General features: G+C 63.4%; 50 protein-coding genes, 1 tRNA gene and 1 pseudogene (2 of these 52 running past the window's edge). 41 read left to right on the top strand and 11 right to left on the bottom strand.

Annotation, left to right across the window (positions count from 1 at the left end):
* The 5 genes from AC3EMP_RS02265 to AC3EMP_RS02245 all read left to right on the top strand — a co-directional run.
* Positions 1–389 carry the 3' portion of a F0F1 ATP synthase subunit delta gene (locus tag AC3EMP_RS02265; RefSeq protein WP_352596753.1) on the top strand. Its footprint begins 172 nt before the window's first position, so 389 of the gene's 561 nt are visible here — the last part of the coding sequence; its start codon lies beyond the left edge, outside the window; the stop codon is at positions 387–389.
* Positions 389–1,918, top strand: coding sequence for a F0F1 ATP synthase subunit alpha (atpA, locus tag AC3EMP_RS02260; protein ID WP_023684101.1), 1,530 nt, complete (start codon positions 389–391; stop codon positions 1,916–1,918). The genes AC3EMP_RS02265 and atpA overlap by 1 nt, the downstream gene beginning before the upstream one ends.
* 34 nt (positions 1,919–1,952) lie before the next feature.
* Positions 1,953–2,837, top strand: coding sequence for a F0F1 ATP synthase subunit gamma (locus AC3EMP_RS02255; protein WP_023668672.1), 885 nt, complete (start codon positions 1,953–1,955; stop codon positions 2,835–2,837).
* Positions 2,838–2,907: 70 nt separating this feature from the next.
* Positions 2,908–4,479 carry a F0F1 ATP synthase subunit beta gene (gene atpD / locus AC3EMP_RS02250; protein WP_023698224.1) on the top strand — a complete coding sequence of 524 codons (1,572 nt, stop codon included), beginning with the start codon at positions 2,908–2,910 and terminating at the stop codon, positions 4,477–4,479.
* A gap of 109 nt (positions 4,480–4,588) precedes the next feature.
* Positions 4,589–4,996, top strand: a complete 408-nt coding sequence (locus AC3EMP_RS02245; RefSeq protein WP_023668674.1) for a F0F1 ATP synthase subunit epsilon — start codon at positions 4,589–4,591, stop codon at positions 4,994–4,996.
* A 100-nt stretch (positions 4,997–5,096) separates the two neighbouring features.
* On the opposite strand, the gene AC3EMP_RS02240 is transcribed toward AC3EMP_RS02245, so the two are convergent.
* On the bottom strand, positions 5,097–6,599 hold the full coding sequence (locus AC3EMP_RS02240; protein WP_352712211.1) for a mannitol dehydrogenase family protein: 1,503 nt from the start codon (positions 6,597–6,599) through the stop codon (positions 5,097–5,099).
* A 175-nt stretch (positions 6,600–6,774) separates the two neighbouring features.
* Between AC3EMP_RS02240 and uxaC the strand changes: the two genes are divergently transcribed.
* The 9 genes from uxaC (at position 6,775) to recQ (ending at position 16,025) form a co-directional block, all read left to right on the top strand.
* A complete protein-coding gene (gene uxaC / locus AC3EMP_RS02235; protein WP_023732975.1) occupies positions 6,775–8,184 on the top strand; it encodes a glucuronate isomerase in 1,410 nt (469 codons plus the stop codon).
* Between the two features lie 36 nt (positions 8,185–8,220).
* Positions 8,221–9,198, top strand: a complete 978-nt coding sequence (locus AC3EMP_RS02230; RefSeq protein ID WP_023684104.1) for a TRAP transporter substrate-binding protein — start codon at positions 8,221–8,223, stop codon at positions 9,196–9,198.
* 70 nt (positions 9,199–9,268) lie between these two features.
* Complete coding sequence (locus AC3EMP_RS02225; RefSeq protein WP_023688890.1) at positions 9,269–9,832, top strand: TRAP transporter small permease; 564 nt, start codon at positions 9,269–9,271, stop codon at positions 9,830–9,832.
* The gene (locus tag AC3EMP_RS02220; RefSeq protein WP_023684106.1) at positions 9,833–11,113 is read left to right on the top strand and encodes a TRAP transporter large permease; all 1,281 of its coding nucleotides are present in this window, start codon (positions 9,833–9,835) and stop codon (positions 11,111–11,113) included.
* Positions 11,114–11,151: 38 nt separating this feature from the next.
* The gene (locus AC3EMP_RS02215; protein ID WP_023732976.1) at positions 11,152–11,928 is read left to right on the top strand and encodes a FadR/GntR family transcriptional regulator; all 777 of its coding nucleotides are present in this window, start codon (positions 11,152–11,154) and stop codon (positions 11,926–11,928) included.
* Positions 11,929–11,951: 23 nt separating this feature from the next.
* Positions 11,952–12,809 (top strand): 5-dehydro-4-deoxy-D-glucuronate isomerase, encoded by an 858-nt coding sequence (gene kduI / locus AC3EMP_RS02210; RefSeq protein ID WP_352712213.1) that lies wholly within the window; start codon positions 11,952–11,954, stop codon positions 12,807–12,809.
* The gene (gene kduD / locus AC3EMP_RS02205) at positions 12,806–13,573 is read left to right on the top strand and encodes a 2-dehydro-3-deoxy-D-gluconate 5-dehydrogenase KduD (RefSeq protein WP_352712215.1); all 768 of its coding nucleotides are present in this window, start codon (positions 12,806–12,808) and stop codon (positions 13,571–13,573) included. Before kduI ends, kduD begins: the two co-directional genes overlap by 4 nt.
* Before the next feature lie 10 nt (positions 13,574–13,583).
* On the top strand, positions 13,584–13,922 hold the full coding sequence (locus AC3EMP_RS02200; protein WP_023684110.1) for a cupin domain-containing protein: 339 nt from the start codon (positions 13,584–13,586) through the stop codon (positions 13,920–13,922).
* 276 nt (positions 13,923–14,198) lie between these two features.
* Positions 14,199–16,025 (top strand): DNA helicase RecQ, encoded by a 1,827-nt coding sequence (gene recQ, locus AC3EMP_RS02195; protein WP_352712217.1) that lies wholly within the window; start codon positions 14,199–14,201, stop codon positions 16,023–16,025.
* A gap of 1,316 nt (positions 16,026–17,341) precedes the next feature.
* On the opposite strand, the gene AC3EMP_RS02190 is transcribed toward recQ, so the two are convergent.
* Positions 17,342–18,280: an AraC family transcriptional regulator gene (locus AC3EMP_RS02190; RefSeq protein ID WP_023668685.1), complete on the bottom strand. Its 939-nt coding sequence runs from the start codon at positions 18,278–18,280 to the stop codon at positions 17,342–17,344.
* A gap of 126 nt (positions 18,281–18,406) precedes the next feature.
* On the opposite strand from AC3EMP_RS02190, the gene AC3EMP_RS02185 reads away from it, so the two are divergent.
* Positions 18,407–19,300, top strand: a complete 894-nt coding sequence (locus AC3EMP_RS02185; protein WP_023698216.1) for an SDR family oxidoreductase — start codon at positions 18,407–18,409, stop codon at positions 19,298–19,300.
* A 276-nt stretch (positions 19,301–19,576) separates the two neighbouring features.
* On the opposite strand, the gene AC3EMP_RS02180 is transcribed toward AC3EMP_RS02185, so the two are convergent.
* On the bottom strand, positions 19,577–20,623 hold the full coding sequence (locus AC3EMP_RS02180; RefSeq protein ID WP_023684116.1) for a class I SAM-dependent methyltransferase: 1,047 nt from the start codon (positions 20,621–20,623) through the stop codon (positions 19,577–19,579).
* Positions 20,624–20,890: 267 nt separating this feature from the next.
* On the opposite strand from AC3EMP_RS02180, the gene AC3EMP_RS02175 reads away from it, so the two are divergent.
* On the top strand, positions 20,891–22,870 hold the full coding sequence (locus AC3EMP_RS02175; RefSeq protein WP_352712220.1) for a putative bifunctional diguanylate cyclase/phosphodiesterase: 1,980 nt from the start codon (positions 20,891–20,893) through the stop codon (positions 22,868–22,870).
* A 140-nt stretch (positions 22,871–23,010) separates the two neighbouring features.
* Here the strand turns inward: AC3EMP_RS02175 and AC3EMP_RS02170 are convergent.
* Positions 23,011–23,100: transfer RNA gene (locus AC3EMP_RS02170), tRNA-Ser, on the bottom strand.
* Between the two features lie 369 nt (positions 23,101–23,469).
* On the opposite strand from AC3EMP_RS02170, the gene AC3EMP_RS02165 reads away from it, so the two are divergent.
* From AC3EMP_RS02165 to AC3EMP_RS02155, 3 genes are all read left to right on the top strand, one after another.
* The gene (locus AC3EMP_RS02165) at positions 23,470–24,177 is read left to right on the top strand and encodes a 50S ribosomal protein L21 (protein WP_023684118.1); all 708 of its coding nucleotides are present in this window, start codon (positions 23,470–23,472) and stop codon (positions 24,175–24,177) included.
* Positions 24,178–24,276: 99 nt separating this feature from the next.
* Positions 24,277–24,546: a 50S ribosomal protein L27 gene (gene rpmA, locus AC3EMP_RS02160; RefSeq protein ID WP_015315190.1), complete on the top strand. Its 270-nt coding sequence runs from the start codon at positions 24,277–24,279 to the stop codon at positions 24,544–24,546.
* Between the two features lie 132 nt (positions 24,547–24,678).
* Entirely contained in the window at positions 24,679–25,266 is a 588-nt protein-coding gene (locus tag AC3EMP_RS02155; protein WP_023684119.1) for a GNAT family N-acetyltransferase, read from the top strand.
* A gap of 191 nt (positions 25,267–25,457) precedes the next feature.
* On the opposite strand, the gene AC3EMP_RS02150 is transcribed toward AC3EMP_RS02155, so the two are convergent.
* A complete protein-coding gene (locus tag AC3EMP_RS02150; RefSeq protein WP_023668690.1) occupies positions 25,458–26,321 on the bottom strand; it encodes an endonuclease/exonuclease/phosphatase family protein in 864 nt (287 codons plus the stop codon).
* Positions 26,322–26,488: 167 nt separating this feature from the next.
* Between AC3EMP_RS02150 and obgE the strand changes: the two genes are divergently transcribed.
* From obgE to AC3EMP_RS02125, 5 genes are all read left to right on the top strand, one after another.
* On the top strand, positions 26,489–27,520 hold the full coding sequence (gene obgE, locus AC3EMP_RS02145; protein WP_023668691.1) for a GTPase ObgE: 1,032 nt from the start codon (positions 26,489–26,491) through the stop codon (positions 27,518–27,520).
* Positions 27,521–27,522: 2 nt separating this feature from the next.
* On the top strand, positions 27,523–28,701 hold the full coding sequence (gene proB / locus AC3EMP_RS02140; RefSeq protein ID WP_352712223.1) for a glutamate 5-kinase: 1,179 nt from the start codon (positions 27,523–27,525) through the stop codon (positions 28,699–28,701).
* 3 nt (positions 28,702–28,704) lie between these two features.
* Positions 28,705–29,991, top strand: a complete 1,287-nt coding sequence (locus AC3EMP_RS02135; protein ID WP_023684121.1) for a glutamate-5-semialdehyde dehydrogenase — start codon at positions 28,705–28,707, stop codon at positions 29,989–29,991.
* 163 nt (positions 29,992–30,154) lie between these two features.
* Complete coding sequence (locus AC3EMP_RS02130) at positions 30,155–30,742, top strand: nicotinate-nucleotide adenylyltransferase (protein WP_023684122.1); 588 nt, start codon at positions 30,155–30,157, stop codon at positions 30,740–30,742.
* 73 nt (positions 30,743–30,815) lie between these two features.
* A complete protein-coding gene (locus AC3EMP_RS02125) occupies positions 30,816–32,096 on the top strand; it encodes an MFS transporter (protein WP_352712225.1) in 1,281 nt (426 codons plus the stop codon).
* Positions 32,097–32,111: 15 nt separating this feature from the next.
* On the opposite strand, the gene AC3EMP_RS02120 is transcribed toward AC3EMP_RS02125, so the two are convergent.
* Entirely contained in the window at positions 32,112–32,966 is an 855-nt protein-coding gene (locus AC3EMP_RS02120; RefSeq protein WP_023736854.1) for a mechanosensitive ion channel family protein, read from the bottom strand.
* Positions 32,967–33,207: 241 nt separating this feature from the next.
* Here AC3EMP_RS02120 and rsfS point away from each other — a divergent pair, with 241 nt between their 5' ends.
* The 5 genes from rsfS (at position 33,208) to AC3EMP_RS02095 (ending at position 38,303) form a co-directional block, all read left to right on the top strand.
* Complete coding sequence (rsfS, locus tag AC3EMP_RS02115) at positions 33,208–33,585, top strand: ribosome silencing factor (RefSeq protein WP_023668698.1); 378 nt, start codon at positions 33,208–33,210, stop codon at positions 33,583–33,585.
* Positions 33,586–33,647: 62 nt separating this feature from the next.
* Entirely contained in the window at positions 33,648–34,130 is a 483-nt protein-coding gene (gene rlmH / locus AC3EMP_RS02110) for a 23S rRNA (pseudouridine(1915)-N(3))-methyltransferase RlmH (protein ID WP_023668699.1), read from the top strand.
* A gap of 122 nt (positions 34,131–34,252) precedes the next feature.
* Positions 34,253–35,611: a murein hydrolase activator EnvC family protein gene (locus tag AC3EMP_RS02105; RefSeq protein WP_023668700.1), complete on the top strand. Its 1,359-nt coding sequence runs from the start codon at positions 34,253–34,255 to the stop codon at positions 35,609–35,611.
* A gap of 1 nt (position 35,612) precedes the next feature.
* Positions 35,613–36,938, top strand: a complete 1,326-nt coding sequence (locus AC3EMP_RS02100; RefSeq protein WP_023668701.1) for a S41 family peptidase — start codon at positions 35,613–35,615, stop codon at positions 36,936–36,938.
* Positions 36,939–37,121: 183 nt separating this feature from the next.
* Positions 37,122–38,303, top strand: a complete 1,182-nt coding sequence (locus AC3EMP_RS02095) for a divergent polysaccharide deacetylase family protein (protein WP_352512187.1) — start codon at positions 37,122–37,124, stop codon at positions 38,301–38,303.
* A 19-nt stretch (positions 38,304–38,322) separates the two neighbouring features.
* Here AC3EMP_RS02095 and AC3EMP_RS02090 read toward each other — a convergent pair whose 3' ends face one another.
* Positions 38,323–38,658, bottom strand: a complete 336-nt coding sequence (locus AC3EMP_RS02090) for a hypothetical protein (protein WP_023688909.1) — start codon at positions 38,656–38,658, stop codon at positions 38,323–38,325.
* Positions 38,659–38,834: 176 nt separating this feature from the next.
* Between AC3EMP_RS02090 and AC3EMP_RS02085 the strand changes: the two genes are divergently transcribed.
* From AC3EMP_RS02085 to AC3EMP_RS02075, 3 genes are all read left to right on the top strand, one after another.
* Positions 38,835–39,347: an RNA pyrophosphohydrolase gene (locus AC3EMP_RS02085; protein ID WP_023824279.1), complete on the top strand. Its 513-nt coding sequence runs from the start codon at positions 38,835–38,837 to the stop codon at positions 39,345–39,347.
* Between the two features lie 271 nt (positions 39,348–39,618).
* Positions 39,619–40,728 carry an alanine racemase gene (gene alr, locus AC3EMP_RS02080; RefSeq protein ID WP_352512189.1) on the top strand — a complete coding sequence of 370 codons (1,110 nt, stop codon included), beginning with the start codon at positions 39,619–39,621 and terminating at the stop codon, positions 40,726–40,728.
* A 93-nt stretch (positions 40,729–40,821) separates the two neighbouring features.
* Positions 40,822–42,078: a D-amino acid dehydrogenase gene (locus tag AC3EMP_RS02075; protein ID WP_023668705.1), complete on the top strand. Its 1,257-nt coding sequence runs from the start codon at positions 40,822–40,824 to the stop codon at positions 42,076–42,078.
* Positions 42,079–42,182: 104 nt separating this feature from the next.
* Here the strand turns inward: AC3EMP_RS02075 and AC3EMP_RS02070 are convergent, their stop codons facing one another.
* The 3 genes from AC3EMP_RS02070 to AC3EMP_RS02060 form a co-directional block, all read right to left on the bottom strand.
* Positions 42,183–44,336, bottom strand: coding sequence for a phospholipase D-like domain-containing protein (locus tag AC3EMP_RS02070; protein ID WP_352712227.1), 2,154 nt, complete (start codon positions 44,334–44,336; stop codon positions 42,183–42,185).
* Complete coding sequence (locus AC3EMP_RS02065) at positions 44,333–44,773, bottom strand: phospholipase A2 family protein (RefSeq protein WP_352712229.1); 441 nt, start codon at positions 44,771–44,773, stop codon at positions 44,333–44,335. The genes AC3EMP_RS02070 and AC3EMP_RS02065 overlap by 4 nt, the downstream gene beginning before the upstream one ends.
* Before the next feature lie 123 nt (positions 44,774–44,896).
* Complete coding sequence (locus tag AC3EMP_RS02060) at positions 44,897–45,778, bottom strand: LysR family transcriptional regulator (protein WP_352712230.1); 882 nt, start codon at positions 45,776–45,778, stop codon at positions 44,897–44,899.
* 365 nt (positions 45,779–46,143) lie between these two features.
* Here AC3EMP_RS02060 and AC3EMP_RS02055 point away from each other — a divergent pair, with 365 nt between their 5' ends.
* The gene (locus AC3EMP_RS02055; RefSeq protein ID WP_352712232.1) at positions 46,144–47,640 is read left to right on the top strand and encodes a CoA-acylating methylmalonate-semialdehyde dehydrogenase; all 1,497 of its coding nucleotides are present in this window, start codon (positions 46,144–46,146) and stop codon (positions 47,638–47,640) included.
* Positions 47,641–47,842: 202 nt separating this feature from the next.
* Complete coding sequence (locus AC3EMP_RS02050) at positions 47,843–48,142, top strand: hypothetical protein (protein WP_352712234.1); 300 nt, start codon at positions 47,843–47,845, stop codon at positions 48,140–48,142.
* A 37-nt stretch (positions 48,143–48,179) separates the two neighbouring features.
* Here AC3EMP_RS02050 and AC3EMP_RS02045 read toward each other — a convergent pair whose 3' ends face one another.
* Complete coding sequence (locus tag AC3EMP_RS02045) at positions 48,180–48,869, bottom strand: GntR family transcriptional regulator (protein ID WP_352596711.1); 690 nt, start codon at positions 48,867–48,869, stop codon at positions 48,180–48,182.
* Positions 48,870–48,938: 69 nt separating this feature from the next.
* Here AC3EMP_RS02045 and AC3EMP_RS02040 point away from each other — a divergent pair, with 69 nt between their 5' ends.
* The 7 genes and pseudogenes from AC3EMP_RS02040 to AC3EMP_RS02010 all read left to right on the top strand — a co-directional run.
* Positions 48,939–49,832: a dihydrodipicolinate synthase family protein gene (locus AC3EMP_RS02040; protein WP_352537837.1), complete on the top strand. Its 894-nt coding sequence runs from the start codon at positions 48,939–48,941 to the stop codon at positions 49,830–49,832.
* Positions 49,833–49,883: 51 nt separating this feature from the next.
* Positions 49,884–51,302 (top strand): NAD(P)/FAD-dependent oxidoreductase, encoded by a 1,419-nt coding sequence (locus AC3EMP_RS02035; RefSeq protein ID WP_280940085.1) that lies wholly within the window; start codon positions 49,884–49,886, stop codon positions 51,300–51,302.
* Between the two features lie 13 nt (positions 51,303–51,315).
* Positions 51,316–52,317, top strand: a complete 1,002-nt coding sequence (locus tag AC3EMP_RS02030) for a 4-hydroxyproline epimerase (protein WP_023755542.1) — start codon at positions 51,316–51,318, stop codon at positions 52,315–52,317.
* Positions 52,318–52,776: 459 nt separating this feature from the next.
* On the top strand, positions 52,777–53,679 hold the full coding sequence (locus AC3EMP_RS02025; protein ID WP_023668715.1) for a branched-chain amino acid ABC transporter permease: 903 nt from the start codon (positions 52,777–52,779) through the stop codon (positions 53,677–53,679).
* 4 nt (positions 53,680–53,683) lie between these two features.
* Positions 53,684–55,279 carry a high-affinity branched-chain amino acid ABC transporter permease LivM gene (livM, locus tag AC3EMP_RS02020; protein ID WP_023668716.1) on the top strand — a complete coding sequence of 532 codons (1,596 nt, stop codon included), beginning with the start codon at positions 53,684–53,686 and terminating at the stop codon, positions 55,277–55,279.
* Positions 55,279–56,385 (top strand): annotated as a pseudogene (locus AC3EMP_RS02015) (ABC transporter ATP-binding protein); the annotation flags it as partial. The gene livM and the pseudogene AC3EMP_RS02015, both read left to right, overlap by 1 nt.
* A 20-nt stretch (positions 56,386–56,405) precedes the next feature.
* A protein-coding gene (locus tag AC3EMP_RS02010) for an ABC transporter ATP-binding protein (protein ID WP_023668718.1) crosses the window boundary here: on the top strand, positions 56,406–56,824 show its 5' portion. Its footprint extends 310 nt past the window's final position; only the first 419 of its 729 coding nucleotides appear in the window; it begins with the start codon at positions 56,406–56,408; its stop codon lies beyond the right edge, outside the window.

Below are 56,824 nucleotides of genomic sequence, written 5' to 3'. Positions count from 1 at the left end.
TCTCCAGCGAGGACCAGGCCAAGGCAATCGCGTCGATCGCCGACAAGGCCGGCATCACCGGCCTGACCGGCAATTTCCTGCGCGTCGTCGCCCGCAACCGCCGGCTCTTCGCGGTCCCCGGCATGATCAAGGCATTTCGCCGGATCTCTGCCGAACAGCGCGGTGAGACATCAGCCGAGGTCACTTCGGCGCATGAACTGACGTCTGCCCAGCAGACGGAACTCAAGGCCGCGCTGAAAAGCGTCGCCGGCAAGGACGTGGCCATCACTGTTACCGTCGATCCGTCGCTGCTCGGCGGGCTGGTGGTCAAGATGGGCTCGCGCCAGATCGATACGTCGCTCAAAACCAAACTCAATTCGCTCAAGCTTGCACTGAAAGAGGTCGGCTGATGGACATCCGCGCCGCGGAAATTTCCGCAATTCTCAAAGATCAGATCAAGAATTTCGGCAAGGAGGCCGAGGTCTCCGAAGTCGGCCAGGTGCTGTCCGTCGGTGACGGTATCGCTCGCGTCTACGGCCTCGACAATGTCCAGGCCGGCGAAATGGTCGAGTTCCCCGGCGGCATCCGCGGCATGGCGCTCAACCTCGAAGCCGACAATGTCGGCGTCGTCATCTTCGGCGCCGACCGCGACATCAAGGAAGGCGACATCGTCAAGCGCACCGGCGCCATCGTCGATACGCCTGTCGGCATGGGCCTGCTCGGCCGCGTCGTCGACGCGCTCGGCAATCCGATCGACGGCAAGGGCCCGATCAAGGCGACCGAACGCAAGCGCGTGGACGTCAAGGCGCCAGGCATCATCCCGCGCAAGTCGGTCAACGAGCCGATGTCGACCGGCCTCAAGGCCATCGATGCGCTGATCCCCGTTGGCCGCGGCCAGCGCGAGCTGGTCATCGGCGATCGCCAGACCGGCAAAACCGCGATCATCCTCGACACGATGCTCAACCAGAAGGCCGTGCACGACAACGGACCGGAAAAGGAAAAGCTCTACTGCGTCTACGTCGCCATCGGGCAGAAGCGCTCGACGGTCGCGCAGTTCGTGAAGGTTCTCGAAGAGCGCGGCGCGCTTGAATATTCGATCATCGTCGCCGCCACCGCTTCCGATCCGGCGCCGATGCAGTTCCTGGCGCCGTTCACCGGCGCCACCATGGGCGAATATTTCCGGGACAACGGCATGCATGCGCTGATCAGCTATGACGATCTGTCGAAGCAGGCCGTCGCCTATCGCCAGATGTCGCTCTTGCTACGCCGCCCGCCGGGTCGCGAAGCCTATCCGGGCGACGTGTTCTACCTGCATTCGCGCCTGCTCGAGCGCGCCGCCAAGCTCAACGACGATCTGGGTGGCGGTTCGCTGACCGCGCTGCCGATCATCGAGACGCAGGCCAACGACGTGTCGGCCTACATCCCGACCAACGTGATCTCGATCACCGACGGCCAGATCTTCCTCGAAACCAACCTGTTCTTCCAGGGCATCCGTCCGGCGGTCAACGTCGGCCTGTCGGTGTCGCGCGTCGGTTCGTCGGCGCAAATCAAGGCGATGAAGCAGGTCGCCGGCTCGATCAAGGGCGAGCTCGCGCAGTACCGCGAAATGGCTGCGTTCGCGCAGTTCGGCTCCGATCTCGACGCCGCCACGCAGCGCCTGCTCAACCGCGGCTCGCGCCTGACCGAACTGTTGAAGCAGCCGCAGTTCTCGCCCCTCAAGGTCGAGGAGCAGGTCACGGTGATCTTCGCCGGCGTCAACGGCTATCTCGACAAGCTGGCGCTGAACCAGGTCGGCAAGTTCGAGCACGGCCTGCTCAGCCATATGCGCTCGGCCGGCAAGGACGTGCTGGACGGCATCCGCAAGGAAAAGGCGCTGTCGGACGATCTGCGCGCCAAGCTGAAGGCCGAGATCGACGCCTTCGCCAAGACCTTCGCTTGAGAAGAAGCCGGACGCTCGGGATCAGGTTTGAAGCATGCCTTCATTAAAAGACCTTCGTAACCGTATCGCCTCGGTCAAGGCGACGCAGAAGATCACCAAGGCGATGCAGATGGTCGCCGCGGCGAAGCTGCGCCGCGCGCAGGAAGCAGCGGAGGCGGCGCGTCCCTATTCCGAGCGGATGGGTGCGGTGCTGGCCAATATCACGCAGGCGATCGGCGGCGGCGGCGATGCCCCGGCGCTGATGACCGGCACCGGCAAGGACGATGTGCATCTGCTCGTCGTCTGCACCGCCGAGCGCGGCCTGTGCGGCGGCTTCAACTCGCAGATCGCACGTCTGGCCCGCGACCATATCCGCCGGCTTCTGGCCGACGGCAAGCAGGTCAAGATCATCTGCGTCGGCAAGAAGGGTTTCGACATTCTGCGCCGAGACTATGCCTCGCTGATCATCGACCGCGTCGACCTGCGCGATGTCAAGAAGCTCGGCTTCGTCAATGCCGATGCGATCGCCCGTAAGATCATCCATCTGTTCGGCGAAGGCGGCTTCGATATCTGCACGCTGTTTTATTCGCAGTTCAAGTCGGTGATCAGCCAGATTCCGACCGCGCAGCAGATCATTCCTGCCGGCGTGGCTTCCGCTCCCGCCGAAGCGACCGCCGGTGGCAATGCCGTCTACGAATACGAGCCGGAGCCGGGCGAGATCCTCACCGACCTCATTCCGCGCAACATCTCGGTCCAGGTCTTCCGCGCGCTGCTCGAAAACGCAGCCGGCGAGATGGGCGCCAAAATGAGCGCCATGGACAATGCAACGCGCAATGCCGGCGACATGATCAACAAACTGTCGATCACCTATAACCGCCAGCGGCAGGCGCAGATCACCAAGGAACTGATCGAAATCATTTCGGGCGCCGAAGCGCTCTAGGCGCGACCGCCAGGAGGTCATCGACCTTCTGATGGAGCGTGAGAAACAAAGGACGAGAAGGGTAAAGACGATGGCGAAAGCAGCGACCCCCGCGAAGACGGCCCCCAAGGCGGCCGCAAAGGCTCCGGCAGCAGCGGCGAAGGCCGCTCCGGCCAAGAAGGCGGCCGCGCCCGCCAAGGCCGCGGCCCCGGCAGTGAAGACGACGAGCGTTGCCGTCAAGAAGACCGGCGCCATCGGCAAGGTTCGCCAGGTCATCGGCGCCGTCGTCGACGTGCAGTTCGGCGATCATCTGCCGGCCATTTTGAACGCCATCGAAACCTCCAATGTCGGCAACCGCCTGGTGCTCGAAGTTGCCCAGCATCTGGGCGAAAACACCGTGCGCTGTATCGCCATGGATTCCACCGAAGGCCTGGTTCGCGGCCAGGACGTCTATGACACCGGCGCGCCGATCACCGTTCCGGTCGGCCCGGGCATGCTCGGCCGCATCATCAACGTCATCGGCGAGCCGGTCGACGAAGAAGGCCCGGTCGACGGCATCGAGATGCGCGCCATCCACCAGCCGGCGCCTACCTATGTCGAACAGTCGACGGAAGCGCAGATCCTGATCACCGGCATCAAGGTGCTCGACCTTCTGGCGCCCTACGCCCGCGGAGGCAAGATCGGCCTGTTCGGCGGCGCCGGCGTCGGCAAGACGGTTCTGATCCAGGAGCTGATCAACAACGTCGCCAAGGCGCATGGCGGCTTCTCGGTCTTCGCCGGCGTCGGCGAGCGCACCCGCGAGGGCAACGATCTTTATCACGAGTTCATCGAGTCCGGCGTCAACAAGAAGGGCGGCGGCGAAGGCTCCAAGGCGGCACTGGTCTATGGCCAGATGAACGAGCCGCCGGGCGCGCGTGCCCGCGTCGGCCTGACCGGCCTGACGGTCGCCGAATATTTCCGCGACCAGGGCCAGGACGTGCTGTTCTTCGTCGACAACATCTTCCGCTTCACGCAGGCCGGTTCTGAAGTGTCGGCGCTGCTCGGCCGTATTCCTTCGGCCGTGGGTTACCAGCCAACGCTGGCCACCGACATGGGTGCGCTGCAGGAACGCATCACCACAACGACCAAGGGTTCGATCACTTCGGTGCAGGCGATCTACGTGCCGGCCGACGATTTGACAGACCCGGCGCCTGCGACCTCGTTCGCCCACCTGGACGCGACGACCGTGCTCAACCGCGCGATCTCGGAAAAGGGCATCTACCCCGCCGTCGATCCGCTCGACTCGACCTCGCGCATGCTCGATCCGCTGGTCGTCGGCGAGGAGCACTATGCCGTCGCCCGCCAGGTGCAGTCGATCCTCCAGCGCTATAAGTCGCTGCAGGACATTATCGCCATCCTTGGCATGGATGAGCTTTCGGAAGAGGACAAGCAGACGGTGGCCCGCGCCCGCAAGATCGAGCGCTTCCTGTCGCAGCCGTTCTTCGTCGCCGAAGTGTTTACGGGTGCGCCGGGCAAGCTGGTCGACCTCGCCGACACAATCAAGGGCTTCAAGGGCCTCTGCAACGGCGACTACGATCACCTGCCGGAAGCCGCCTTCTACATGGTCGGCGGCATCGACGAAGCGGTCGAGAAGGCTCAGCGCCTGGCGGCTGAAGCAGCGTAATCAAGGCAATAGGGAGTAGTCAGTAGTCAGTAGTGAATAGCGGCCGGGTGATCAGGACAGCTGTCCTCTCCCTACTCCCTACTCACTATTCCCTACTCACTAAATTGACATGGCTGAAGCTTTCAAGTTCGAACTGGTCTCGCCGGAGCGCCTCCTGGTTTCCGAGCAGGTCGAGTCCGTCGTCATTCCAGGCGCCGAAGGTGAAATGACAGTCATGGCGCACCATGCGCCAGTCATGACCACGATCAAGCCGGGCGTCGTCACGCTGAAGACCGCCGGCGGCAAGGAAGAACGCTATGTGGTGTTCGGCGGCTTTGCCGACATCGTCCCTGCCGGCTGCACGCTGCTCGCCGAATCGGCGGTCGCCGTCGGCGATATCGACCGCGCCGATCTCGCCCGCCGCATCCAGGAAGCCAAGGAAGACGCCGCCGACGCCAAGGACGACCAGAGCCGCAGCAAGGCGGAGCAGTTCCTTAGCCAGCTTACCACGCTCGAAGGCGCGCTGCTGCCGGCGTAAGCCGCAGAATGACTGGACGTGATCCGAGGGGTCATGGTCGGGCAAAGGTATGAAACAGGCCGGGCTTAAGCCCGGCTTTTTGTATCCGGGCGACGTCAGGTCACCTGGTCTTTCCCGGTATACCCAGTGCCGCGAGCGCGAGCGCCACCCCGCCTTGCAGGATATGCTCGCGATGAGCGGCAACCAGTTCGATCAGCGTCTGGCGGTCGGGGCTGCCGCTGGCGAAGCCGGCGAGGTCAAACACCGTCACCACCCGTTCCAGCGTCGGCTGCGCTCCGAGCGCCGCCAGTGCCGCGTCGAGCGGATCGGTAAAGTGGGCTTCCGGCAGGTCCTTGCCGCGCGCCTCGCAGGCGGCGATCCAGGCGGCGATCACCAGCGTCAGATGCTCCGGGACCAGGCCGGCCTGGATGCGCTCGATGGCGGTAGCGACAATGCGTTGCGGCAATTTCTGGCTGCCGTCATTGGCGATCTGCGCGGTGCGGTGGGCCAGCGCGGTGTTGGAGAAACGTTCGGCAAGTTCGGCCGTATAGGCTGACGTGTCGAGCCCGGCATCCCCAGGCAATGTCGGGATGGCCTCGGCCCAGAGCCGGTCGACGAACGCGCGGATCGCGGGATCCGCGAAGGCGCGGTCGACGGTGACGTGGCCGCTGAGCAGGCCGATATAGGCGATGCCCGAATGGGCGCCGTTGAGCAGCCGAAGCTTCATGTCCTCGAACGGCCGGACATCCTCGACCATGGTGACGCCGAATTTCTCCCAGGCCGGGCGGCCGGCTGGAAACCTGTTTTCGATCACCCATTGCCGGAATGGCTCGGTCATCACCGGCCAGGCGTCCTCGAGGCCGAGTTCGACCGCGATGCGCGCCCGGTCGGCATCGGTGGTTGCCGGCACGATGCGGTCGACCATGCTCGATGGGAATGCAACGTCATCGGCTATATGACCGGCGAGGGCAGCGTCGCCTGAAGCAGCAGCGCCGGCATCGCGCAGTTTTGCAAACCCGACCAGCAGCCGGTGCAGCGTGGCGCCATTGGCCGGCAGGTTGTCGCAGCAAAGCACGGTGAAGGGCGGCGTGCCGGCGGCCCGGCGTCGCACCAGCGCTTCCGCCAGGAATCCATGCGCTGTCCTGGGAGATCCGGGATTGCCCAGATCGTGGACGATATCGGGATGGTTTTCGTCGAGGCTGCCGTCGGCGGCCCTGAGATAGGCCTTTTCGGTGATGGTCAGGGTGACGATGCGGGTGCGCGGGTCGGTCAGCGCGGCCAGCACCGCGCCGGGGTCTTCCGGCGCGACCAGCATCGACTGGATCGAGCCGATAATGTGCAGCGCTTCGCCATCGCTGCCGCGCACCGCCAGCGTGTAGAGCCCGTCCTGTGGCGTCAGCGCATCGCGCGTGTCGGGGCTGCGCAGCGAGACGCCGACAATGCCCCAGCCGGTTTCGCCGGCCGCTAGGCAGTCATCGACATAGGCGGCCTGATGGGCACGGTGGAAGGCTCCAACGCCGAGATGGACGATGCCTGGGGCGACACTGGCGCGATCATAGGCGGGGACGGCGACCGAGGCCGGCAAGGATTGCACTGTTGCGTTGGAAAGGCGTCTGCTGGTCATGGCGCGGCTTGTCGCTGGATGGTGTGCGGGGCGGGATCTGCTAGCGGCGTAACATCCGCTCTTCCGCCGCACAATGACCTGACGCCGGTTAAAAGTCATCATACAACAATCCAGTTTTTGTATGTTGACATTATTTCTTTCCAATCCTACCGATATCGCCCCTGGGAGGAACGACGTGGCGGGACTGACCGATCCGGATCTGCTTTTTGCCGCCGAAGGGCGCGCGCTGTCGATCGCGCGCGATCTCCATGCCGGCATCAAGGACCTGCCGATCATCAGCCCGCACGGCCACACCGATCCGCGTTGGTATGCGCTCAACGAGCCATTCCCCGATCCCGCGCAATTGCTGGTGGTGCCCGACCACTACATTTTCCGTATGCTGTTCAGCCAGGGCGTGCGGCTGGAAGATCTCGGCGTCCCGACCCTCGACGGCTCGCCGGTCGAGACCGATCCCAGGGCGATCTGGCGGCGCTTCGCCGAGCACTATTACCTCTTCCGCGGCACGCCGACGCGGTTGTGGCTCGACCATGTGCTCGAGCATCTGTTCGGCATCGAAGAGCCGCTCAACGCCGACACCGCCGACCGCCACTACGACACCATCGCCGCCCTGCTGCAGCGCGACGATTATCGTCCACGCGCGCTGTTCGAACGCTTCAACATCGAGGTCATCGCGACGACCGAGGGCGCACTCGACGATCTCCAATGGCACAAGACGATCCGCGACAGCGGCTGGCAGGGCCGCGTCGTCACTGCCTACAGGCCGGATGCCGTCGTCGATCCCGACTTCGAAGGATTTTCTGCCAATCTCGATCGCCTGGGCGAGATCGCCGGCTGCGACACCGGCACATGGGCCGGCTATCTGGACGCGCATCGCCAGCGCCGCGCCTTCTTCAAAAGTTTCGGCGCAACCTCGTCGGATCACGGCCATCCGACGGCCGAGACCGCCAATCTTTCCGATGCGGCGGCGGAAGAGCTGTTCAACCGCATCCGCCGCGGCTCGGACGACGAGCGCGAGCGCAAACTGTTTCGCGCCCAGATGCTGACCGAAATGGCCAAGATGAGCCGCGACGACGGGCTGGTCATGCAGATCCATCCCGGCTCATGGCGCAACCACTCGCCTGGTGTTTTCCAAAAATTCGGCCGCGACAAGGGCTTCGATATTCCGACCCGCACCGACTATGCCGCGGCGCTCAAACCCTTGCTCGACTGCGTCGGGCTGGAGCGCGACCTCTCCATCATCCTGTTCACGCTCGACGAGACCAGCTACGCGCGTGAACTGGCGCCGCTTGCCGGCGTCTATCCGGCGCTGAAGCTCGGGCCTGCCTGGTGGTTCCATGACAGTCCGGAAGGCATGCGCCGGTTCCGCGAGATGACCACCGAGACCGCCGGCTTCTACAACACTGTCGGTTTCAACGACGACACCCGCGCCTTTCCATCCATACCCGCCCGCCACGATGTGGCGCGCCGGGTTGACTGCGCCTTTCTCGCCCGTCTCGTCGCCGAGCACCGGCTGCGTGAGGACGAGGCGCATGAGCTGGCGCGGGAGCTTGCCTACACGCTTGCCAAGAAGGCGTACCGGCTGTGAGCCGGGCGCGTGGAATTTTAAGGGAGGAAGACAGTCATGTTGCATTTTTCAAAACTGATGGCAGCCACATTCGCCTTCGGCTCGCTGATGATCGGCGTTGCCGGCGCCCAGACCGTACTGCGCTCGGCCGACACCCATCCGGACGGGTATCCGACTGTCGAGGCGGTCAAATATCTCGGCGAGCTCATCAAGGAGCGCACCGCCGGCCGCTATTCGGTCGAGGTCTATCATTCGGCGCAGCTCGGCGAGGAAAAGGACACGATCGAGCAGACGCAGACCGGTGTCATCGATCTGAACCGCGTCTCGATGGGTCCGTTCAACGGCATCGTGCCGGAAACCGCGGTGCCGTCGCTGCCCTACATGTTCCGTTCGGTCGAGCACATGCGCCATGTCATGGACGGGCCGATCGGCGACGAGATCCTCAAGGCCTTCGAGACGCATGATCTGGTCGGCCTTGCCTTCTACGATTCCGGCGCCCGTTCCTTCTACAACACCAAGAAGGACATCACCTCGATCGCCGATCTGAAAGGCATGAAGTTCCGCGTCATCCAGTCCGACGTGTTCGTCGATATGGTCAACGCGCTTGGCGCAAATGCCACGCCGATGGCGTATGGCGAGGTCTATTCGGCGCTCGAAACCGGTGTCATCGACGGCGCCGAGAACAACTGGCCCAGCTTCGAATCCGCCAAGCACTACGAAGTCGCCAAGCACTATACCGTCGACCAGCACCAGATCGTGCCGGAAGTGCTGGTGATGTCGAAATCGAGCTGGGACAGACTGACGCCGGAAGACCAGGCGATCGTCAAGCAGGCGGCCAAGGATAGCGTCGTCAAGATGCGCGAATTGTGGGACGCGCAGGAGAAGAAGTCGCGAGAGATCGTCGAGAAGGCCGGCGTCAAGGTCAGCGAGATCGACAAGCAGCCGCTGATCGATGCGATGAAGCCGGTCTACGACAAGTATCTGAAGACGCCGGAGCTCAAGGACCTCGCGACGCGCATCCAGGCGACCAAGTGATTTTCTGGCGGGGCGGCATGGCGCCGCCCCGCCAATCGCTTTTAGGGGACGGAAAGACCGGGAGGATCGGATGACTGCGGGAACGGCCAGGAGCGGAGCGCCACCGCGCTTCAGCGCGGTGCTTTCGAAGATTTGCGACGGTGCGCTCTATCTCGCGGGCATCGGGATGGTCGCCATGACCGCGCTTGTTGCCTACCAGGTGTTTTCCCGCTTCGTGCTCAACGCGTCACCGAGCTGGACCGAAGTCACCGCCATCATGCTGATGAACTGGTTCATTTTCCTGGGCGCTGCCGTCGGCGTGCGCGAGAATTACCATATGGGCTTCGACGTGCTGCTCTACATCCTGCCCAAGGGCAGCAAGTGGGCGCTGCGCACCCTGTCCGACCTGATCGCGTTCGGCTTCGGCTTCGGCATGGTCTGGTACGGCTGCAAGCTGGTCGGGCTGACCTGGCGGACCATCATCCCGGCGCTCGAGCTTCCCGGCGGTTTCGACTATCTGCCGCTGGTCGCCGGCGGCTTTCTGATCTGCCTGTTCTCGGCCGAACGCATCGTGCTGCGCTGGTCCGGCGCCGACATCGACAAGGATATCAATCTCGAGGAAGTGCCGGAAATGCCGGCCGTGCAGGAGGCCTAGATGGAACTCTGGATCCTGTTTGGCGTCTTCACGCTTTTGATGTTTGCCGGCACGCCGATCGCCTTTTGCCTGGGTGCGGCGTCCTTCGCCACCGTGCTTTATCTCGGCCTGCCGCCCCTGGTGGTGTTCCAGCAATTGAAGTCGGGCATGTCGGCGTTCTCACTGATGGCGATCCCGTTCTTCATCTTTGCGGGCGACCTGATGGTGCGCGGCGGCATCGCGCAGCGCATCGTTTCCTTTGCCGGCTCGCTGGTCGGTCATGTCCGCGGGGGGCTCGGTCAGGTCAACATCATCGCCGCGACGTTGTTCGGCGGCATTTCCGGCTCGGCTGTGGCGGAAGCCGCTGCCGTCGGCGGGCTGATGATCCCGCAGATGAAAGCGCGCGGCTACGGCGCCGACTACGCCGTCAACGTGACCTCGATGGCGGCGCTGATCGCGCTGCTTCTGCCGCCGTCGCAGAACATGATCATCTATTCGATCGCCGGCGGCGGCAAGATTTCGATCGCCGACCTGTTCACCGCCGGTATCCTGCCTGGCCTGCTGTTCGCCGCTTCGCTGATGGTCACTGCCTATTTCGTCGCCCGCAGCCGCGGCTACCCGGTCGAGGCCTTTCCCGGCTTCTCGCGTGTCGGCCAGCTGGCGGTCATCGCCATCCCCGGACTTCTGCTTATCGGCATCATCTTCGGCGGCGTTCGCTCGGGCATTTTCACGGCGACGGAAAGCTCCTGCATCGCCATCATCTACGCCTTGCTGGTCACCGTCTTCGTCTACCGGTCGATGGCCTGGGGCGATTTCGTCCATGCCACAAAGGGCGCGGTGCGCACGACCTCAATGGTGCTGCTGATCATCGGCACGGCGGCCTCGTTCAGCTGGCTGATGGCCTATCTCAAAGTGCCGGTGCTGCTGATCGCAGGCATGAACGCCATCTCCACCGATCCGCTGGTGGTGCTGCTTCTGCTCAACGTCTTGATGCTGCTGCTCGGCACCTTCATGGACATGGGGCCGATGATCATCATCTGCACGCCGATCTTCCTGCCGCTGGTCACCCATTACGGCGTCGACCCCGTGCATTTCGGCGTCATCACCATCCTCAATCTCGGCATTGGGCTCAACACGCCACCGGTCGGCACGGTGCAGTTCGTCGCCTGTGCCGTCGGCAAGATTACGGTCTGGGAAGCGATGCGCTCGATCTGGCCGTTCTATGGCGCGGGCATCGTGGTCCTGGGGCTGGTGACCTATATTCCGGCGATTTCGCTCTGGTTGCCGAGCGTGTTCAAATAGGGCGTCTTCAAACAGACGTCTTCAAACAGGGGTGCGATATGGCATCGGATAGCGCTGTTGATCTCAGGGTCGAGAGAAAACCCAAACTGTCGGAGACCGTCGTCGCAGCGATCCGCAAGCAGCTGCAGGCGGGCGAGATCCTGCCCGGCCACAAATTGCCGACCGAAGGACAACTGACCGAGACCTTCGGCGTCAGCCGCACCGTCATCCGCGAAGCGCTGGCCAAGCTCGCCGCCGACGGGCTGGTCGAGGCGCGCCAGGGCGCAGGCGTGTTCGTCACCGAGCACATCTCAACGATGTTCGGCGCGCTCGCCGCCGACATGGGCAGCAAGGATTCCATCGCGCTCAATGTGCTCGAAGTGCGCCTGGCCGTCGAAATCGAATCGGCCGGGCTCGCCGCCATTCGCCGCAACGCCGCGCAGGAAGCAGCGATCCAGGAAGCGTTCTTCGAATTCGAACGGCTGCTTCTCAACAGCGAGCCGACCGGTCCGGCCGATCTCGCCTTCCACCGGGCAATCGCCAGCGCCACCAACAACCCGTTCTATGTCGAGATGCTCGATGTGCTCGGACGCCGCGCCATTCCTTGCGACGTGACCTCGCCCTGGTCGACCGAACTGGTGCAATCCGACTGCTATCAGCGAGGGCTGCAACGCGAGCATCTGGTGATCCTGAATGCGATCACCTCAGGCGACGCCGAAGCCGCGCGCGAGGCGATGCGCGCTCATCTCACCGCCAGCCAAGAGCGCTACCGCGAGCGGCTGCACGCCCGCCAGGTCTACTACGCCGACTCGGTCAAGGCGTCGGCAACCAAATAGCCATTCATTCAGCTGGAGCAGCAATGACTCAAAGTCACCCGCATACCGATTTCACCTCGCGTTTCGCCATCGACCCGGTCGCCGCTGCTTCCATGGGCACCGACGAACTGCGTCACAATTTCCATATTGACGACCTGTTCCAGCAGGGACGCATCAGCCTGACCTACACCCATTATGACCGCATGATCGTTGGCGGCGCCGTGCCGGAAGGGACAGCGCTGCCGCTGGAGGCGATCAAGCCGACGGGGACCAAGAATTTTCTCGACCGCCGCGAGCTGATCATCGTCAACATCGGCGGCGCCGGCTCGGTGACGGCAAATGGCGAGACCCACCAGTTGCAGGCACGTGACATGCTCTATCTCGGCATGGGCAGCACCGACGTGTCGTTCGCGTCGGCCGACAAGGCAGCGCCGGCCAAATTCTATCTGCTCAGCGCCCCGGCGCATCACACCCATCCCAACCGGCTGATCCGCATCGGCGACGCCAAGCGGCTCGACCTCGGCAGCAAGGAAACCTGCAATGAGCGCTCGATCTTCCAGTTCATCCATGCCGATGGCGTCAAGACCTGCCAGCTGGTCGTCGGCATGACGCAGCTGGCGCCGGGCTCGGTGTGGAACACTATCCCTTGCCATGTGCATGACCGGCGCATGGAGGCCTATCTCTATTTCGACCTGCCGGAGACGGCGCGCGTCTTCCATTTCATGGGCGAGCCGGACGAAACGCGGCATCTGGTGATGGCTAACGAGGAGGCGGTGCTGTCGCCGGGCTGGTCGATCCATTCGGGGGCCGGCACCTCGAACTATGCCTTCATCTGGGCGATGGCCGGCGACAATGTCGACTACACCGATGTCGACCCGGTGCCGCTGGGTGAATTGCGTTGAGCGGCCCTTCCTCCTTCAGCCTGGCCGGCAAGCGTATCCTGGTCACCGGCGCGAACACCGGCATCGGCCAGGGCATCGCCGGCTCGATCGCGCGCGCCGGCGGTACCGTCATCGGTGTCGGCCGCTCGGCGATGGACGACACGGAAAGACAAGTCGCGGAAGCCGGTGGCCAGTTCGAGGCGGTGCGATGCGATCTTGCCGACCATGCGGCCGCCAAGGCGATGCTCGACCAGGTCTGGGAAAAGACCGGCTCGATCGACGGGCTGGTCAACAATGCCGGCATCATCCGCCGCGCCGATGCGGTCGATTTCTCCGAGGCCGACTGGGACGACGTCATCGACGTCAATCTGAAGACGCTATTCTTTCTCAGCCAAGGTTTTGCCAGGCGCGTGCTGACCGACCCGAGGCGGCGCGGCAAGATCGTCAACATCGCCTCGGTGCTGAGTTTCCAGGGCGGCATCCGCGTCGCGTCCTACACCGCGTCGAAACATGGCGCGCTCGGCATAACCCGGCTGCTGGCCTGCGAATGGGCGGCAAAAGGCATCAACGTCAACGCGATTGCGCCCGGCTATATCGAAACCAACAACACCGAGGGGTTGCGCGCCGATCCCGACCGCAGTGCTGCCATCCTGGCGCGCATTCCGGCGGGACGTTGGGGCGGGCCGGAAGACATAGGCGATGCCGCCGTGTTCCTGCTGGCGCCGGCGTCCGACTATATGCATGGCGCGGTGGTTCCCGTGGACGGCGGCTGGCTGGCGCGATGAGGAGATGGTCATGATTGAAGCCAAGATTTTCGCACAGCCCGGCGAGAGCGCCTGGACGCCGACGCCGGACGGCAACAGACGCCGCGTTCTCGTCTCCACCGATGAGCTGATGATGGTCGAGTTCGGCTTCGACAAGGGCGGCGTCGGCGCACTGCATTCGCACCCGCATGTCCAGGCCAGCTATGTCGCCGAAGGTCGCTTCGAGGTGACCATCGACGGCCGCACCGCGACCATCGAGACCGGCGGCAGCTTCATCGTGCCGTCCAATCTGGTGCACGGCGTCAAGGCGCTGGAGGCCGGGCGCCTGGTCGACAGCTTTACCCCGCACCGCGCCGATTTCCTGGCCTGAACCTTTTTCGGCAATTCCAGAAACAGGAAACCCGCGCCTCCTGGGGAGGCGCGGGCTGTTGCCTGTGCGCTCGTGGCGCAGCGGTACTCGAAACATCGCCGCAGGGTTGGACGGTGCCGCAACATGGTGAAGATAGGTTTAACGATGCCAATCAGGTCGATCGCCGGTGGGGTGTTGCTGCTGCTTGTTGTGGTCACGCAGGGGCTGCGCTAATCGTTCTGGCCACGCCGCTGCTTCGGGCGGCCGATCGCAAAAACATCAGTGATGCAGATATCGATGACAAGCGTGCCGACGCACGATCCCAAACGGCGCGTCCTCAAGGACGTGTTCGGCTTCGACGATTTCCGTCCCGGACAGGCCGCGGTGATGGAGGCGCTGCTTGGCGGCCGCCATGTGCTGGCCGTCATGCCAACGGGTGCCGGCAAATCGCTGTGCTACCAGGTTCCGGCGCTGGTCAAGGGTGGGCTGACCATTGTCGTTTCGCCGCTGGTGGCGCTGATGCAGGATCAGGTCGCGGCACTGCGCCTCGCCGGCGTCGCCGCCGATACGATCAATTCCTCGATCGACCGTGATGCCAATGTCGCGGCATGGCGCCGCGTCGCGTCGGGCCAGACGCGGCTGCTCTACCTCGCGCCGGAACGGCTGATGACCGAGCGGATGCTGGATGCGCTTGCCAGGCTCGATGTCAGCCTGATCGCCATCGACGAGGCGCATTGCATTTCGCAGTGGGGGCCGGCGTTCCGGCGCGAATATGAAGACCTTTCGCAACTGCGTGGCATCTTTCCCGACGTACCGATCATTGCGGTGACGGCGACGGCGGACGAGACGACGCGGGCAGACATCCAGAGACGGCTGTTTGGCGGGCGTGTCGAAACGCAGGTGCTTGGCTTCGACCGGCCCAACATCAAGCTTGCCATCGAGCCCAAACAGGACAGCAAGCGGCAGTTGCTCAATTTCATCGGGCGCCATCAGGGACGCAGCGGCATCGTTTATTGCCTGTCGCGCAAGAAGACCGAAGAGATGGCGGCGTTTCTCGAAAAGAACGGCGTGACCGCGCTCGCCTATCACGCCGGGATGAGCAAGGAGGCGCGCGATGCGAATCAAAACGCCTTCATGACCCTGTCGGGCGTCGTCATGGTGGCGACCATCGCCTTCGGCATGGGGATCGACAAGCCTGATGTCACCTATGTCTTCCACACCGATCTGCCCGGCAGCCTGGAAGCCTATTACCAGGAGATCGGCCGTGCCGGTCGTGACGGGCGGGCGGCTGAGGCGCATATGCTTTACGGCCTCGGCGATATCCGCATGCGCCGCATGTTCATCGACGACGAGGACGCAGCCGTTGAGCACAAGCGCCGCTCGCATGGCCGGCTCGATACGCTGATCGGCTATTGCGAGACGGCCGAGTGCCGCCGCCAGGTGCTGCTCGGTTATTTCGGTGAAGGGGCGGTCCCTTGCGGCAATTGCGACAATTGCCTGGAACAGGCGCCGCGCACCGACGGCACCGCCGAGGCGCGCCTCATCCTGGCGGCGGTGGCGCAGAGCGGCGAGCGCTTCGGCGCCGGCCATGTCATCGACATCCTCATCGGCCACGAGACTGAAAAGATCGCGGCAAGGGGGCATCACAGGCTGGCAGCCTTCGGCAATGGCACCGCGCACAAGAAGGATTTTTGGCAATCTATGATTCGCCAGCTGGTCGCGAACGGTTTCCTGATGCCGGACCCGGCCGGCCATGGCGGGTTGGCCATCGCGGACAAGGGCCACGCACTCGGCCGGGGCGAGGTGCCGTTCCAGTATCGGGTCGAGATGCGCACGCGCGCCGCGCGCCGCGCGGCTCGCGCCGGGCAGAGCCCCCAGAGCGAAAATGTAGATGCGTCGCTGCTCGCGGCGCTCAAGACGCTGCGGCTGCGTCTGGCCAAGGAACGCCAGGTGCCGGCCTATGTGGTGTTTTCGGATCGTACACTGATCGACATGGCCGAGCGTCGTCCGCAAGACCTCGACGATTTCGCCGGGGTGAATGGCGTCGGCGCCGCCAAGCTCAAGGAGTTCGGCGCGATTTTTGTCAGCGCCATTGCCGCGCACCTTTCCGAGACGCCAGGCTGAAAGGGTGTTGCTGGACCAAAGCCCGATCCGGCATCAGTACGCCTTCAACTTGCCCGCCCGCTTATCCTTTCATTTTGGCGCTACCCTGCCGTAGGGGAATGGCCTTCCAAATTGTATGGAACCGTGACGACAAACCACACATTCCTGAATCTAAGCGGTCGATTCTCGGATGTAGCCGTGATTATGGAAACCCGCTGTTGCGCGCGGGTGGCGGTTTTCTCGGCCTTGGAGACGCTACGTCGGCAGCCGCGATCCGCTGAGCCGAATGGTATGATTCAGACCATCTTTGTTGTTGAAAACCCGCTTTCGACGGGAGTATAAAACTCGAGGTTACCATTGCTTTTCGTATAGAGGCTGTGGTGGAAACGTGGGTCCAATCCGCAAAGCATTGCCTTGCGTGGAAGTGGTCGAACCGGCGGCGAATGGTCCGTTCCTGTGGCCAAGGAAGACCAGGAAATTACCCGATCATTCGTGATTGAACCGTTTGCGCTGTCCTATGCTGAGGGCCAGCGGATACGCCTGCATCTCGACAAGTTCGTTCGTCTGCAGAGAGGCTAAGCCTGATGAAAGACCGGTGGGAACCTGACCACCAGTTCATTGAAAGCGCCCGCCGTAGCCAGCTCCGAGCGGAGAGCCAACTGGACTCCCTGCAATCGACCATCGCCGAAACGCGACGCGTCCTAGAGGCTTCACGGAAGCTCTTGGAAAAGTTGCCGAGCGCGAAGACCATACCCAGCCATAGGGAATGGCCGGTGCAGGTTGGGCATGCTTGTGGGGCTTCACCGCACCGGCCACTGCGGGGGATATGAGGCCCCCCGCGCCGCCTAAGATATAGGCATATTAGCAATCGCGCAATTAACCCTATTGCGCTACCCAGCCGTAGAGGCAAGGAAATCGGAGAAGTTGGTGCCGGTTAACCGCCAGCACGCGAGCAAGTCATTCTGAAAGCATGAAAAACGCGATTTTGCTCGTGCCAATTGAGCGTCTGAAATCTAGTTCCTGCTGCCGATTATCCCTAAGTTAACAGAAATACTTATATTCCCGAAGGGTTGCGAATCAGTCGATTGTCAAGCGCATGCCATGGAGCAAGCAAGGGATCGATCTGAGCAGAAGGGCCGCAGCGGTCGAAGCGCGCTGGGAAATCCGAGCGGCTTCGGCAATTGTCCGCTCTGGCTCGCCCGCTACAACTCGACTCGCGCAGTGTGGACGGAATCACCGGCCATGTGGACGAGAACCATCTGGCGATGTCGTTCACCGAGTTTCGTTCGCGCTACAGCCTTTAAGGGCAAGGTGATCAAGGCGATCGGATCGCCGCCTCAGGCGGCTTCGCGTTCGGCCTGCGCAGTCAGGTCCGGCTCCCGGCGGCTGTACTGCCGCGGCGAACAGCCCATGACGCGCTTGAATGCCGTGCTGAAGGCGCTTTCGGATTCGTAGCCGAGCGCCAGGGCGATGACGGAAACCGGATCGCCGGAATGCATCAGCCGGTCGCCGGCCAGCATCATGCGCCAGCGCGTCAGATAATCCAGGGGTGAGGCCCCGACCGTCTGCTTGAATCTGAGCGCAAAAGTCGATCGCGACATGCCGGCGCGCTCGGCCAGCTTCTGCAATGTCCAGCCATGGGCCGGGTCTTCGTGCATGGCGCCGATCGCCGCGCCGATCTGCCTGTCGGTCAGTGCGAACAGCCAGCCGACATTGCCTTGCGCCGTCATATGCAGGCGCAAGGCCTCGATCAGGATCATGTGGGCGAGGTGCTCGACGATGAGAAAGCCGCCGGGACGCCGCTGGCGCAATTCCTGCATCATCCGCTCCACCGGCCAGCGAAGCGCCGAATGGTCGCTCTCGCCGCGGATGTGGACGATGGGCGGCAGCATCCGCAAGAGGATGCCGGCATGGTCGCCGGACAGCGTGAAGCGACTGCTGACCAGGAGGAAATCGCCGCCGCCATTATGGACGGTGATGCCGCCGGTCCGCGCCGGTGAAAAGATCGTTCGCGCATCGACCGTCGGCAGGCCGAGATCGCTGGCAAGGCGGAAAGGCCGGCCGCGCGGCAACAGGAAGCAGTCGCCCACGTCCAGCCGCACCGCGTCAGGGACGCCCTCGACCGACAGCCAGCATCGGCCGGACACCACGGCGCCGCATTTGATGGCGGCCTGCTGGTCAGGAAACTGGATCGCCCAGTCGCCACCGGTTTCCAGCCCAGCCGACAGGTAATTGCGCGGCTTCAGTAGCGACAGCACGTCTGACAGCGGATCCATGAGCGTTCTCGGACGATTGCGAAGATATCTCGGATTTTACAGTATAGATCGTATGATCTCAAACTTCTATCTCCTTCGCAACGGGCTGGCTGTACGGCGTTCGACAAAAACCAAGGAGAAATCATCATGCGTGTGTTCGTTACCGGGGCTACCGGTTTTGTCGGTTCGGCTGTTGTGCGGGAATTGCTCGGGGCGGGCCATCAGGTGCTTGGCCTCGCGCGGTCGGAAGCAGGTGCGGAGTCGATCGTGGCCGCGGGTGCCGAGGCGCATCGCGGCGATATCGAGGATTTCGACAGCCTGCGCAGCGGCGCTACCCAATCGGATGGCGTCATCCACACGGCCTTCAACCACGACTTTTCGAGATTCGCCGCCAGTTGCGCAGTTGACCAGCGCGCCATCGAAACGCTCGGCGCGGCGCTCGAGGGTTCCGAGCGGCCGCTGCTTGTCACCTCCGGCCTCGCCGGTTTTGCGCAGGGAAGGCCGGCAACCGAAGACGACAAACCCGCGCCTCCATCGGCCGCCATGCCGCGCGCTTCGGAAGCAACGGCCGTGGCGCTCGCAGCGCGCGGGGTGCGCGCATCGACGGTGCGGCTGGCGCCGACCGTCCATGGCGAGGGCGATCACGGTTTCGTGCCGATGCTGATTGCCATTGCGCGTGAAAAGGGCGTCTCGGCCTATGTTGGCGACGGCGCAAATCGCTGGGCGGCGGTGCACCGGTTCGACGCCGCCACCCTGTACAGGCTGGCGGTGGAGAAGGGGGCGGGCGGCGTCAGCTATCATGCGGTTGCCGAACAGGGCGTGGCGAGCAAAGAGATCGCCGAGATCATCGGCCGCCGGCTCGGCCTGCCGGTCGCTTCCATAGGCCCCGAGGACGCGGCTGCGCATTTCGGCTTTCTCGGGCATTTCATCGGCAGGGACTTGTCGGCGTCAAGTGAGCAGACCCGCACTGCGCTGGGATGGCAGCCGACCGGGCCGGGGCTCATCGCCGATCTCGATCGTGCCCGCTATTTCGAGGCCTGATCAGGCCGGCCAGTCGCGTTGCATTGCACGACCGACAGCCTGGCGATCAGCGGCAGTGCCAGCAACACGGCCAGACGCAGCCCGCCGAGCGGGCAGCACCGTCGTGCTGCTGGAACCGCCGCCACATCTGTATGGCGGCAAGCAGAACGAACACGGCGTAGGCCGCCCGCAGCCCGGACGACCTGCTCGCCCGTCGCCGGAAAGCCGGCGAAGGCATGGCCTCGTCATGGCAGACCTACCTTGTTACGGGGATGCGCGCGCAATTCCCGCGCCTAGTTAGAGATCGCCCTTCCTCACCTTGCCGTAAACGATATTCCGGTTCGAGCCATAGTAGACTTTCGCGTCGAAAGGACTCCCGCCGAGGGCGGCATTGATGATGTCCCACATATCGTCGGCCGAACGTAGGATGAGCGGCCAATCCATGAAAGTCTCCATGTAACCATCCGTCGTTATCTCGTCGCTGAAATTGGCAAACAGGAATTCGCCACCGGGCTTGACGAGTTCCATGGCTCTTTGAAGCAGGCGGACGCCGATGGCACGCGGCAGGTAATCGTAAAGCCCCGATGCGTAGACGAGATCGAATGTGCCAAGGGCGTAGGCGCGGCGTAGGATGCCGCGTACGGAACCCTGGACTGCCTCGACTGCCGTGCCGGCAAAGTCGTGGTTCACCGTGGCTACGCTGACGGGGTCCTGATCCAGGCCGATCCAACGTTGCAGTTTATGCCTGGCCAACGCGTCGGAGCGTTCGGCTTCCCTGAGGTGGCCGCAGGCAATCGCCAGCACCTCAGCCTTTTCCACACTGCTGGCCGTCTCGTCCACGGTCCTGGCCAGAATATCCCGCCGCTCGCGCCCCGCCACCGAACTGGCAGCTTCACTGGTGTACGCATAGATTTGCCGACCAAGTAAGGTCGACGAGGCCACGATCTCGTCGGCGATCGGATGCTTGTAGTAAATATCCAGCAGGCCTGCATCGCCCGAATACCCGCGCGGTTTTTCGACCGACCACCGCGTGAACGGGTCCTGGAGCAAATATTCCGCGACCCGATGCTGCTGAGCCAAAGGAACGAGTTTCTGCCAAACCGCGGTAGCAACCTGCCGGCGGAGCTTGTGGAGTCGCCCCGCCAAACGATGGACGACGGGGGCGGCCGGTTTGTTTCGCGCAAAGGCTTGATGAGCAAGGTCCAGTATCAGGGCGAGCTGGGCCGTGCTGTCCCTCAACTCGTCGGAGTCAGCCGCCTCTTCGGAGGTCGCAACATGTTTCTTCATCAGCCTGGTGGTGACCAGGCTGTATTGGTCGAGCTGCAGTTTTGGCTTGATAGGCATGCCGTTTACTCTCCGGTTTACCGCCCCGGTCCCCGGCCAGCAGCATAGGTGCGCCGCCAACCAATGCTAACAATTTTAATAAAATTTTAGTAAAATTTTAATCAACGGAACGGCCATCAATCCTGCAAACTGGCTAAATCCGAACCGCCCGTTTACCCTCGGTTAGCGACATCTGACTTTTCTTGCGGACAGGGACGTCTTCATTCCCCGACCGCAGGCGACGTCGGCTGTTGCATTCGCTACTGCAGATCGCGGAGGAGCGTTGCGATGCAACTGAGCGAGGACGTTGCCCAGAAGGTGGCGGCAGCGATTGGACGTCCGCGGTGGCATTCCGCCGATCCGGAACTCCTGACACTGTTCCTGCAGAAGGATGCCGATGAGAATCGCAGCCTTGTGCGATGGGGTATTGCGGCTGCTGTATTCAGCTATGTGGCCTATGGCCTTTTCGATTGGTTTCTTTTTCCGGATATCGCCGGCCGGCTTGTTTTGACGCGCGTTACGCTAGGGATCACTTCCCTGGCGCTTGTCGAATTTGTCGCCCGACGGGGCTTTGCCCTTGCCACCTTGCACCTTGTAGCAGCGCTGGCGATTGTATCCGGTGCCCTTGGGTGGCTCGTCTCCGCTGTTGGAACAGAGCATCAGGATGCCCTCTCCCATTTCATGGTTTTTGGCACCGTGTTCATCCTGGGTGCGAATCTGTTCTTCAACTTCCGTTTTTGGCTTTCAGCCCTTGCCTCCGCGACGGTCGCCGCAAGCTTTGTGTACGCCGCGATGTTCTCCCTTCAGGCCGACATCGCCGGTCGGGTCGTGTTGTCGGCCTATTTCGTGAACTGCCTCGTCTTGTCGCTTTATCTTTCGTGGCGGCTGAGCCTGGAGCGTTACCAGACCTTCCTGCACGCGCTTCGGGCGCAGTTCCAGGAGCAGGCTGCTATCAAGAAGGGGCAGAAGCTAACCGAAATCGCCGACACCGATCCGCTCACGGGAATGAAGAACCGCAGGGCGATCATTCGAGAATTCTCGGAGCTGCGCGAAGACTGGGCCGCGGACGACGACGAGATAGGGCTCATTCTGATCGACGTCGACTACTTCAAAAGGTTCAATGACGGACTTGGTCATCAGGCCGGCGACGATTGCCTGATCAAACTCGCCCATGTCCTCTCCGAGATGGCGGCTGCCAACAACGCCATCGCGGCCCGCTATGGCGGAGAAGAATTCGTCATTCTCTGCAAGGTCACCGGGCGGGCTCACCTTCATGAGATAACGAAGAAATTCTGTCGCGCTGTAGAGGATTTGGATATCTACCACCCTGATCGGGGCGACAAGCTCAACATCGTAACGATCAGTGCCGGGGCGTCGTTGACGCGCGCCGATCAGAGCATAGAGCTTAGAATCCTGCTGCAGGAAGCTGACCGCGCGCTCTACGCGTCCAAGTTTGCCGGTCGGGCTACGTTCACGATTTACGACCCGCATGCCACCAGCCAGGATCGCTCCGGCGAAAATCTTTCAGAACTGCTGAAGGTGGCAGTTTCCAACCAGCTCGTTTCTGTCGCTTACCAGCCAATTCGCGAGCTGGCGTCGGGACGCGTGCTGGGCCACGAGAGTCTGATGCGGGTATGCGACTTCGACGGCACCATGATCAGTCCGTCCGTATTCATACCCGTTGCCGAGCAGACCGGAGCGATCGTGGAACTGGGTACATGGCTGATCGATCGAGCCTGCGGTGACATGGCGGAATACGGATTGGGCTCGGTCGTGACGGTGAACGTATCCGTTCTTCAGCTCAAGGCTCCCAACTTTTCACTCCGGATCACCGAAATCCTTGGCAGGCACGGCCTTGCGCCCCAGAAACTGGCCATCGAAATCACCGAAGGCAGTGACATCTTTCTGGAGGCGCAAGCGGTCAGAAACGTGGAGCGGCTGCGAAAACTCGGCGTTCAGATCTGGCTGGACGACTTCGGAACGGGATTTGCCGGCTTGACATGGCTCCGCCGCTTCAAATTCGACGTGGTCAAGATTGATCGCAGCTTCCTCCACGATTGCCAGACGTCTCGTGGCTTGAGCCTGTTGCGGGACATGGTCGGGCTGCTTCGCAATCTCGGCCATGTCGTGCTCGCCGAGGGCGTCGAAACGGAGGAGCAGTACATATTGCTGCAGCGCCTGGGGGTAAATTTTATGCAGGGCTTCCTCACCGGGCATCCAGTCCCGATCGAAGAGGTAAACCAAATGAGGCAAGGCCTTGTTGCCTAGCGGCAGCCCCTTCGCTGAAGCTTCGGAGGGCATCCTGCTTCGTTCCGGTCCCCCTACGCTACTTCGTAGCTTCGGGCGACACTCCTACGCCCAGATGCGGTTCCGGGTGGCCTGCCACCCGAAGCCCGCAGGGCGTAGGGTGGCGGAGAGGGAGGGATTCGAACCCCCGATGGGCTTGCACCCATGCCGCATTTCGAGTGCGGTGCATTCGACCACTCTGCCACCTCTCCGCGGTCATGGTCGGCCGTTGCCGGCGCGGCGCACTAGATAACGGCTGGGCGGGCAGGTTACAAGGCCAAATCCGCGGGGGAATTCAGCTTCCTGTGCGGGCTCTGTCTGGAGGGCTGCGTTGCGGCCACGTCGGCAGATGGGGCCAACCGGTCCTCGACCGGAGAGATCGGGGGCGGCAAGGAGGCGGCGTGTCCAAGGATTCCGCCCGTTTGCCTTGACTCGTACCGAACCTTCGGTTAGGGGAAGCGCGCAATCGGCGTGGAGGGTTCTTCCACGCCGCTTGTTTTTCGAACCCGCAGACTGACAAAAAGACGGCCGAACCGCGTGACGCGGCTCATCGAGGCCGACCGAACAGCGAAAGGCAAAAAATGTTCGCAGTCATTAAAACGGGCGGTAAGCAGTATCGCGTTGCCGCCAACGATCTCCTGAAGATCGAGAAGCTCGAAGCCAATGTCGGCGATATCGTCGAAATCGGCAGCGTCCTCGCCCATGGCGAAGGCGAAAATGTCACCTTCGGCGCCCCGTTCGTCGATGGCGCTCTGGTCACGGCGGAAGTCGTCGAGCAGGGCAAGAACCGCACCGTCATCGCTTTCAAGAAGCGCCGCCGGCAGAATTCGCGCCGCAAGATCGGCCACCGCCAGCTTCTGACCACCGTGCGGATCGCCGAGATCCTGCTGGGTGGCGCCAAGCCTTCCAAGAAGGCCGCAGCCAAGGTGGAAGCCAAGGAAGTCAAGGCTGACGTAGCGCCCGAGGCGAAGGCCGAGGCCGCGACGAAGGAAGCCAAGGCGAAGAAGGAAGCCAAAGCCGAGGTTGCTCCGAAGGATGAAGCCAAGACGGAGGCCGCCGTCGCCGCGCCGCTGTTCAAGGCGCCGAAGGGCGAGCCGGACGATTTGGCCGTGATCAAGGGCATCGGCCCGGTTGCCGCCGGCCAGCTGCACGAGCAGGGCATCACCACCTTCGCCCAGCTTGCCAAGCTGTCGGACAAGGACGTGGCCAAGATCGACGCGCACATGCCCTTCAGCACCGACCAGATCAACGACTGGCGCGAGCAGGCCAAGGAACTGGCGAAGAAGTAAAACGAACCGGCGACAAGGTCGCCGGATCGGACTTGAAACGGAACGCGAACGCGTTCATAAGACCATTCAAGCGCCCCAGGGCGCATCGGAGTTAGTTAGATGGCACACAAGAAAGCTGGCGGCTCGTCGCGCAACGGTCGCGACTCGCATTCCAAGCGTCTGGGCGTGAAGAAGTTCGGCGGCGAAGCCGTCATCCCGGGCAACATCATCATCCGTCAACGCGGCACCACCTGGCATCCCGGCGTCAATGTCGGCATGGGCACGGACCACACCCTTTTTGCGCTCGAGACCGGCGCAGTCACCTTTAACAAAAAAGCCAACGGCCGAACCTACGTATCGGTCAACCCGATTACCAAAGCCGCGGAGTAGCCGGTTCCGCACTATAAAACCGGCGCCCATCTCGGGAACCGGTGTCTGGCCAAACCAGTGAATGGAGCCAGGAAAAGGATCAGGGGAGATGGGTTTTCCATCTCCCCTTTTTTCTTGCCTGGAGGACGTCGAATGGTTGCCGAAGCGGAAGACACCGAAGACGAAAGTTACGCGATAGATTGCCCGGTGCTGGCCACGGAGCGGCTGGTGATGCGCGCCCCGTGTGAAGCCGACATCGCGCAACTGGTCGAGCTTGCCGACAACCGTCACGTCGCCGAGATGCTGGCCCGCATGCCGCACCCCTATGGCGAGGCCGAGGCACGCGCCTTCCTGGCTATGACCCGGTCGCGCCGGGCCGGCATCGCCTACGCCCTGACGCTCGCCGGCACCGACATTTTCGTCGGCTGCGCCGGCCTCAACATGACCGATCGAGGGCTGGAACTCGGCTACTGGATCGGCGAGCCCTATTGGAAGCGCGGCTATGCGACGGAGGCCGCGCACGCGTTGGTCGACCTTGCCTTCCAACGGACGTCGATCCACGTGCTGCAGGCTTCGACGCGGGTGATCAATCCGGCCTCGCGCCGGGTCATCCACAAATGCGGCTTCCAGTATGCCGGCCAGGGCATGCTGAACTCGATCGTCGCCGGCCAGGTGCCGGTCGAGCGGTACCGGCTGGACAGAAAGACCTGGATCAGTCTTCGAAACTGGGTGCATTTCTAGGTGTTTTGATATTCAGGTGAGGCCGGCCTGCAAACGCGGGTCTTATGCGCTTCCGGTGCACGTACTTAAGTACACTCCGCTCCGGTTCTCGAAAACCAGTGTTTTCGGCTCGGCCTGACCTGAATCTCAACACCTAGGCGCGTGCCTCCAAACGACAGGTTTGGAAACGTTGGTTGTGGATCGGGCTCAACTCAGCCCATCTCGACCCAAATCGGGAGATGGTCCGAACCGACCGCTTGCGGGTCGACCCACAGGCGCTTCAGCGATCCGGCGAGCGAGGCCGAGGTAAAGATGTAGTCGATGCGCTTGTGGCGGCTTGTGTCTTCGGGTCGCGTGGGATCGACCCAGGTGACGACGTCTGGTGTGTTCAGGCGCTGGGCGACGTCGACGGCGAGATCGGCGGTCAAGGGCATGCCGAATTCATGGTCCGGGCGGCCGACGAGTTCGACATATTCGGGCGAGCCGGGCAGCATGTTGAAGTCGCCCATGACGATGAAGGCTTCGGGATAGGGCAGGTCCGGCAGGCCGATCTCGGGAATGCCGGAGAGACCGCCGCCCTCGAAGGCATAGTTCAACAGGCGCTGGCGCAGGAAACGGATCTGGCTGGCGCGCTCAACCGGACTGCGATGGTCGAGATGCGTGGAATAGAAGCGGATGAAGCCGAGCGGGGTCTCGACCAGCGCCTCGAGTGCGCCGCGCTGGAAGTTCATCGCCTCAAGGCTGCGGCTGCGCGGCAAAAGCAGATTGCGCGACAGATGGATCGGCGTCTTCGACAGCACCATGTTGCCGAGCTGGAAAGTGGTGGTGATGGCGCGGCCGGCCTCCAGGCGCGAGCCGACATTGACCTCGAAATTGCTGCCGTAGGCGGCAAAATATTCGGGCAGCGCCTCACCGATCTCGGCGACCATGTCGCGGTTGCCGTTCCTCGGATTGTTGCGGGTCACTTCCTGCAGCGCGATCACGTCGGCGCCGCGAACCGCCTCGGTGATGCGGCCGAGATCGTAGCGGCCATCCAGACCGATACCGTACTGGATGTTGTAGCTCACAACCTTCATTCCCGCGCCCCTCAAGGTCCGTCCGCGAACACTGCTACCGCGTCCCCGACAAAAGGGCATCCGGCGCTTTAGTCGCAAAACGGCCTCGCCCTTGGCCGCGCCTTGGTTTAGAGCAAGGCGCAAGATCTAAAGCAAAGCCGCAAGGCCAACAGAAACTGCGTAGTCCAATGAAATTTCTCGATCAAGCCAAGGTTTATATCCGCTCCGGCGACGGTGGCGCCGGCTCTGTGTCGTTCCGGCGCGAAAAATTCATCGAGTTCGGCGGCCCGGATGGCGGCGACGGTGGCCGCGGCGGCGATGTCTGGCTGGAAGCGGTCAATGGGCTGAACACGCTGATCGACTATCGCTACCAGCAGCACTTCAAGGCCAAGACCGGTGTCCACGGCATGGGCCGCAACATGACCGGCGCCAAGGGCGCCGATGTGACGCTCAAGGTGCCGGCCGGAACCCAGGTGTTTGCCGAGGACAATGAGACGCTGATCTGTGACCTGACCGTGGTCGGCCAGCGCTTCCTGCTGGCCAAGGGCGGCAATGGCGGCTTCGGCAACCAGCATTTCAAGACCTCGACCAACCAGGCGCCTCGCCGCGCCAATCCGGGCCAGCCCGGCGAAGAGATGAATGTCTGGCTGCGGCTGAAGCTGATTGCCGACGCCGGCCTGGTCGGGCTGCCCAATGCCGGCAAGTCGACTTTTCTGGCAACCGTCACCGCAGCCAAGCCAAAGATCGCCGACTACCCCTTCACCACGCTGCATCCAGGTCTCGGCGTTGCCCGCATCGATGCGCGCGAATTCGTCATCGCCGACATTCCGGGCCTCATCGAGGGCGCGCATGAGGGTGTCGGCATCGGCGACCGGTTCCTCGGCCATGTCGAGCGCACGCGTGTGCTTTTGCATCTGGTTTCGGCGCAGGAGGAAAATCCGGGCAAAGCCTATAAGACCGTGCGCGCCGAGCTCGACGCCTATGGCAATGGGCTGATCGAGAAGGTCGAGATCGTGGCGCTCAGCCAGGTCGATATCCTCGATGCCGATGAGCGCAAGAAGAAGGTTGCGTCGCTCAAACGCGCTGCCGGCCGCGCGCCGATGCTGCTGTCGGCGGCCACCGGCGAGGGCGTCGAAGCGGTGCTGCGCGCGCTGATGGCGGTTGTCGGCGAAGCGCGCGACAGGGCTGCCGCTCCCGTCGAGACCCGCTGGGACCGATAGCGATGACGGCGCAGTCGCTGACAAAATACCGGCGCATCACGGTCAAGATCGGTTCGGCCTTGCTGGTCGACCGCACCAGCGGCCTGAAGCGCGACTGGCTTGCCTCGCTTGCCGAGGATATTGCGGTGCTGGCCAATGGTGGCGCCGAGATCATGGTCGTGTCCTCCGGCGCCATTGCGCTCGGCCGCACCATTCTCGGTCTCGGCAAACGGGCGCTGAAGCTGGAAGAAAGCCAGGCGGCTGCGGCCGTCGGCCAGATCGCGCTGGCCGGCGCGTGGTCGGACGCGCTGGGCAAGGGCGCGCTGAAATCAGGCCAGATCCTGCTGACGCTCGGCGACACCGAAGAGCGCCGCCGCTATCTGAATGCCCGCGCGACGATCTCGACGCTGCTCAAGATGAAGGCGGTGCCGGTCATCAATGAGAACGACACGGTGGCGACCTCCGAAATCCGCTATGGCGACAATGACCGGCTGGCGGCCCGGGTGGCGACGATGATGGGCGCCGACCTGCTGGTGCTGCTCTCCGACATTGACGGGCTCTATACGGCGCCGCCGGCGCGCGATCCCGATGCAAAATTCATTCCGGTGGTCGACCGCATCACGCCCGATATCGAGGCTATGGCCGGGGCGGCCGCATCCGAACTGTCGCGCGGCGGCATGCGCACCAAGCTCGATGCCGGCAAGATCGCCACCGCCGCCGGCACCGCCATGATCATCACCTCGGGCACCAGGCTGTCGCCACTGATGGCGATCGAGCGTGGCGAGCGCGCCACCTTCTTCAGGCCGAGCGCCAATCCGGTGAAAGGCTACAAGACCTGGATCGCCGGCCAGCTCGAACCGGCCGGGCGGCTCACCGTCGACGCCGGCGCCATCGGCGCGCTGCTGTCCGGCAAATCTTTGCTGCCGGCCGGCGTCAGGCTGGTCAGCGGCAATTTCTCGCGCGGTGACACGGTGGCCATCCTGTCGCCGGAAGGGCGCGAGATCGCGCGCGGGCTTGTTGCCTACGATGCCGCCGATGCCGTAAGGATCGCAGGCCTGAAGACAGCGGAGATCGAAACCGTGCTCGGCTACGAGGCGCGCTCGGCGATGATCCACCGCGACGATCTGGTGGTGAGCGATCCGGGTGACCAGATACGGGCTGCCGGCCAGGTATGGGCCGGGGGCGAGGTAAGCGGAGGATGAGACATGCTGAAGTTGCATGAACAATCCGGGGATGACACCGTCGCGCTGATGGCTGATATCGGCCGCCGTGCCCGCGCGGCCGCCCGACCGTTGGCGATTGCGACCGCCGCCGCCAAGGATGCCGCACTTCTCGCCATGGCCGACGCGATCATCGCGCGCCAGCAGCAGATTCTCGATGCCAACGCCATCGATGTCTCTAACGGACACGAATCGGGCTTGTCCGGCTCCTTCATGGACCGGTTGAAGCTCGATCCGGCGCGCACCCGTGCCATGGCGGATGGCATCCGTGAAATCGCCGAGCTCAGGGACCCGGTCGGCGATGTGATTGCCGCCTGGGATCGCCCCAACGGCCTGCAGATCGAGCGCGTGCGCACGCCGCTCGGCGTTGTCGGCGTCATTTATGAAAGCCGGCCGAATGTGACGGCGGATGCCGGCGCGCTCTGCCTCAAGGCCGGCAATCCGGTGATCCTGCGCGGCGGCTCGGACTCGCTCAATTCGTCCGCCGCCATTCATGCCTGCCTGGTCGAGGGGCTGAAGGCCGCCGGCCTGCCGGAAGACGCCATTCAGCTGGTGCCGACCACCGACCGCGCCGCCGTCGGCGAGATGCTGAAAGGGCTTGGCGGCAATCTCGACGTCATCATTCCGCGGGGCGGCAAGAGCCTGGTCGGGCGCGTCCAGAGCGAGGCGCGGGTGCCGGTCTTTGCCCATCTTGAAGGCATCTGCCATCTCTACATCGACCGCTCGGCCGATCTCGACATGGCGGTCAGGATCGCCGTCAACGCCAAGATGCGGCGCACCGGTGTCTGTGGCGCTGCAGAGACTTTGCTGGTCGACCGCGCGGTGGCCTCCACACATCTGGTGCCGATCCTCGACGCGCTACGCGCCGCCGGCTGCGAGATCCATGCCGATCAGGAAGTGATGAAGCTGTTCTTCGACGCCAAGCCGGCGACCGATGCCGACTGGGTGACCGAATATCTCGACGCCATCATCGCGGTAAAACTGGTCGACGGGATTGCCGGCGCCATCGACCATATCGAGACGTTCTCCTCACACCACACAGAGGCGATCATCGCCGAGGATGCAAAGGCTGTGCAGCGCTTCTTCAGCGAGATCGACTCGGCGATTCTCCTGCACAATGCCTCCACCCAGTTCGCCGATGGCGGCGAGTTCGGCATGGGCGCCGAGATCGGCATCGCCACCGGCAAGATGCACGCGCGCGGACCGGTTGGTGTCGAGCAGCTGACCTCGTTCAAATACCGCGTGCGCGGGTCGGGACAGGTGAGGCCTTGAGCGCTGGCCTTACCCTCCCCCTTGTGGGGAGGGTGGCGAGCGCAGCGAGCCGGGTGGGGGTACGACGCTGAATTCTGCAATCCCCCCACCCCGCTCCGCTTCGCGGATCGACCCTCCCCACAAGGGGGAGGGTGGGGCGCCTCTTTCCTCGCACTACCTCCGCATGCCGCATGCCGAAAAGGGCCTCGCCGTCGGCCTGTTCGGCGGATCGTTCAACCCGCCGCATGCCGGCCATGCGCTGGTGGCGGAAATTGCCTTGCGGCGCCTCGCGCTCGACCAATTGTGGTGGATGGTGACGCCAGGCAATCCGCTGAAGAGCACCAGGGAATTGGCGCCGCTGAGCGACCGGCTGCTGCAGTCGGAGCAGATTGCCAAGAACCCGAAGATCAAGGTCACCGCCTTCGAGGCGGCGCATCATATCCGCTTCACCGCCGACACGCTGGCGCTGGTCAAGGCACGCAATCCCGGCGTCGATTTCGTCTGGATCATGGGCGCCGACTCGCTTCGCGATTTCCACCGCTGGCAGCGCTGGCGCCAGATCGTCATGACCTTCCCGATCGCCGTCATCGACCGCCCGGGCGCGACGCTGTCCTTCCTGTCCTCGGTCGTGGCCAAGACGTTCGACTATGCCCGCGTCGACGAGGGTGACGCGCCCCGGCTCGCGCGCATGAAGGCGCCGGCCTGGACTTTTATTCACGGCCCGCGTTCGTCGCTGTCATCGAGTGCTATTCGCAAGCAAGCCAAGGGGTAACTCGTAAGGCCAGATCGCCGATGTCGCTTTTACGGCGGCCTTTCGCGATCCGCTGGGCGATGCTGCGCTGGATATGGCCACTTCAGTGAACCAGACCGACATCGACCACAATCATGGCGCCCCGCCGGCGCCCGTGATCGCCATTGCCAGCGTAATCGTGTCGATGGCGCTGATCGCGGTCGGCAACGGGTTGATGTTCGCCTATATCCCGGTCCGGCTTGGGGTCGAGCGCTTCGATCCGACCTGGGCCGGGTTGATCATCACCGGCCTTTCCGCCGGCGGACTTGCCGGCTGCATCCTGACCGGGCCGCTGGTGCGCCGCGTCGGGCACGCCCGCGCCTTCATGGTGCTGTCGGCGCTGATAGCGCTGTCGAATGCTGCCATTGGCGCCGGCACCTACCCGCTGCTGTGGATCGCGGCGCGCGCGCTTTACGGTTTTGCAATATGCGGCCTGTTCATCGTCGCCCAGAGCTGGCTCAACGATGCCGTCGCAAACGCCATTCGCGGCCGGGTGATGGCGGTGTTTTACGTCGCCTATGTCGCCGGACTTGGCGTCGGCTATGCCCTGCTGGCGGCGGTCGACATCGCGACGGCGCAGGCGCCGCTGATCGGCATTGCCTTCACCGCAGTGTCGATCCTGCCGGTCGGCATGACGCGGTTGGCTCAACCGCCGCCACCTCGCGCAGCCTCCGTGGCGCTTGGCCGCGCCTGGCGGATCTCGCCGGTCGGCGTGGCCGGCATGCTGGCCGTCGGCGGTCTGTCGATGGCGATCGCCGGGTTCGCACCGATCCATGCCACGGCCAAAGGCTATAGCCAGGCCGATGTGGCGCTGCTTTTGTCGGCGATGCCCGTCGGCACGCTGATCCTGCAGATACCGCTCGGCTGGATTTCCGACCGTACCGATCGCCGTTACGTGCTGGCCGGCGCTGCGGCACTGGCCATCGTCGCCGGTATTCTGGCCATCGGCTTCGACGGCGGCGCGCTGATGGTGCTCGTGGTGATCTACATCGTCTGGGACGGCGCCTCGGAATCGATCTATTCGCTGGCCAGCGCGCATGCCGCCGACCGCGCCGGCAAGGACGACATGGTGGCGCTGTCGAGTTCGTTGCTGTTTGCCTGGTCGCTGTCGGGGTTCATCGTGCCGGGTATCGTGACGGCCCTGTCGGCTGTCTATGGCACGCAGGCCTTCATTTATGTGGCCATCGTCATCGCCACTGTCTTCTGCCTGTTCGTGCTGTGGCGAGTGGCCACCACGCGCGCCGTCCCCGCTACGGAGACCAGCAGTTTCGCGCCGATGTCGGCGCAGGCGCCGCTGCCGGTGGAGCTCGCCTACGCCCCGGAAGATAAGCGCTGAACGGTTTCACAGCTCCTACTGCCTGGTGGCGGCAGTTTCCTGTCGAGCCTCCGGCGGAGGTGCGGGAACCGAAATGGCTTCGGCGTCGAACGCCTGCTTGACGCGTTTGGTGAGATCGATCTGGGTGGCGAAGAAATCCGCCGCCGTGGTCCAGTAGCGCAAGGTGATGGCGACGCTGGCATCGCCCACCGTGGCGACGAAGGCGATCGGCGCCGGCTCTCGCTTGACGCGGCGCTCGCCGCCGGCAACGCCCAGCATGGTTTTCTGCGCCAGGTCGATGTCGTTCCAGGAGCCGATGCTCAGCGTGATGTCTCCGCGGCGCACACCGTTGCGGGTAAAATTGCGCACCGGCTGGTTCCACAGCGTCGAATTGGGCGCCAGCACATAGACGCCGTCTGTCGTGCGGAGCTTGGTGGCGAACAGGCCGATTTCCTCGACGGTGCCGGAAATGGCGCCGACCTCGACATATTCGCCGATGCGGAATGGCCTGAGCGCCAGAAGCATGATGCCTGCGGCGATGTTCTGCAGCGTGCCTTGCAGCGCCAGGCCGATTGCCAGCCCGATGGCGCCGATGGCGGCGATGATCGAGGCCGTCTGAACGCCGAACTGGCCGAGCACCATGATGACCACCAGGATCAGGATGGCGTAGCGCACGATCTTCGAGAAGAAATGGCGCAGCGTCGCGTCGAAACCATGGATATGGCCGAGGCCGGCTGAGATCGATCGTTCTGCGAGCCCGGCGACGAGATAGCCGACGACCAGCAGGATGATGGCGCCGATGGCGGAGAAGGAATAGGAAACGATCAGTGTGCTGAGTTGCGCAAGGCCAGCCTGCACGGTGAGCAGCGTGTTCTGGGGGTCGATTGGCATCAGGAAAATCCGTTTGGGGGGTGTGTCGATAACCCCTGCCGCGGCCATGGGTTCCGATTTTTCTCAAGGCTCCGGAACCGGAAGTCGTGCACTGCGTTCGCGGTGGCAGGGCCTCCCGTCTTGAAACTGCAAGGGAACTCTGCCTATCTATAGGGTGTCACCTGATTTCGTGGGTGATTTGGTTGTTCTTGCTGCGAAAGGAAATACACTGAGAACAGCATTGCGGAAGAAGGTTGACATCATGCCTTCGCCGGCCAGGATCAGCGTAGATGACGCCGTGTCCCGTGCCATCAAGACAGTCCTTGCCAGTCTGGAAGACTCCAAGGCCGAAAATATTGTCTCAATCGACATTCAGCGGAAATCGAGCCTCGGCGACTATATGGTCATCGCGTCGGGCCGGTCGCACCGTCATGTCTCGGCTGTCGCCGACCACCTGCTCAAGGCGCTCAAGGATGCCGGTCTCGGCACGGCGCGCGTCGAGGGGCTGTCCGGCGCCGACTGGGTCCTGATCGATTCAGGCGACATCATCGTCCATGTCTTCCGCCCAGAAGTCCGCGAATTCTACAATCTTGAAAAGATGTGGCAGGCGCCGGACCTCGAGGAAGAGACCTTGCACTGAGCTTCGTCTCATGTCGTAACCATCCTGGGTGCGACATGGATTGAAAGCTCGCCGAGGCAGGGATGAAGATAGCAGTTCATGCCGTGGGCCGGATGAAGGCCGGCCCCGAGAGAGAGCTCGCCGACCGCTATTTCGAGCGTTTCGCCAAGAGCGGCCCGGCGATCGGGTTCGAATTCTCTGGTGTCGCCGAGATCGCCGAGGGACGAGCCCAGAACGCCAATGAGCGCCGCCGGGAGGAAGGCCAGAAGCTGCAGGCACAGCTGCAGCCGGGCACGGCGCTGTTCCTGCTCGACGAACGCGGCAAAAACCTGTCCTCAGACGATTTCGCCAGCCGTATCGGCCAGCTGCGCGATGGCGGACGCAAGGCGTTGGTCATCGCCATTGGCGGCGCCGACGGGCACGACCAGTCGATTCGCGATCAGGCTGAGCTGATGGTCTCGTTCGGCGCGGCGACCTGGCCGCACCAACTGGTGCGTGTCATGCTGGGCGAGCAGCTCTATCGGGCGGCAACGATTCTTTCGGGACATCCCTACCACCGTTCGTAAATCAGTGGGTCGAGGGTCAATCGTCCGGATTTCCGCCCCAATGCGCGGCTGTTTTGTGCTAGGCTTCGGTTCGATCATGGTTGATGGTTCGTTAACGAAGCCACGCATAGAGTCGGGCTTCAATGGCTGACAACGGGAAATCACGAACGGGCTTCCGGCACGCGCGCTGCGGCATCGCTGCGGCGGTGGTTTTGCTGTCGCTCGGGCTTGCACGGGCCGAAAATACGCTGGACGTGGCGCCCGACCCCGATCTGAGCCGTGCCGAATATGAGAAGGTGTCGGCCGAGATCACGCTGTCGTCCGAACGGCTGGCCAAGCTCGCCGCCGACATTGCTTCGGTCAAGAAGGACCATGCCTCGATCACCGCGGCGCTTATCCAGTCGGCTATGACCGAGCAGAAGCTCGGCCAGGACATCGAGGATATCGGCGCCAGGCTCGAAGGACTGAAGGGCGAGGAACAGAAGATCCGTGTCTCGCTGGCGGCGCGGCGCGACGTGCTGGCCGAGGTGCTGGGCGCGCTGCAGCGCATGGGGCTCAATCCGCCGCCGGCGATCCTGGTCAAGCCGGAAGACGCGCTGTCGTCGGTGCGCAGCGCCATCCTGCTCGGCGCAGTGGTTCCGGAACTGCGCCAGCAGACCGACAAATTGCTGGCCGACCTCAGGGAACAGACCCGGGTGACGGCCTCGATCGAGGCCGAGCGGACGCGGCTGACGGCGGCGGTCGGCGAGCAGACGGCGGAAAAGAAACGCCTCTCCATGCTGCTCGAAGCCAAGCAGAAGCTCGAGGCGGACACGTGGACGGCGATGGCCGCTGAAAAGCAGCGGTCCCAGGCGCTTGCGGCCAAGGCCGGCAGCCTGAAAGAGCTGATCGCTTCGCTTGAAGCCGACAAGAGCCGCAAGGCGGCGGATGCCGTCAAGGCAGGCGAACAGAAAGCGGCCGACAGCGATAAGCCGGACGCCGATAACGCCGATGCAGGCACAACCGCGTCGACGGAGCTGGCTTCGCTGCCCGTGCCGGAAGGCAACCGCCTCACCGCCGCCGCGCCGTTTTCGGCACTTCAGGGACAAGTCTCGCTGCCGGTCACCGGCAAGATCAAGCTGCGTTTCGGGGCCGATGACGGTAACGGCGCGGTGATGCTTGGCGACATGGTTGCGACACAATCGGGAGCCATCGTCACGGCACCGGCGGACGGAAATGTGCTTTATGCGGGGCCTTTTCGCTCCTATGGTCAACTCTTGATCCTCAATGCGGGAGACGGCTATCATGTCGTCCTGGCGGGGATGAGCAGAATCAGCGTCGCGTCTGGCCAGTCGGTGCTCGCAGGAGAGCCGGTCGGCGCGATGGGAGAGGCCCGGGTGGCAAGCACCTCGGCCTCGAAGAATGGAAATGCCACGCCGGAACTCTATGTCGAGTTCCGCAAGGATGGAAAACCCGTCGATCCGACCCCATGGTGGGCGGACCGCTTCTCTGGAAGGACGTGAAATGATGCGGAAACTGTCGCTTCTTATTGCCGGTGCGCTGATGGGCGCGTCAGCGATGAGCCTGGTCTATGGCGCGCCCGGCTCGACGGCGAACGCTGCAGGCTCCGAGACCTATAAGCAACTGGCGATCTTCGGCGACATCTTCGAGCGCGTGCGGGCGCAGTATGTGACGCCGCCGGACGACAAGTCGCTGGTCGAAAACGCCATCAACGGCATGCTCACCTCGCTCGACCCGCACTCCTCCTACATGAATGCCGAGCAGGCGCAGGACATGCGTGTGCAGACCAAGGGTGAGTTCGGCGGCCTTGGCATCGAGGTCACCATGGAGAACGATCTGGTCAAGGTGATCACGCCGATCGACGACACCCCGGCTGCCAAGGCAGGCGTGCTGGCCGGCGACTATATCGCCAAGATCGACGGCCAAGAGGTTCGCGGCCTGACGCTCAACGATGCAGTCGAAAAGATGCGCGGCCTGGTCAACACGCCGATCAAGCTGACCATCCTGCGCCAGGGCGCCGACAAGCCGATCGAGTTGACGGTGGTGCGCGACATCATCAAGGTCAAGGCGGTCAAGTTCCGGGTCGAGAACGACATCGGCTACATGAAGATCACCTCCTTCACCGAAAAGACCTATGACGACCTCGAGAACGCCATCGACACCATCAAGAAGCAGGTGCCGAACGACAAGCTCAAGGGCTATGTGCTCGATCTGCGCCTCAACCCGGGCGGCCTGCTCGACCAGGCGGTGAGCGTGTCCGACGCCTTCCTCGACCGTGGCGAGATCGTCTCGACCCGCGGCCGCGACCCGAAGGACGTCACACGCTTCGACGCCAAGGCAGGCGACGACATCGGCGCCAAGCCGCTGATCGTGCTCGTCAATGGCGGTTCGGCCAGCGCCTCCGAGATCGTCGCCGGCGCGCTGCAGGATCTGCGCCGCGCCACAGTGGTCGGCACGCAGTCGTTCGGCAAGGGCTCGGTGCAGACCATTATCCCGCTTGGCGAGAACGGCGCGCTGCGCCTGACGACGGCGCTCTATTACACGCCGTCCGGCAAGTCGATCCAGGGCAAGGGCATCACGCCCGACATCAAGGTCGACCAGCCGCTGCCGCCCGAACTGCAGGGCAGGGACCTGACGCGCGGCGAATCGGACCTCAAGGGCCATATCAAGGGCGCCGACGAGAGCGATACCGGCTCGGGCTCGGCTGCCTATGTGCCGCCGGATCCGAAGGACGATCTGCAGCTGATCTATGCCGAACAGCTGCTGCGCGGCCAGAAGACCGATCCGGCATTCCCGCCGAATCCGGAGAAGGCAGTGCTTAACCAGTGAAATCGACTGGTAGCTCTGGCTGCCCAATCGAAGCGATGCAATGCTGCCGGGACCGTGAGGTTCCGGCAGTTTGATTCGGGGACCGCTGGGCGCTGCGCCTCAAAAGGCGCAGGGGACGCGCCGTCAGTTTTGGATCTGCGCATGGCGAAAAGATTTCGCCGATCATGCGCCCGGGGATGCGGCTTGGCTGACATCGGCAAGGACATCGAACGCCCACTCGGACAGGCCGCCCGACCGCGTGCTGCGTCGCGCGGGATCAGCGCTGGCGCCGTCGCGGCGACGCTGGTCGTGCTGGCCGCGGTCGGCATCTCCGGCGCGATCGCGCTGCGCGAGAAGCCGTTCCGCAAACCGGAAGCAATCGCGGTCTCGACGCCAAAGGTGACGGCGGCGGCCGAGCCCGCGGCCGCAGCACCCACTGCTCAAGCGACGGCGGCAGCGCCGAAGGCGGAAACGCCCAAGGCCAGCGGTCCGCAGATCATCCATGTGCAAACCCAGGAGGGTGACGGCCCGCCCAATGCAGCCATCGTCATCCACGACCCGTCGACGATCGGCCAGAACCTGAAGATCGCGCATATCCCCGACAGGGCGCTGATCGAGGCCAGCGACACCGGCCCACTCCCGGTTCGCGCCGCTGACGGCCGGCGGCCGTTCGATGTCTATGCGCGGCCGTGGTCGGGTTCGCGTGGCGCTCGAGTGGCAATCGTCATCGGCGGGCTTGCCGTGTCGCAGACCGGCACGCAGGCCGCGATCGCCAAGCTGCCGGCCGAAGTGACGCTGGCTTTTGCGCCGCAAGGCAACAGCATCGGCCGCTGGATGCAGGCGGCACGGCAGCGCGGGCATGAGGTGGTCATGCAGGTGCCGCTCGAACCGTTCGACTATCCCAACGTCAATCCCGGCCGCAACACGCTGACAGTGGCGGCAAGCCCGGACGACAATCTGAAGAATCTGCGCTGGGCGCTGTCGCGGACCACCAACTATACCGGCGTCATGAACTATATGGGGGCGCGCTTTTCGGCCGACGCGACAGCGATGGGGCCGTTCATGGCCGAGCTTGGCAAGCGCGGCCTTGCCTATGTCGATGACGGCTCGTCCGCGCGGAGCCTGGCGTCCGATCTCGCCTTGAAGGACGGTGTGCCGTTCGTCGCCGGCGATACGGCAATCGACGCCGTGCAGGACCGCGGCGCCATCCTGAAAAAGCTCGACGCGCTGGAAGCGACCGCGCGTGCCAAAGGCTCCGCCGTCGGCATCGGCTCGGCTTTCGACCTCACCGTCGACACCGTGGCGTTCTGGGCGGTCGAAGCGAAAAAGCGCGGCATCGAGATCGTGCCGATCTCGGCGGTGGCCATCGACCCGGAAAAGGGCTGACCGGCGCTTGTGGCGATTTTCAACGATGCCGAGAAAAGAGCTCTCTCTGGGCCTGATTGATTGAACCATCATCCCAGTCGACCTCGCGCTTTGATTGCGGGATGTGTCTCCGCCGATATTCGTTGTTGTAGAACAGGGTGCCGTGGATTCCGAGCACATCGCGTTTCAGGATGGGACGACCCCAAAGCGGCGCCAGCACGCGACCTGCCTCGTCTTCACCAAGCCGCTCAAATAAATCTTCGGCCAGTTCCATGTCTCTTCCATCCGGGAAGATGGCGGCGTACTCCTCCTCTGTTGCCTCGAACACGCTGAAGGTTGCGTTCAAGGCGCCGTCGATGATTTGAATATTTTTCATGGGATTACTCTGCCATTCGACCGCAACGGCGGCAACGGGGCCGGGTGGCAGTGACTGGAACGAACCCAAGTTTTCCGCTTCCGGGGCAAGCCTACTTTGAGTACGCTCCGCTCCGGTTCTCGAAATCATTCGCCACTGCCTCGCCGGAGCGAATCTCAGAACGGCTTTAAACTCCGATGGCTAAAAAGATCGACCCCGAGACGCTGCCATACCGCCCCTGTGTCGGGCTGATGATCCTCAATGGCGACGGGCTGGTCTGGGTCGGGCACCGCATCGCCGAGCCGGACAGCGAATTCGCCGGCACCACGCAGCTCTGGCAGATGCCGCAAGGTGGCATCGACGAGGGCGAGGAGCCGCTGCAGGCGGCCGGGCGCGAGCTCTATGAAGAGACCGGCATGCGCTCGGTCACGCTGCTGGCCGAGGCGCCGCACTGGATCAATTACGACCTGCCGCCCGATCTGGTCGGCATAGCCCTCAAGGGGCGTTATCGCGGCCAGACGCAGAAATGGTTCGCCTACCGCTTTCACGGCGAGGCCAGCGAGATCCAGATCAATCCGCCGCCCGGCGGCCACACCGCCGAATTCGATGAATGGGCATGGCGGCCAATGCAGGACCTGCCCGATCTGATAGTGCCGTTCAAACGCAACGTCTATGAGGATGTGGTGGCGACGTTCCGTCATCTTGCCTAGCTGGATGTGACGGTTCGCACGGCACCTGATTCGTGCTTTATTGATCGGGACACCCGCAGCCACGAGATCCATATGAACGACGCCGGGCAATGGCCTCTTAGCGCAGCGTATGGGCTGCCCCTCACCTGCCTGCCGGCTTTCGTCACTCGAAAAGCCAAGCAGTTGGCTTTTCGTCCGCCTTACGCGGACCGCTCTTCAACTCCCCGTACAGGGCCGGGGAGAAATATCCGGCAGGACAATGAGGGGCAGCGCCGACTTCGTCGGATCTGCGATGCATAAAGCCAAAGATACCATCAGCGAAGCGGCGGCCGGCGCCATTCTCACCATCGATCTCGGCGCGGTCAGGGAGAATTACCGGCGGCTGAAGGCAAAGCTCGGCGGCGCGCGCTGCGCCGGCGTCGTCAAGGCCGACGGTTACGGGCTCGGCGCGCGGCAAGTGGCGGCGGCACTGGTTGCCGAAGGCTGCGACAGCTTCTTTGTCGCGCATCTCACCGAGGGTGTCGCGCTGCGCGACGCACTCGGACCGAAGCTGGAAATCCATGTGCTGAACGGCCTGCCGCCGGGCTCGGAACCTGAAGCGGTGGCCGCCGACCTTGTTCCCGTCATCAACAGCACCGGGCAACTGAAGGCGTGGAGCGAGGCAGGCCAAAAGGCCGGCCGCAAGCTCAAGGCCGCCATCCAGGTCGACAGCGGCATGTCGCGGCTGGGCATGGCGCCGGCAGAGGTCGAGGCGCTTACGGCCGATGCTTTCGCCGGCGTCGATGTCGTCCTCGTCATGAGCCATCTGGCCCGCGCCGACGAGCCGGGCAATCCGGCCAATGACGCGCAGCTCAAAGAGTTCGAACGGCTGCGCAAAATGCTGCCCAAGGCGCCGGCGTCGCTCGACAATTCCTCCGGCATCTTTCTTGGGCCGCGCTATCAGTACGACCTCGCGCGTCCTGGCGCTGCGCTCTACGGCATCAATCCGACGCCTGATGAGGCGAACCCGATGCTGCCGGTGGTGCGGCTCGAGGCAAAGATCATCCAGACACGCGGCATCGATAAGGGCGCGGGCGTCGGCTACGGACATGCGTTTCTGGCCAGCGGTCCCTTGCGCGCGGCCACGATCTCGCTCGGCTATGCCGATGGCTGGCACCGGCGCGCGGCTTCGGCTGCCTGGCTCGACGGCGTGCGACTGCCCTTTGTCGGGCGGGTGTCGATGGATTCGATCATACTCGACATCTCGGCCCTGCCGGCCGGCCGGCTGCGCGAGGGCGACCTTGTCGAACTCCTAGGCCCCTCGCAGAGCGTCGATGACGCCGCCGGTCATGCCGGCACGATCGGTTATGAAATCCTGACCAGTCTCGGCCCCCGCTTCCACCGCCGCTATATCAACGAATAGAGCCGCGACACGCCGCCCCTTGGCGGACGCCGCAGAATCCGGCAGACAGGAGGCGGCGGCCCTCTGACGGAAGTCGTCGTGGAGAGTGATGCGATGAAGATCTTCGTGTTGGGCGGCGGCGTTATCGGGGTCACCACTGCCTATTATCTCGCTGAGGCCGGCCACGAGGTGACGGTGTTCGACCGCCAGAAAGGGCCGGCGCTGGAAACCAGCTTCGCCAATGCCGGCGAGATCTCGCCGGGCTATGCTTCGCCCTGGGCCGGCCCCGGCATTCCGCTGAAGGCAATCAAGTGGCTGTTGATGAAGCACGGCCCGCTGGTGGTGCGGCCGGCCTTCGATCCGTATATGTGGACATGGCTCATCAAGATGCTGCGCAATTGCACCGCGGATCGCTACGCCATCAACAAGGCGCGCATGGTGCCGCTCGCCGAATACAGCCGCGACACGCTGAAGGCGCTGCGCGAGGCGACCGGCATCGCTTATGATGAGCGGACCAAGGGCACGCTGCAGCTGTTTCGCACGCAAAAGCAGCTCGACGGCACCGGCGGCGATGTCGAGGTGCTGAAGAAATATGGCGTTCCCTACGAGTTGCTCGATCCCGAAGGCTGCATTGGGGCCGAGCCGGCGCTGGCCGGCGTGCGGGAAAAGTTTGTCGGCGGGCTGAGATTGCCCGGCGACGAAACTGGCGACTGCAAGATGTTCACCGATCGGCTGGCCGAGCTCTGCGTGGCGCGCGGCGTCACGTTCGAGTACGGTACGCAGATCCGGCGCTTCTCCAAGAACCGCAATCGCATCGTCAGCGTCGGCACCGACCAGCGCTCGCGCGCGGCCGACGCTTATGTGCTGGCGCTGGGCAGCTATTCGGCGCGCTTCATGCGCCTGCTCAGGCGCCCGATCCCGGTCTATCCGGTCAAGGGCTATTCGATCACCGTTCCGATCAAGGACGCGGTCGCCGCCCCGGTGTCGACGGTAATGGACGAAACCTACAAGGTGGCGATCACCAGGCTCGGCGACCGCATCCGCGTCGGCGGCACGGCGGAGATTTCCGGCTTCGATCTCAGGCTGCATGAATCGCGCCGGCGCACCCTCGAACATTCGGTCGGCGATCTGTTTCCGGATGGCGGCGACCTCAAGGCGGCGTCCTTCTGGTGCGGGCTGCGGCCGATGACGCCGGACGGGCCGCCGCTGGTCGGCCGCACCGAGTTCTCCAACCTCTATCTCAACACCGGGCACGGCACGCTTGGCTGGACCATGGCCTGCGGCTCGGCCAAGGTGCTGTCCGACATCATCTCCAGCAAGGTGCCTGATATCGATGTGCGGGAGCTGGGGCCGGAGCGGTATTTGAGGTAGGGGTGCTTTCTAAAGCTCGCGGGCCAGCACCCCCTCTGTCCTACCGGACAGAGGGGGTGTAAAGGATCGCTACAGAACGGCATTCCTTCAGCCTCGCCAGCCTCTCAAAACGCCTCCTTCACCCAGCCCTTCGAGAACAGCCACCGGTAGGCCCAGGGGATCATTACCTTGGTCGATACCGGATTCGAATGGGCGACATAGTCGTCGTAGACCGGCTGCATCCTGGCGTAGAAGGCAGGGTCGAGCACCGTCATGCCGTTCTCCAGATCGTGGAAGAAACTGCGGTTGTTGAGATTGACCGACGAGATCGTCACCAGCCTTTCGTCGATCATCATGATCTTGGAGTGCAGCACGACATCGGGCGCCTTGAATTCGCGGATGTTGATGCGGTCGCCATATTTCTCGACGAACAGCTTGTTGAGCGCGGTCAGCAGCTTGCCGCCAATATCGCCCTTGAGGTCGATGCGGCCGACAATGTCGATCCTGACGCCGCGCGCCAGCGCCCGCTCGATGGCCAGGCTGAGCTTCGGCGTCAGATTAAGGTAGGGATTGACGATCTCGATATGGTGCCGGGCAGTGTCGATCAGCTCGACGAAATAGGTCTCGAGCGCATGGTTGTCCTCGTAGGGCACGGAAATGAAATGGCGCACCGTGCCCGGCGGGCGCCGGCTGTCGGAGCGCACCGGAATGGAGAAGGGTCTTGCGATGTTGGTGTCGGCGTCGCGCAGCCACAATGTCGAGAGATGCGCGGCCAGCGTCTCGACCGTGGCCGGGTCGGCAAACTCGATGTCGAAATCGCTCCAGTTCGAATAGTAGTTGAGCGAGAGGCCGTCGGTCTTGCCGTATTGCTCGAGGTTCGGATAGCGCGACAGGTCGATCGGCTTGTGGAACAGGAAGCCGTCATGAATGTTGCGGCCGCCGATGATGACGCGCGAGCGGGCGGGATCCTCGGCAAGTGTCGCCAGCATTTTGACGTGATGGGTCTTGTGCAGCTGTGACAGTTGCTCGTCGACCGGCGCGCCGTGGTCGGCCCGCCAACGATATTCCTGCAACTCGACATTGGGATAATCGGCCGCCAGCCGGTGCAGCAGGGCATCGTCCTTGTCGCGCTCCAGCACGTCTGTGACCATGATGCGCACTTTGGTGCCGAGGGCTGCGTGATGGCGGATCAGCCGCTCGATGACGCGGCCGGAAAAATCGGCCTTGAACTCCAGCGACGACAGATAGACCAGCTTGAGTTTCGGCGCGCGCGAGAAATCGAGCGGCAGTTCGGGGTCGGCCTTGTCGAAGGCGCTGTCGGGTAAAGGCGCGCCGAGCAGCGCTTCGACCTTGGCGTTGAAGCCGTCGCGCGACTTGCGTAACAGGCGCGGTGACCCGAGCGGCAGCGAACAGCTCTGCGACAGCCAGCGGCCGGCGTAGAAGACGCGGGCGAGTTCATCCAGGCCGGATGGACCGGGCACTGGACAACGCTCGTAGCGGCTGTCGAGCGCGGCTATCGCCGGATAGGCAACCTCTTCGCGCAGGATGGTGAGCGGGGCGCCTGCCGGCGCCAGACTGGAGCTGAGCTTGAGACTGCAGCGGTTCAAACCATCGCTGGGGAATAGGCTGGCGGTTTGCTCGGCCGACAGGCGGAGCCGGAAGGCGGCACCGCTCGCCACGCTGCGCGAGCCACCGCCGGCGCGAATCGCCAGCGCGCCGTCGCAGGCGCCCGATATCTCAACCGGCTGCTTTCCCGGCTGGCGCATCACGATCTCGACCGAGCGCGCCTGCAGGCCGGAAAAGCTGAACGTCTTTGGCGCGGAGGGCCGCGCGGCGGCGGCGACATAGAGCGTCTGCCGCGACACCCGCCAGCGGCCGTCGAAATGGCCTTCGCCGGCTGTGCCGCTCACTGCCGGCATCTGTTCGGCGGCAACCGGTTTCGCCAGCTGTTCCAGTGTCCGGTAGGTGGCTTGGAAATCGCGGTTGGCGACGGCGTGGCGGTCATGGCCGAACGGACCGGTGCCGTTCGCCCTGTCGATGGCGCCGATCTGGTTGTGGGCGAGCAGCGCCAGAAACTGCCTTTCATAGTCGCTGGCACCGGCATCGCCGAAAAACGCTGCTGCTGCAGTCTGCGGTCCGGGCGTGCCGGCCGATACCGACGGCCGGCCGCAATCCTTCGCATCGGGGAAGAAATCGCAGCTGTGCCGGATCGGGGCGGCGCAAGCGGCAAGGGCCGCCAGCCCCAGCCCGGCCAGAGCCAGGCAGATGGCGCGGTTCATCCCGTGGCCCCGTTCATCGTCTTCAGCTCAGCCGGGTCGCGCGGCGGCATAAAGCCTTGCGGAAAGACCTTGCAGACGGGAAGTGCGAAAGTGGCGATCAATAGCTCGGCCTCGCCGCGCTCCTTTTTCGGCGCTGCCTTGTCATCACGGATCGCCTTTGCCGAGGCGACGAGCGCGCCGTCGCAGTCGCAATGATTATGGCGCGCGATGTAGCAGGCGTCATGGATTTGGCAGGCGCTGTCGAGGCGATTGACAGGGCGAGGCGAGAGGTCGCCGGTGCGGGTGCCGGGACCGCAGTAATTGCCGAAGACGAAAGGCGACGGGCGGGCCATTGCGATGCGGACCGGCTTGGGCAATTCGGCTTCCGGAACTTCGGTCCATGGATTGGCGCAGGCGGAAAGCGCGACAAATGGCAAGATGGCGAGTACCGCTCGCATTTTGATCCGCACCAGCTTTGCAAAAAAGTGTCCCACCCGGCGCAGCCAATCCTTAATGATAGGCGACATCGCGCTTGTTGCCACACTGGCCGATTTTGTGGCGAGGGCAAGGCGGCGCGGCCATCAGACAAACAGCCCGCGCTCTCTCTCGACCGCCTTGGTGATGAAGTTGGCGACGATCTGCACGCGGCGCAGCGGCCGGACCGATTCATGATAGACCAGCCAGTAGGCGCGGCGGATAGGCGTCACGATGTCGAGCGGGATCAGCTCCGGCATCGAGCGGGCGACAAAGGTGTGCAAGATGCCGATGCCAGCGCCCGAGCGCACCGCTTCGGCTTGGCCCAGCGCTGAGGAGATGGCGAAGCTGGTGCGCCAGTCCGGGCTGAACTCCGCCGCATAGTCGAGCGACGGGCTGACGATCAGGTCTGGGACATAGCCGATCAGCGTATGCTGGCCGAGTTCGGCAGCGGTCTCGGGTAAGCCGTGCGCCTGCGCATAGTCGCGCGAGGCAAACAGGCCGAGGGTGTAGTCGACCAGCTTTCCCGCCACCAGCCTGCCTTCGCTCGGCCGCTCGACGGTGATGGCGATGTCGGCCTCGCGCCGCGACAGCGAGAAGGAACGCGGCACCGGCACCAGCTGGATGGTGAGTTCGCGGTGCAGCGCGGTCAGCGCGCCAAGACGCGTGGCGAGGAATGCAACGCCAAACCCGTCGGGCGCGCCGATGCGCACCGTGCCTGAGATATCGTCGCCTTCGCCCGACACGGCGGAGCGCGCGGCGATCATGTCGGCTTCCATGCGCTCGGCAATGTCGAGAAAGCGCTGGCCGGCCGGCGTCAGCTCGCTGCCGGTGGTAAGCCGGCGAAACAGTTTTGTCCGTAACGCATCCTCAAGCGCTGCGATGCGGCGCGAGACGGTGGCGTGATTGAGTTCCAGCCGCTTGGCGGCGCCAAGGATCTGCCCGGCGCGGGCCACGGCGAGGAAGATGCGGACGTCATCCCAGTTCATGGGGGTGGTCCGGGCTAGCGGCGAACGCGGCGTTCCCGCCCACCCCCCTCTGGCCTGCCGGCCATCTCCCCCGCAAGGAGGGAGATTGGCAGCTCCGCCACCTGCGTCTCTTTTGGTGCGTTGAAGATTTGCGAAGGCGGCGGCCACATCTGATCTCCCCCCTTGCGGGGGAGATGTCCGGCAGGACAGAGGGGGGTGTGACGGAGCGCAACCTTCGGGCCTTTCAGCAATCTGTAATTTGCGGCAATTAATGCACACTCGTCCTTCGTTGTCTATTTCTTGCACAACGGTTGCGTTTCCCCTCGCGTTGCCTTCGCGCCTGCAAAGGGGTTGAATGCGCCATCACAAACTCAGGGAGAGAAACCATGATCGAATACGGTCATTTCATCGGCGGCAAGCATGTCGCCGGGACCAGCGGGCGCAAGCAGGACGTGATGCAGCCCATGGACGGCTCGGTGCGCGGCACGGTGGCGCTGGCTTCGCCGGAGGAACTGCGTGCGGCTGTCCTGAATGCCAAGGAAGCACAGATCAAATGGGCTGCGACCAACCCGCAGCGGCGTGTGCGCGTGCTGATGAAGTTTCTTGAACTGGTTGCCCGCGACTATGACGAACTGGCCGATCTTCTGGCCCGCGAGCACGGCAAGACCATCGCCGACGCCAAGGGCGACATCCAGCGCGGCCTCGAAGTGGTCGAAGTCTGCATCGGTGCGCCGCACATGATGAAGGGCGAGTTCACCGACGGCGCCGGCCCCGGCATCGATGTCTATTCGATGCGCCAGCCGCTTGGCGTCGTTGCCGGCATCACCCCGTTCAATTTCCCGGCGATGATCCCGCTGTGGAAGATTGCCCCGGCGCTGGCCTGCGGCAACGCCTTTATCCTGAAGCCTTCCGAGCGTGACCCTGGCGTGCCGATGCGCATCGCCGAACTGTTCCTCGAGGCTGGCCTGCCGGCTGGCGTTCTCAACGTCGTCAATGGCGACAAGGATGTCGTCGACGCCATCCTCGACGATCCTGATATCAAGGCTATCGGCTTTGTCGGCTCGACGCCGATCGCGCATTACATCTACTCGCGCGGCACGGCCGCGGGAAAACGCGTGCAGTGCTTCGGCGGCGCCAAGAACCACATGATCATCATGCCCGATGCCGACATGGACCAGACCGTCGATGCGCTGATCGGCGCGGGCTACGGCTCGGCCGGCGAGCGCTGCATGGCGATCTCGGTTGCCGTTCCCGTCGGCAACGACACCGCCAACCGGCTGATGGAAAAGCTGATCCCGCGTGTCGAAAGCCTCAAAGTCGGCCCGTCGACGGATTCGTCCGCCGATTTCGGCCCGCTGGTCACGGCGCAGGCATTGGAACGCGTCAAGGGTTATGTCGACACCGGCGTCAAGGAAGGCGCCAAGCTGGTCGTCGATGGCCGCGGCTTCTCCATGCAGGGCTACGAGGATGGCTACTATATGGGCGGCTGCCTGTTCGACAATGTGACCGCCGACATGCGCATCTACAAGGAAGAGATTTTTGGCCCGGTGCTGTCGGTGGTGCGTGCGCCGACCTATGAGAGCGCCATCAAGCTCGCCAACGATCATGAGATGGGCAATGGCGTCGCCATCTTCACCCGTGACGGTGATGCTGCTCGTGATTTTGCTTCGCGCGTCCAGGTCGGCATGGTCGGCATCAACGTGCCGATCCCGGTTCCGATCGCTTACTACACGTTCGGCGGCTGGAAGGCGTCGTCCTTCGGCGACCTCAACCAGCACGGCCCGGACGCGTTCCGCTTCTACACCAAGACCAAGACGGTGACCTCGCGCTGGCCCTCCGGCGTCAAGGACGGTGCCGAGTTCGTCATCCCGACGATGAACTGACCGGACGATTTCGAAGATAGGCAAGAAGGCCCGGGTTCGAAGCCCGGGCCTTTCTTTGTACGAAACCGACATTGGCCATCACGTTTAAGCGATGGAACCAAGAGCCTGTCATCTGCCTTAAATTGCATTCCTGCCGTGGTGCAGGCCATCAAAATAGCGCCGGTAGCAGCCGGGGTTCTCGTCTGGCGCAAGGAGGTGTCAGATGACACGACGTCTTGTGGCGGCGATGTTCTTTGCGGTGTTCGCGATGTCCGGCATCGCCGAGGCCAAAGCCGATCAATGCGCGGCGCGGACCGACCTGGTCAAGGCGCTCGGCGAGAAGTTCCACGAAAGCCAAGCCGCACGTGGCCTGGTGAACCCAAATGTGGTGCTGGAGATATTCGTCTCCGACCGGGGCACTTGGACCATCCTGGCCACCGACACACACGGCCAAAGCTGCATCATCACGGCTGGCGAAGGCTGGGACGGGGCGGCTATGGCAGCAGTCTTGCCGGGCACCTGATAAAAGACCGGTCGGAAGTCTGGAGCAGAGACGGAGTTCAGCGTGTGGCGGCCACTTCGGCATGGCCGCGCAGCAGTGCCATAAGGCGTTTGGCGTCCTTGGCGGCAGCCTCTTCGTCACCGGCCAGGATCGAGCGGATTAGCGCGACGTGGTGCTCAGCCGATTCGGCCAGTCCTGTGTCGGCCTTGTAGCGAAACCAGAAGCGGCGGCTGTGGGCCTGCAGGGGCGCGGCCAGACGGGCCGCAAACGGGTTGTCGGCGGCCATCGCCAAGGCCTCGTCGAGCGCCTTGTCGGCCTGGATGAAGGCCAGCACATTGCCCGAGATGACGGCCTTCTGCATGGCAAGGGCTGCCTCATGAAACAGATCGGCGGCCTCGCGGGTGACGAAGCGGGCGGCCGAGCGCGCCAGCACCACCTCGACGCCGCGCCTGGCATCCAGCACGCGCAGCCAGTCGCCGGGATGCAGCGGGGCAATGGCGATGCCGGCGCGTGGCCTGACGTCGAGCAGTCCTTCCCAGGCGAGGCGCTGGATCGCTTCGCGCACCGGCGTGCGTCCTAGCGCCAGCTTTTCGATCAGCGCGCCTTCGGTGACAAAGCTCGCGGGCGCCAGTTCCAACGTCACGATCATATGCTCGAGCACATGATAGGCCTTGGCGGCGGCCGGCTCGGGGGATGCTGTCTCAGTCGATATCACAGGTGGGCTCCTGATATATCTTCCATATATCATAACAGATTCCGCATTGACAGCCGGTTTGGCAACAGATATATGGCTGATATATCAGATGGAGAGACGATCATGTGGACCGGAGTTTTCCCCGCCGTCACGACCAAATTCACCGAAGACGACCGCCTCGACCATGCCGAGATGGAGCGCTGCTTTGCGTTGCAGATGGATGCCGGTTGCGACGGCATCATCGTCTGTGGCTCGCTCGGCGAAGGCCCGATGCTGTCGCATGACGAAAAAATCGAGGTGCTGAAGACTGCCCAGAAAGTTGCCGGCAGCAAGCCGGTTCTGCTGACCGTCAACGAGGCAGGCACCCGCGAGGCGGCGAACATCGCAAAGCGCGCGAGCCGGGAAGGCGCCAACGGGCTGATGGTGGTACCGAGCCCGATCTATCACACCAACCCGGAAGAGACGGTCGCCGCCTTGCGCGCCGTCGCTCAGGCCGGCGACCTGCCGGTGATGATCTACTCCAACCGGCTGGCCTACCGTGTCGATGTCACTGTCGACCAGATGGAGGATCTGGCTGCGGACAAGCGCTTCGTCGCCATCAAGGAGTCCTCCGACGACATCCGCCGCTCGACAGAGATCATCAACCGCTTCGGCGACCGCTACGATTTGTTCACCGGCGTCGACAATCTCGCCTTCGAGGCGCTGTCGGTGGGCGCCATCGGCTGGGTGGCGGGTCTGGTCGTCGCCTTCCCGCGCGAGACCGTCGCCATCTACCAGCTGATGAAGCAGGGCCGCCGCGAGGAGGCGCTTTCGATCTACCGCTGGTTCCGGCCGCTGCTCGATCTCGATGTCTCGACCTATCTGGTCCAAAACATCAAGCTTGCCGAAGTGCTCGCGATCGACACAAATGACCGCGTGCGCATGCCGCGCCAGCCGCTGTCGGGCGAGCGCCGCAAAGCGGTCGAGAAGATCGTCAAGGACGCGCTGGCGGTACGGCCGAAGCTGCCGCAGTTCTGAAGGCTTTCTTCTCCCCGTGCACGTGCACGGGGAGAAGATGGCGGCAGCCAGATGAGGGGCAGCGCCGACGTGCAAGGAAATTCCAGGGACACAGAGGAGGGCCGCCGCCCCTCATCCGCCCTTCGGGCCCCGCAGCCCTTCGCTGGCGCTCCGGGCGTTCGTCGTTCGGAAAGCCAAGCAGTCGGCTTTTCCACCGCTTCGCGGACCACTCCTCACCCCCGTGAACGGGGAGAAGGGGTAGATATCGCCATTGTCGGTGGCGGCATTGTCGGCATCTGCGCGGCGGCCATGCTGGCCGAGGCCGGGCGCAGCGTCACGGTCTTCGACCGCACCGGCATCTGCGAGGAGACGAGCTCCGGCAATGCCGCCGCCTTCGCCTTCTCCGACGTGCTGCCGCTGGCGCATAAGGGCATGATGCGGCACTTGCCGAAATGGCTTGCCGATCCGCTCGGGCCACTCAGCATCCCGCCAGCCTATCTGCCGAAACTGTTGCCTTGGCTGTTCCGCTTCTGGCGCGCCGGCGCACCGGCAAAATATGAGGCGAGCCTTGCTGCTCAGGCAGACATGATGAAGCTCGCCGAGGCCGAATGGATGGGACTGCTCGACCGTTCCGGCACGCGGCCGATGCTGCGCGAGGACGGTTCGCTGGAACTTTATGAAAGCGAGGCCGAGTTTCAGGCCGGGCTGCCGGGCTGGGCGGCGCGCCAGCGCTTCGGCATCGACTTTCGCCATGTCGAAGGCGACGAACTGGCGCGGCTGCAGCCGGGACTGTCGCCGCGCTTCATCAAGGGCACCTTCGTGCCGGGCTGGAAGACCGTCGCCGATCCGAAACTGCTCGGCAAGGCGGTGTGGGCCTATGCCGAAGGGTTGGGCGCGCGTTTCGAAAAGGCGCGCATAGAGCGCGTCGCCGCCAAACCTGATGGCGCGACGCTGACGCTGACCGACGGCACGACCAGGCAGGCAAGACATCTTGTCGTGGCCGCCGGGGCATGGTCGCATCTGCTGGCGAAGGCGCTTGGCGACACCATCCCGCTCGAAACCGAGCGCGGCTACAACACCACACTGCCGAAGACCGCTTTCGACGTGCAGCGAATGCTGATCTTTTCCGGCCATGGCTTCGTCATCACGCCACTCGACACGGGCTTGCGCGTCGGCGGCGCCGTCGAGTTGGGCGGTCTCGACCGGCCGCCGAATTTTGCGCGCTCGAAGGCCATGCTGGAAAAAGCCAGACAGTTCCTTCCGGGGTTGGACGCGTCAGGCGGCCGCGAGTGGATGGGCTATCGCCCGTCGCTGCCGGATTCGCTGCCGGTGATCGGCACGGCGCGAACCGCGCCCAACATTGTCTACGCCTTCGGCCATGGCCATCTCGGCCTGACCCAGGCGGCGGCCACCGGCCGCTTGATCCGCGATCTTGTTCTCGGGCAGACTTCGCCGATCGATCTTGCCCCCTTCAGCCCGCAACGGTTTTGAGTCCGAGGAAATCATGGCCAAAAAATCCTTCTTTTGCATCGACGGCCATACCTGCGGCAATCCGGTGCGGCTGGTCGCCGGCGGCGGTCCCTTGCTCGAGGGTTCGACGATGATGGAGCGGCGGGCGCATTTCCTGGCGGAGTATGACTGGATCCGCACCGGGCTGATGTTCGAGCCACGCGGCCACGACGTCATGTCGGGCTCGATCCTCTATCCGCCGACGCGCGAGGATTGCGACATAGCCATCCTGTTCATCGAGACGTCGGGCTGCCTGCCGATGTGCGGCCACGGCACGATCGGCACGGTGACGATGGCCATCGAACATGGGCTGATCAAGCCGAAGACACCCGGCGTGCTCCGGCTCGACACACCGGCCGGGCTGGTTATCGCCGAATACAAACAGGTCGGCGACTATGTCGAGGAGGTGCGCATAACCAATGTACCGTCCTTCCTTTATGCCGAGGGACTGACGGTCGACTGCCCGCAGCTTGGCGAGATCACTGTCGATGTCGCCTATGGCGGCAATTTCTACGCCATCGTCGAGCCGCAGGCGAATTTTCGCGACATGGCTGATTATTCCGCCGGCGATTTCATCGCCTGGAGCCCTGTGGTGCGGCAGCGGCTTAACGAGAAGTACTCGTTCGTGCATCCGGAAAACCCCGGCATCAACCGGCTGTCCCACATGCTGTGGACGGGCAAGCCGACGGTGGAGGGGGCCGACGCACGCAACGCCGTCTTCTATGGCGACAAGGCGATCGACCGTTCACCTTGCGGCACCGGCACCTCGGCGCGCATGGCGCAGCTCCATGCCAAGGGCAAGCTCAAGGCCGGCGACAGTTTTGTCCACGAATCGATCATCGGCTCGCTGTTCAAGGGCAAGGTCGAGAAGGACGTCACTGTTGCCGGCAAGCCGGCCATCATTCCCTCGATCGGCGGCTGGGCGCGGATGACCGGCCTGAACACCATATTCATCGACGACCGCGATCCGTTCGCGCACGGTTTTGTGGTTAAGTGATACGGTAGGCTGCCGATCATCCACCGAGACGAAGACTTGGACCCAGAGCGGGACCTCTTGGCGAAACCAGTCAGCGAAAGGTTAGCGCGTTGGGCGAGGCATCCACCGCCATAGTCGGAAGTAACCCATGTTGCAGCTGGTCAGTACGGAATGTGGCTAAAAAACGAAACCCGCCAACAACGCAAAGATTCGTCTCATCACCTAATTTTGACCGGGATTTCTTCGAAATGAGGTCGCTGGTCCGGCTGAATCGTCAAAGACATTGCGTTATGCCAATGATAGGGTCCGCGATAGTCCAGGGGTCGGGAGCAAAAAAACGGGCAATCGGAAGGCGTGCCGGCAAAACACGCTCGACGTTTGAAAAATCACGTTGCAATCCGGGCTCGAAACTTTACGACTAGGGGAAATACGAAAAGGAATGCGTCTGCATGGGCGACATTCCAGGGGAGCCATGTACACATGCAGTACTTTGTCCAGCAGCTTATCAATGGGCTGACGCTGGGATCGATCTATGGGCTGATCGCAATCGGCTACACGATGGTCTACGGCATCATCGGCATGATCAACTTCGCCCACGGCGACATTTTCATGGTCGGGGCATTCGCCGCCCTCGTTGTCTTCCTCATCCTCGGCTCCTTGTTCTATTCGGTCCCGGTCGTCCTGGCGCTGCTGATCATGATGATCGTGGCGATGCTGCTCACCAGCCTCTACAACTGGACGATCGAGAAGGTGGCCTACCGGCCGCTGCGCGGTTCGTTCCGGCTGGCGCCGCTGATCACCGCCATCGGCATGTCGATCGCGCTGTCGAACTTCATCCAGGTGACGCAAGGTCCGCGCAACAAGCCGATCCCGCCGATGGTCAGCCAAGTCTACAACATCAACGGCATCAGCGTGTCGCTGAAGCAGATCATCATCGTCGTCGTCACCGCCCTGCTGCTGGCGCTGTTCTGGTACCTGGTCAACAGGACTTCCCTCGGCCGGGCGCAAAGGGCGTGCGAGCAGGACCGCAAGATGGCGGCGCTGCTCGGTGTCGATGTCGACCGTACGATCTCGATCACCTTTATCATGGGTGCAGCGCTTGCGGCCGTCGCGGGCACGTTGTTCCTGATGTATTACGGCGTCATCGCCTTTTCCGACGGCTTTGTGCCGGGGGTCAAGGCCTTCACCGCGGCCGTTCTCGGCGGCATCGGGTCTCTGCCGGGCGCGGTGCTTGGCGGGCTTTTGATCGGCTTCATCGAGAGCATGTGGTCGGCGTATTTCTCGATCGACTACAAGGACGTCGCGGCGTTCTCGATCCTGGCGATCGTGCTGATCTTCCTGCCTTCCGGCATTTTGGGCCGGCCAGAAGTCGAAAAGGTCTGAGACAATGGCGGTTTCCGTATCCTCGGAGCGCGACACCGTCGCCTCCCCCGTGCAGCGTGCATTGCGCGAAGCGTTCTATGCCGGCGCCATCTCGCTGGGGTTGTTCATTCTCTTCATCGGCCTGAAGACCGACCAGAACATAAGCAACCAGCTGATCCTGGTGCAGCGCTGGTTGCTGCTCATCACCGTGGTCGTGCTGACCATGCTTGGCCGCTTCTTCTACATTGCATATGGCCAGCCGTTCATGGCCAATCAGAAGATCACCAATGTCGCCACCGGCCTGTTGCCGGCGAGCGTCGCGTCGCGCTTCTTCCTGCTTCCGGCCTTCATCGTCGCCGTTGTGCTGGCGGTTGTCCTCGTTGCGTTCGGCAGCGCCCTGCCGGTGTTGGTGGGACCCGATCTGGCCGGCTACCTTCAGTTCCTGCGCGCATTGGCCGTCATTTACGCGCTCGCTTGCGTGATCTTCTATTTCCGCTCCTTCATCCACGCCAATTTCACCAAGCTCGGGATTGCGGCGCTGGTGCTATACCCGATCCTCGTCGTCGTGGTGCTGTCGATCTACGCGTGGTCGATAACCGGCGGCCTGCAGGGCTCGTTGAAGTGGGTCGACAATTTCGGCATCCAGATCCTGATCTATGTGATGCTGGCCTGGGGGCTGAACATCGTCGTCGGCCTCGCCGGCCTGCTCGATCTCGGCTACGTCGCCTTTTACGCGGTCGGTGCCTATGCCTATGCGTTGCTCGGTTCGCAATACGGCCTGTCGTTCTGGATCCTGCTGCCCGCCGCCGGCGCCATGGCCGCCTTCTGGGGCGTTATGCTCGGCTTTCCGGTGCTCAGGCTTCGTGGCGATTACCTGGCGATCGTGACGCTGGCCTTCGGCGAGATCATCCGCCTGGTGCTGATCAACTGGCGTGAAGTCACCAACGGCTCGGCCGGCATCTCCGGCATCCCGAAGGTCACCTTCTTCGGCCTGATGACGTTTAATTCGACCGACCCGAACTATATCGGCAAGGTGCTGCACATCGCCCAGTCAAGCGCCTACTACAAGATCTTCCTCTACTATCTCATTCTCGGGCTGGCGCTGCTGACCGCCTTCGTCACCATCAGGCTCAGGCGCATGCCTGTCGGCCGCGCCTGGGAGGCGCTGCGCGAGGACGAGATTGCCTGCCGCTCGCTTGGCATCAACACCACCACCACCAAGCTCACCGCCTTTGCCACCGGCGCCATGTTCGGCGGTTTTGCCGGCGCCTTCTTCGCCGCACGGCAAGGCTTCGTCAGCCCTGAATCCTTCGTCTTCCTGGAATCGGCGATCATCCTGGCCATCGTGGTGCTCGGCGGCATGGGCTCGCTGGTCGGCATCGCGGTCGCCGCGCTGGTGATGATCGGCGGCACCGAGGCACTGCGCGAACTCGATTTCCTGAAAAGTGTCTTCGGAAAAGATTTCACGCCGGAGCTTTACCGCATGCTTTTGTTCGGCATGGCGATGGTCATCGTAATGCTGTGGAAGCCGCGCGGCTTTGTCGGCAGCCGTGAACCGACGGCCTTCCTCAGTGAACGAAAAGCGGTCTCCTCCTCCTTCACCAAGGAAGGGCACGGCTGATGAGCGCGACCTCCATTCAGAAGACCAATCCGGGTATGAAAGACGCCATCCTCCAGGTCGAGCATCTTTCGATGAAGTTCGGCGGCCTGATCGCCATCGGCGATCTGTCGTTCCAGGCCAAGCGCGGCGAGATCACCGCTCTGATCGGACCCAATGGCGCCGGCAAGACCACCGTCTTCAATTGCATCACCGGCTTCTACAAGCCGTCGGAAGGCATGATTACGCTCAACCGGGCCGACGGCTCGAGCTTCCTGCTCGAACGGCTGCCCAATCATGAGATCCCGGCGCGCGCCAAGGTGGCGCGCACCTTCCAGAACATCCGCCTGTTCTCGGGCATGACGCTGCTGGAGAATCTGCTGGTTGCCCAGCACAACAAGCTGATGAAGGCATCCGGCTATACGATCCTGGGCCTGTTCGGGATCGGCGGCTACCGCAGAGCCTCGGCTGAATTGGTGGAGCTTGCCAAGCACTGGCTGGAGAAGGCCGATCTTGTCGATCGCGCCGACGATCCGGCCGGCGACCTGCCCTATGGCGCGCAGCGGCGCCTCGAGATTGCGCGCGCCATGTGCACAGGGCCCGAACTTCTGTGCCTCGACGAGCCTGCGGCCGGTCTCAATCCGAAGGAGTCGGCTGCGCTGAATTCGCTGCTGATGGACATCAAGAGCAGTACCTCGATCCTGCTGATCGAACATGACATGTCGGTGGTCATGCAGATTTCCGACCATGTCGTGGTGCTTGAATATGGCCGCAAGATTTCCGACGGCAGCCCGCAATCGGTGCGTACCGACCCGCGCGTCATCGCCGCCTATCTCGGCGTCGACGACGAGGAGGTCGAGACGGTGCTGACCGAGGTTGGCGATGAAGACGTCATCGAGCAGCTGGACATCGGGCCGGATTCGGCTCACGGACCAGGCACATCGTCTTCCTATCTCGCCGGCCCGGTAAGCGACACGATCGGCCACAGCCAGGGCGAGCGGGTCACAGTGTCGAAGGGAGCTTCAAAAGCCACCCAATACGATACAAGAGCCAACTCCGCGCCAAGAGCACCGTCCGAGCGTCTGACGGCCAAGTCCAAGCCGGCGGCCACCAAATCCCCGACAGGCAAGCCGCGCGGAGGGCGTAAGTGATGGCCGAGACAACGCTCCTCGACATCAAGGGCGTCGAGACCTACTACGGCAACATCAAGGCGCTGAACGGCGTCGATGTCCACGTCAACCAGGGCGAGATCGTCGCGCTGATCGGTGCCAACGGTGCCGGCAAGTCGACGCTGATGATGACCATCTTCGGTGCGCCGCGCGCTCGTGCCGGCTCAATCACTTTCGCCGGCACCGACATCACCCAGATGCCGACGCACGAGATCGCCCGCATGCGTATCGCGCAGTCGCCGGAAGGCAGGCGCATTTTCCCGCGCATGACGGTGATGGAAAACCTGCAGATGGGCGCCGGTCTCGACAATCTCAAGCACTATGACGAGGATGCCGAGAAGGTGTTCGCGCTGTTCCCGCGCCTCAAGGAGCGCATTGCCCAGCGCGGCGGCACGCTGTC

It is taken from the genome of Mesorhizobium sp. P160219 (assembly GCF_057786095.1).
Note: the sequence above shows the minus strand (reverse complement) of the source record. Positions and strands in the feature narration are given on the sequence as shown.

Coding starts and splice junctions, on each gene's coding strand:
- atpA (WP_023684101.1), top strand. CDS start 389: ATGGACATCCGCGCCGCGGAAATTTCCGCAATTCTCAAAGATCAGATC.
- AC3EMP_RS02255 (WP_023668672.1), top strand. CDS start 1,953: ATGCCTTCATTAAAAGACCTTCGTAACCGTATCGCCTCGGTCAAGGCG.
- atpD (WP_023698224.1), top strand. CDS start 2,908: ATGGCGAAAGCAGCGACCCCCGCGAAGACGGCCCCCAAGGCGGCCGCA.
- AC3EMP_RS02245 (WP_023668674.1), top strand. CDS start 4,589: ATGGCTGAAGCTTTCAAGTTCGAACTGGTCTCGCCGGAGCGCCTCCTG.
- AC3EMP_RS02240 (WP_352712211.1), bottom strand. CDS start 6,599: ATGACCAGCAGACGCCTTTCCAACGCAACAGTGCAATCCTTGCCGGCC.
- AC3EMP_RS02230 (WP_023684104.1), top strand. CDS start 8,221: ATGTTGCATTTTTCAAAACTGATGGCAGCCACATTCGCCTTCGGCTCG.
- AC3EMP_RS02225 (WP_023688890.1), top strand. CDS start 9,269: ATGACTGCGGGAACGGCCAGGAGCGGAGCGCCACCGCGCTTCAGCGCG.
- AC3EMP_RS02220 (WP_023684106.1), top strand. CDS start 9,833: ATGGAACTCTGGATCCTGTTTGGCGTCTTCACGCTTTTGATGTTTGCC.
- AC3EMP_RS02215 (WP_023732976.1), top strand. CDS start 11,152: ATGGCATCGGATAGCGCTGTTGATCTCAGGGTCGAGAGAAAACCCAAA.
- kduI (WP_352712213.1), top strand. CDS start 11,952: ATGACTCAAAGTCACCCGCATACCGATTTCACCTCGCGTTTCGCCATC.
- AC3EMP_RS02200 (WP_023684110.1), top strand. CDS start 13,584: ATGATTGAAGCCAAGATTTTCGCACAGCCCGGCGAGAGCGCCTGGACG.
- recQ (WP_352712217.1), top strand. CDS start 14,199: ATGACAAGCGTGCCGACGCACGATCCCAAACGGCGCGTCCTCAAGGAC.
- AC3EMP_RS02190 (WP_023668685.1), bottom strand. CDS start 18,280: ATGGATCCGCTGTCAGACGTGCTGTCGCTACTGAAGCCGCGCAATTAC.
- AC3EMP_RS02185 (WP_023698216.1), top strand. CDS start 18,407: ATGCGTGTGTTCGTTACCGGGGCTACCGGTTTTGTCGGTTCGGCTGTT.
- AC3EMP_RS02180 (WP_023684116.1), bottom strand. CDS start 20,623: ATGCCTATCAAGCCAAAACTGCAGCTCGACCAATACAGCCTGGTCACC.
- AC3EMP_RS02175 (WP_352712220.1), top strand. CDS start 20,891: ATGCAACTGAGCGAGGACGTTGCCCAGAAGGTGGCGGCAGCGATTGGA.
- AC3EMP_RS02165 (WP_023684118.1), top strand. CDS start 23,470: ATGTTCGCAGTCATTAAAACGGGCGGTAAGCAGTATCGCGTTGCCGCC.
- rpmA (WP_015315190.1), top strand. CDS start 24,277: ATGGCACACAAGAAAGCTGGCGGCTCGTCGCGCAACGGTCGCGACTCG.
- AC3EMP_RS02155 (WP_023684119.1), top strand. CDS start 24,679: ATGGTTGCCGAAGCGGAAGACACCGAAGACGAAAGTTACGCGATAGAT.
- AC3EMP_RS02150 (WP_023668690.1), bottom strand. CDS start 26,321: ATGAAGGTTGTGAGCTACAACATCCAGTACGGTATCGGTCTGGATGGC.
- obgE (WP_023668691.1), top strand. CDS start 26,489: ATGAAATTTCTCGATCAAGCCAAGGTTTATATCCGCTCCGGCGACGGT.
- proB (WP_352712223.1), top strand. CDS start 27,523: ATGACGGCGCAGTCGCTGACAAAATACCGGCGCATCACGGTCAAGATC.
- AC3EMP_RS02135 (WP_023684121.1), top strand. CDS start 28,705: ATGCTGAAGTTGCATGAACAATCCGGGGATGACACCGTCGCGCTGATG.
- AC3EMP_RS02130 (WP_023684122.1), top strand. CDS start 30,155: ATGCCGCATGCCGAAAAGGGCCTCGCCGTCGGCCTGTTCGGCGGATCG.
- AC3EMP_RS02125 (WP_352712225.1), top strand. CDS start 30,816: ATGGCCACTTCAGTGAACCAGACCGACATCGACCACAATCATGGCGCC.
- AC3EMP_RS02120 (WP_023736854.1), bottom strand. CDS start 32,966: ATGCCAATCGACCCCCAGAACACGCTGCTCACCGTGCAGGCTGGCCTT.
- rsfS (WP_023668698.1), top strand. CDS start 33,208: ATGCCTTCGCCGGCCAGGATCAGCGTAGATGACGCCGTGTCCCGTGCC.
- rlmH (WP_023668699.1), top strand. CDS start 33,648: ATGAAGATAGCAGTTCATGCCGTGGGCCGGATGAAGGCCGGCCCCGAG.
- AC3EMP_RS02105 (WP_023668700.1), top strand. CDS start 34,253: ATGGCTGACAACGGGAAATCACGAACGGGCTTCCGGCACGCGCGCTGC.
- AC3EMP_RS02100 (WP_023668701.1), top strand. CDS start 35,613: ATGATGCGGAAACTGTCGCTTCTTATTGCCGGTGCGCTGATGGGCGCG.
- AC3EMP_RS02090 (WP_023688909.1), bottom strand. CDS start 38,658: ATGAAAAATATTCAAATCATCGACGGCGCCTTGAACGCAACCTTCAGC.
- AC3EMP_RS02085 (WP_023824279.1), top strand. CDS start 38,835: ATGGCTAAAAAGATCGACCCCGAGACGCTGCCATACCGCCCCTGTGTC.
- alr (WP_352512189.1), top strand. CDS start 39,619: ATGCATAAAGCCAAAGATACCATCAGCGAAGCGGCGGCCGGCGCCATT.
- AC3EMP_RS02075 (WP_023668705.1), top strand. CDS start 40,822: ATGAAGATCTTCGTGTTGGGCGGCGGCGTTATCGGGGTCACCACTGCC.
- AC3EMP_RS02070 (WP_352712227.1), bottom strand. CDS start 44,336: ATGAACCGCGCCATCTGCCTGGCTCTGGCCGGGCTGGGGCTGGCGGCC.
- AC3EMP_RS02065 (WP_352712229.1), bottom strand. CDS start 44,773: ATGCGAGCGGTACTCGCCATCTTGCCATTTGTCGCGCTTTCCGCCTGC.
- AC3EMP_RS02060 (WP_352712230.1), bottom strand. CDS start 45,778: ATGAACTGGGATGACGTCCGCATCTTCCTCGCCGTGGCCCGCGCCGGG.
- AC3EMP_RS02055 (WP_352712232.1), top strand. CDS start 46,144: ATGATCGAATACGGTCATTTCATCGGCGGCAAGCATGTCGCCGGGACC.
- AC3EMP_RS02050 (WP_352712234.1), top strand. CDS start 47,843: ATGACACGACGTCTTGTGGCGGCGATGTTCTTTGCGGTGTTCGCGATG.
- AC3EMP_RS02045 (WP_352596711.1), bottom strand. CDS start 48,869: ATGATATATGGAAGATATATCAGGAGCCCACCTGTGATATCGACTGAG.
- AC3EMP_RS02040 (WP_352537837.1), top strand. CDS start 48,939: ATGTGGACCGGAGTTTTCCCCGCCGTCACGACCAAATTCACCGAAGAC.
- AC3EMP_RS02035 (WP_280940085.1), top strand. CDS start 49,884: ATGAGGGGCAGCGCCGACGTGCAAGGAAATTCCAGGGACACAGAGGAG.
- AC3EMP_RS02030 (WP_023755542.1), top strand. CDS start 51,316: ATGGCCAAAAAATCCTTCTTTTGCATCGACGGCCATACCTGCGGCAAT.
- AC3EMP_RS02025 (WP_023668715.1), top strand. CDS start 52,777: ATGCAGTACTTTGTCCAGCAGCTTATCAATGGGCTGACGCTGGGATCG.
- livM (WP_023668716.1), top strand. CDS start 53,684: ATGGCGGTTTCCGTATCCTCGGAGCGCGACACCGTCGCCTCCCCCGTG.